The sequence below is a fragment of the Candidatus Methylomirabilota bacterium genome, from assembly GCA_035764725.1.
Classification (GTDB): Bacteria; Methylomirabilota; Methylomirabilia; order Rokubacteriales; family CSP1-6; genus DASRWT01.
This window is the reverse complement of record DASTYT010000097.1, coordinates 1-55,287: the sequence shown is the minus strand read 5'-3', so window position 1 is coordinate 55,287 and position 55,287 is coordinate 1. Positions and strand designations below refer to the sequence as shown.

Annotated in this window: 54 protein-coding genes, 1 tRNA gene and 1 pseudogene (1 of these 56 only partly in view); 23 read left to right on the top strand and 33 right to left on the bottom strand. The window is 69.8% G+C overall.

Annotated features, from left to right (window positions below; genetic code table 11):
- The 3 genes and pseudogenes from VFX14_15355 to VFX14_15345 all read left to right on the top strand — a co-directional run.
- A pseudogene (locus tag VFX14_15355) lies at window positions 1-1,336 on the top strand (alkyl sulfatase dimerization domain-containing protein) (it extends 635 nt beyond the left edge of the window).
- A gap of 21 nt (window positions 1,337-1,357) precedes the next feature.
- Window positions 1,358-2,368 carry an LLM class flavin-dependent oxidoreductase gene (locus tag VFX14_15350; GenBank protein ID HEU5191060.1) on the top strand — a complete coding sequence of 337 codons (1,011 nt, stop codon included), beginning with the start codon at window positions 1,358-1,360 and terminating at the stop codon, window positions 2,366-2,368.
- Window positions 2,365-3,147: a VOC family protein gene (locus tag VFX14_15345; GenBank protein HEU5191059.1), complete on the top strand. Its 783-nt coding sequence runs from the start codon at window positions 2,365-2,367 to the stop codon at window positions 3,145-3,147. The genes VFX14_15350 and VFX14_15345 overlap by 4 nt, the downstream gene beginning before the upstream one ends.
- Here the strand turns inward: VFX14_15345 and VFX14_15340 are convergent.
- Genes VFX14_15340 through VFX14_15330 form a run of 3 tightly spaced genes read right to left on the bottom strand, consistent with a single transcriptional unit; the run spans window position 3,134 to window position 6,178 of the window.
- Window positions 3,134-4,381: an amidohydrolase family protein gene (locus VFX14_15340; GenBank protein HEU5191058.1), complete on the bottom strand. Its 1,248-nt coding sequence runs from the start codon at window positions 4,379-4,381 to the stop codon at window positions 3,134-3,136. The genes VFX14_15345 and VFX14_15340 overlap by 14 nt on opposite strands.
- On the bottom strand, window positions 4,375-5,265 hold the full coding sequence (locus VFX14_15335) for an LLM class F420-dependent oxidoreductase (protein HEU5191057.1): 891 nt from the start codon (window positions 5,263-5,265) through the stop codon (window positions 4,375-4,377). The genes VFX14_15340 and VFX14_15335 overlap by 7 nt, the downstream gene beginning before the upstream one ends.
- A 28-nt stretch (window positions 5,266-5,293) precedes the next feature.
- Window positions 5,294-6,178 carry a branched-chain amino acid ABC transporter permease gene (locus VFX14_15330; protein HEU5191056.1) on the bottom strand — a complete coding sequence of 295 codons (885 nt, stop codon included), beginning with the start codon at window positions 6,176-6,178 and terminating at the stop codon, window positions 5,294-5,296.
- Between the two features lie 87 nt (window positions 6,179-6,265).
- Here VFX14_15330 and VFX14_15325 point away from each other — a divergent pair, with 87 nt between their 5' ends.
- A complete protein-coding gene (locus tag VFX14_15325) occupies window positions 6,266-7,111 on the top strand; it encodes a phytanoyl-CoA dioxygenase family protein (GenBank protein ID HEU5191055.1) in 846 nt (281 codons plus the stop codon).
- Window positions 7,112-7,144: 33 nt separating this feature from the next.
- Here VFX14_15325 and VFX14_15320 read toward each other — a convergent pair whose 3' ends face one another.
- On the bottom strand, window positions 7,145-8,338 hold the full coding sequence (locus tag VFX14_15320) for a DUF2817 domain-containing protein (GenBank protein HEU5191054.1): 1,194 nt from the start codon (window positions 8,336-8,338) through the stop codon (window positions 7,145-7,147).
- Window positions 8,339-8,455: 117 nt separating this feature from the next.
- On the opposite strand from VFX14_15320, the gene VFX14_15315 reads away from it, so the two are divergent.
- Window positions 8,456-9,709, top strand: a complete 1,254-nt coding sequence (locus VFX14_15315; protein HEU5191053.1) for an MFS transporter — start codon at window positions 8,456-8,458, stop codon at window positions 9,707-9,709.
- An 84-nt stretch (window positions 9,710-9,793) separates the two neighbouring features.
- On the opposite strand, the gene VFX14_15310 is transcribed toward VFX14_15315, so the two are convergent.
- Window positions 9,794-10,747: a cation diffusion facilitator family transporter gene (locus VFX14_15310; GenBank protein ID HEU5191052.1), complete on the bottom strand. Its 954-nt coding sequence runs from the start codon at window positions 10,745-10,747 to the stop codon at window positions 9,794-9,796.
- Window positions 10,748-10,813: 66 nt separating this feature from the next.
- Between VFX14_15310 and VFX14_15305 the strand changes: the two genes are divergently transcribed.
- A complete protein-coding gene (locus VFX14_15305) occupies window positions 10,814-11,095 on the top strand; it encodes a hypothetical protein (protein ID HEU5191051.1) in 282 nt (93 codons plus the stop codon).
- Window positions 11,086-11,322, top strand: coding sequence for a hypothetical protein (locus tag VFX14_15300; GenBank protein HEU5191050.1), 237 nt, complete (start codon window positions 11,086-11,088; stop codon window positions 11,320-11,322). The genes VFX14_15305 and VFX14_15300 overlap by 10 nt, the downstream gene beginning before the upstream one ends.
- Here VFX14_15300 and VFX14_15295 read toward each other — a convergent pair.
- The 5 genes from VFX14_15295 to VFX14_15275 all read right to left on the bottom strand — a co-directional run bounded on the left by VFX14_15295 (window position 11,291) and on the right by VFX14_15275 (window position 15,450).
- A complete protein-coding gene (locus VFX14_15295; protein ID HEU5191049.1) occupies window positions 11,291-12,139 on the bottom strand; it encodes an FTR1 family protein in 849 nt (282 codons plus the stop codon). The two genes, VFX14_15300 and VFX14_15295, sit on opposite strands and share 32 nt — an antisense overlap.
- A 6-nt stretch (window positions 12,140-12,145) precedes the next feature.
- Window positions 12,146-12,490, bottom strand: coding sequence for a cupredoxin domain-containing protein (locus VFX14_15290; GenBank protein ID HEU5191048.1), 345 nt, complete (start codon window positions 12,488-12,490; stop codon window positions 12,146-12,148).
- A 103-nt stretch (window positions 12,491-12,593) separates the two neighbouring features.
- Complete coding sequence (locus tag VFX14_15285) at window positions 12,594-13,592, bottom strand: amidohydrolase family protein (GenBank protein ID HEU5191047.1); 999 nt, start codon at window positions 13,590-13,592, stop codon at window positions 12,594-12,596.
- A gap of 25 nt (window positions 13,593-13,617) precedes the next feature.
- On the bottom strand, window positions 13,618-14,493 hold the full coding sequence (locus tag VFX14_15280) for an amino acid ABC transporter substrate-binding protein (GenBank protein ID HEU5191046.1): 876 nt from the start codon (window positions 14,491-14,493) through the stop codon (window positions 13,618-13,620).
- Between the two features lie 69 nt (window positions 14,494-14,562).
- Window positions 14,563-15,450: a class I SAM-dependent methyltransferase gene (locus tag VFX14_15275; GenBank protein HEU5191045.1), complete on the bottom strand. Its 888-nt coding sequence runs from the start codon at window positions 15,448-15,450 to the stop codon at window positions 14,563-14,565.
- Window positions 15,451-15,541: 91 nt separating this feature from the next.
- On the opposite strand from VFX14_15275, the gene VFX14_15270 reads away from it, so the two are divergent.
- Window positions 15,542-15,802, top strand: a complete 261-nt coding sequence (locus VFX14_15270) for a hypothetical protein (GenBank protein HEU5191044.1) — start codon at window positions 15,542-15,544, stop codon at window positions 15,800-15,802.
- An 80-nt stretch (window positions 15,803-15,882) separates the two neighbouring features.
- On the opposite strand, the gene VFX14_15265 is transcribed toward VFX14_15270, so the two are convergent.
- Complete coding sequence (locus VFX14_15265) at window positions 15,883-16,773, bottom strand: dienelactone hydrolase family protein (GenBank protein HEU5191043.1); 891 nt, start codon at window positions 16,771-16,773, stop codon at window positions 15,883-15,885.
- A gap of 64 nt (window positions 16,774-16,837) precedes the next feature.
- Between VFX14_15265 and VFX14_15260 the strand changes: the two genes are divergently transcribed.
- Window positions 16,838-18,340, top strand: coding sequence for a 4-hydroxyphenylacetate 3-hydroxylase N-terminal domain-containing protein (locus VFX14_15260; GenBank protein HEU5191042.1), 1,503 nt, complete (start codon window positions 16,838-16,840; stop codon window positions 18,338-18,340).
- 125 nt (window positions 18,341-18,465) lie between these two features.
- Window positions 18,466-19,995: a hopanoid C-3 methylase HpnR gene (gene hpnR, locus VFX14_15255; GenBank protein ID HEU5191041.1), complete on the top strand. Its 1,530-nt coding sequence runs from the start codon at window positions 18,466-18,468 to the stop codon at window positions 19,993-19,995.
- Window positions 19,996-19,999: 4 nt separating this feature from the next.
- Here hpnR and VFX14_15250 read toward each other — a convergent pair whose 3' ends face one another.
- The 5 genes from VFX14_15250 to VFX14_15230 all read right to left on the bottom strand — a co-directional run bounded on the left by VFX14_15250 (window position 20,000) and on the right by VFX14_15230 (window position 28,810).
- Window positions 20,000-22,336, bottom strand: coding sequence for a heavy metal translocating P-type ATPase (locus VFX14_15250; protein ID HEU5191040.1), 2,337 nt, complete (start codon window positions 22,334-22,336; stop codon window positions 20,000-20,002).
- Between the two features lie 138 nt (window positions 22,337-22,474).
- Complete coding sequence (locus VFX14_15245; GenBank protein HEU5191039.1) at window positions 22,475-22,807, bottom strand: hypothetical protein; 333 nt, start codon at window positions 22,805-22,807, stop codon at window positions 22,475-22,477.
- 30 nt (window positions 22,808-22,837) lie between these two features.
- Window positions 22,838-24,202, bottom strand: coding sequence for a TolC family protein (locus VFX14_15240; GenBank protein ID HEU5191038.1), 1,365 nt, complete (start codon window positions 24,200-24,202; stop codon window positions 22,838-22,840).
- Entirely contained in the window at window positions 24,189-25,610 is a 1,422-nt protein-coding gene (locus VFX14_15235) for an efflux RND transporter periplasmic adaptor subunit (protein ID HEU5191037.1), read from the bottom strand. Before VFX14_15235 ends, VFX14_15240 begins: the two co-directional genes overlap by 14 nt.
- Window positions 25,607-28,810 carry an efflux RND transporter permease subunit gene (locus tag VFX14_15230; GenBank protein HEU5191036.1) on the bottom strand — a complete coding sequence of 1,068 codons (3,204 nt, stop codon included), beginning with the start codon at window positions 28,808-28,810 and terminating at the stop codon, window positions 25,607-25,609. Before VFX14_15230 ends, VFX14_15235 begins: the two co-directional genes overlap by 4 nt.
- Window positions 28,811-29,441: 631 nt before the next feature.
- Between VFX14_15230 and VFX14_15225 the strand changes: the two genes are divergently transcribed.
- From VFX14_15225 to VFX14_15215, 3 genes are all read left to right on the top strand, one after another.
- Entirely contained in the window at window positions 29,442-30,761 is a 1,320-nt protein-coding gene (locus VFX14_15225; GenBank protein HEU5191035.1) for a rhodanese-like domain-containing protein, read from the top strand.
- A complete protein-coding gene (locus VFX14_15220; protein HEU5191034.1) occupies window positions 30,761-31,102 on the top strand; it encodes a metalloregulator ArsR/SmtB family transcription factor in 342 nt (113 codons plus the stop codon). Before VFX14_15225 ends, VFX14_15220 begins: the two co-directional genes overlap by 1 nt.
- Before the next feature lie 180 nt (window positions 31,103-31,282).
- Window positions 31,283-31,777 (top strand): DUF2231 domain-containing protein, encoded by a 495-nt coding sequence (locus VFX14_15215; protein ID HEU5191033.1) that lies wholly within the window; start codon window positions 31,283-31,285, stop codon window positions 31,775-31,777.
- Window positions 31,778-31,871: 94 nt separating this feature from the next.
- Here the strand turns inward: VFX14_15215 and VFX14_15210 are convergent, their stop codons facing one another.
- From VFX14_15210 to VFX14_15200, 3 genes are all read right to left on the bottom strand, one after another.
- Window positions 31,872-32,195, bottom strand: coding sequence for a hypothetical protein (locus VFX14_15210; protein HEU5191032.1), 324 nt, complete (start codon window positions 32,193-32,195; stop codon window positions 31,872-31,874).
- Between the two features lie 95 nt (window positions 32,196-32,290).
- Window positions 32,291-32,368: transfer RNA gene (locus VFX14_15205), tRNA-Asp, on the bottom strand.
- A 592-nt stretch (window positions 32,369-32,960) separates the two neighbouring features.
- Window positions 32,961-33,164, bottom strand: coding sequence for a helix-turn-helix transcriptional regulator (locus VFX14_15200; GenBank protein ID HEU5191031.1), 204 nt, complete (start codon window positions 33,162-33,164; stop codon window positions 32,961-32,963).
- 298 nt (window positions 33,165-33,462) lie between these two features.
- Between VFX14_15200 and VFX14_15195 the strand changes: the two genes are divergently transcribed.
- Window positions 33,463-33,717 (top strand): hypothetical protein, encoded by a 255-nt coding sequence (locus tag VFX14_15195; protein ID HEU5191030.1) that lies wholly within the window; start codon window positions 33,463-33,465, stop codon window positions 33,715-33,717.
- A 51-nt stretch (window positions 33,718-33,768) separates the two neighbouring features.
- Here the strand turns inward: VFX14_15195 and VFX14_15190 are convergent, their stop codons facing one another.
- Together VFX14_15190 and VFX14_15185 are read right to left on the bottom strand one after the other, a co-directional pair.
- Window positions 33,769-34,758: an ABC transporter substrate-binding protein gene (locus VFX14_15190; protein ID HEU5191029.1), complete on the bottom strand. Its 990-nt coding sequence runs from the start codon at window positions 34,756-34,758 to the stop codon at window positions 33,769-33,771.
- A gap of 2 nt (window positions 34,759-34,760) precedes the next feature.
- On the bottom strand, window positions 34,761-35,522 hold the full coding sequence (locus VFX14_15185; protein ID HEU5191028.1) for a RidA family protein: 762 nt from the start codon (window positions 35,520-35,522) through the stop codon (window positions 34,761-34,763).
- A gap of 97 nt (window positions 35,523-35,619) precedes the next feature.
- Between VFX14_15185 and VFX14_15180 the strand changes: the two genes are divergently transcribed.
- The 4 genes from VFX14_15180 (at window position 35,620) to VFX14_15165 (ending at window position 40,677) form a co-directional block, all read left to right on the top strand.
- The gene (locus tag VFX14_15180) at window positions 35,620-36,891 is read left to right on the top strand and encodes a Rieske 2Fe-2S domain-containing protein (protein ID HEU5191027.1); all 1,272 of its coding nucleotides are present in this window, start codon (window positions 35,620-35,622) and stop codon (window positions 36,889-36,891) included.
- Window positions 36,892-36,965: 74 nt separating this feature from the next.
- On the top strand, window positions 36,966-38,699 hold the full coding sequence (locus VFX14_15175) for an IlvD/Edd family dehydratase (GenBank protein HEU5191026.1): 1,734 nt from the start codon (window positions 36,966-36,968) through the stop codon (window positions 38,697-38,699).
- Window positions 38,700-38,773: 74 nt separating this feature from the next.
- Window positions 38,774-39,451 carry a GntR family transcriptional regulator gene (locus tag VFX14_15170; protein HEU5191025.1) on the top strand — a complete coding sequence of 226 codons (678 nt, stop codon included), beginning with the start codon at window positions 38,774-38,776 and terminating at the stop codon, window positions 39,449-39,451.
- Window positions 39,451-40,677 (top strand): FAD-binding oxidoreductase, encoded by a 1,227-nt coding sequence (locus VFX14_15165; GenBank protein ID HEU5191024.1) that lies wholly within the window; start codon window positions 39,451-39,453, stop codon window positions 40,675-40,677. The genes VFX14_15170 and VFX14_15165 overlap by 1 nt, the downstream gene beginning before the upstream one ends.
- A gap of 87 nt (window positions 40,678-40,764) precedes the next feature.
- Here the strand turns inward: VFX14_15165 and VFX14_15160 are convergent, their stop codons facing one another.
- The 7 genes from VFX14_15160 to VFX14_15130 form a co-directional block, all read right to left on the bottom strand.
- Window positions 40,765-41,013, bottom strand: coding sequence for a hypothetical protein (locus VFX14_15160; GenBank protein ID HEU5191023.1), 249 nt, complete (start codon window positions 41,011-41,013; stop codon window positions 40,765-40,767).
- Window positions 41,014-41,037: 24 nt separating this feature from the next.
- Window positions 41,038-41,442 (bottom strand): hypothetical protein, encoded by a 405-nt coding sequence (locus VFX14_15155; GenBank protein ID HEU5191022.1) that lies wholly within the window; start codon window positions 41,440-41,442, stop codon window positions 41,038-41,040.
- 24 nt (window positions 41,443-41,466) lie between these two features.
- Entirely contained in the window at window positions 41,467-41,847 is a 381-nt protein-coding gene (locus VFX14_15150; protein ID HEU5191021.1) for a response regulator, read from the bottom strand.
- Window positions 41,848-42,104: 257 nt separating this feature from the next.
- Complete coding sequence (locus VFX14_15145; GenBank protein ID HEU5191020.1) at window positions 42,105-42,812, bottom strand: OmpA family protein; 708 nt, start codon at window positions 42,810-42,812, stop codon at window positions 42,105-42,107.
- A 226-nt stretch (window positions 42,813-43,038) separates the two neighbouring features.
- A complete protein-coding gene (locus tag VFX14_15140) occupies window positions 43,039-43,299 on the bottom strand; it encodes a hypothetical protein (protein HEU5191019.1) in 261 nt (86 codons plus the stop codon).
- A gap of 332 nt (window positions 43,300-43,631) precedes the next feature.
- Window positions 43,632-45,146: an ATP-binding protein gene (locus tag VFX14_15135; GenBank protein HEU5191018.1), complete on the bottom strand. Its 1,515-nt coding sequence runs from the start codon at window positions 45,144-45,146 to the stop codon at window positions 43,632-43,634.
- A gap of 1 nt (window position 45,147) precedes the next feature.
- Window positions 45,148-46,500, bottom strand: coding sequence for a sigma-54 dependent transcriptional regulator (locus VFX14_15130; GenBank protein ID HEU5191017.1), 1,353 nt, complete (start codon window positions 46,498-46,500; stop codon window positions 45,148-45,150).
- A 114-nt stretch (window positions 46,501-46,614) separates the two neighbouring features.
- Between VFX14_15130 and VFX14_15125 the strand changes: the two genes are divergently transcribed.
- Both VFX14_15125 and VFX14_15120 read left to right on the top strand, forming a co-directional pair.
- Window positions 46,615-48,048 carry an amidase gene (locus VFX14_15125; GenBank protein HEU5191016.1) on the top strand — a complete coding sequence of 478 codons (1,434 nt, stop codon included), beginning with the start codon at window positions 46,615-46,617 and terminating at the stop codon, window positions 48,046-48,048.
- 44 nt (window positions 48,049-48,092) lie between these two features.
- Entirely contained in the window at window positions 48,093-48,452 is a 360-nt protein-coding gene (locus VFX14_15120) for a cupin domain-containing protein (protein ID HEU5191015.1), read from the top strand.
- A gap of 16 nt (window positions 48,453-48,468) precedes the next feature.
- Here VFX14_15120 and VFX14_15115 read toward each other — a convergent pair whose 3' ends face one another.
- Genes VFX14_15115 through VFX14_15105 form a run of 3 tightly spaced genes read right to left on the bottom strand, consistent with a single transcriptional unit; the run spans window position 48,469 to window position 51,627 of the window.
- On the bottom strand, window positions 48,469-49,308 hold the full coding sequence (locus VFX14_15115) for a carbohydrate ABC transporter permease (protein ID HEU5191014.1): 840 nt from the start codon (window positions 49,306-49,308) through the stop codon (window positions 48,469-48,471).
- Window positions 49,308-50,249: a sugar ABC transporter permease gene (locus tag VFX14_15110; GenBank protein HEU5191013.1), complete on the bottom strand. Its 942-nt coding sequence runs from the start codon at window positions 50,247-50,249 to the stop codon at window positions 49,308-49,310. The genes VFX14_15115 and VFX14_15110 overlap by 1 nt, the downstream gene beginning before the upstream one ends.
- A gap of 16 nt (window positions 50,250-50,265) precedes the next feature.
- The gene (locus VFX14_15105) at window positions 50,266-51,627 is read right to left on the bottom strand and encodes an extracellular solute-binding protein (protein HEU5191012.1); all 1,362 of its coding nucleotides are present in this window, start codon (window positions 51,625-51,627) and stop codon (window positions 50,266-50,268) included.
- A gap of 287 nt (window positions 51,628-51,914) precedes the next feature.
- Here VFX14_15105 and VFX14_15100 point away from each other — a divergent pair, with 287 nt between their 5' ends.
- Both VFX14_15100 and VFX14_15095 read left to right on the top strand, forming a co-directional pair.
- A complete protein-coding gene (locus VFX14_15100) occupies window positions 51,915-52,265 on the top strand; it encodes a hypothetical protein (GenBank protein ID HEU5191011.1) in 351 nt (116 codons plus the stop codon).
- A 31-nt stretch (window positions 52,266-52,296) separates the two neighbouring features.
- A complete protein-coding gene (locus tag VFX14_15095; GenBank protein HEU5191010.1) occupies window positions 52,297-52,608 on the top strand; it encodes a carboxymuconolactone decarboxylase family protein in 312 nt (103 codons plus the stop codon).
- Here VFX14_15095 and VFX14_15090 read toward each other — a convergent pair.
- Window positions 52,605-53,054: a DUF2214 family protein gene (locus VFX14_15090; GenBank protein ID HEU5191009.1), complete on the bottom strand. Its 450-nt coding sequence runs from the start codon at window positions 53,052-53,054 to the stop codon at window positions 52,605-52,607. The two genes, VFX14_15095 and VFX14_15090, sit on opposite strands and share 4 nt — an antisense overlap.
- Window positions 53,051-53,629, bottom strand: a complete 579-nt coding sequence (locus VFX14_15085) for a hypothetical protein (GenBank protein ID HEU5191008.1) — start codon at window positions 53,627-53,629, stop codon at window positions 53,051-53,053. Before VFX14_15085 ends, VFX14_15090 begins: the two co-directional genes overlap by 4 nt.
- Window positions 53,630-53,685: 56 nt before the next feature.
- On the opposite strand from VFX14_15085, the gene VFX14_15080 reads away from it, so the two are divergent.
- Window positions 53,686-55,287 (top strand): GAF domain-containing protein (locus VFX14_15080; GenBank protein ID HEU5191007.1); only part of this gene is annotated, 1,602 nt, incomplete at its 3' end.

Sequence of the window (55,287 nt, the reverse complement as noted above, 5' to 3'; positions counted from 1 at the left end):
CGGCGCCACCCTGCCCAAAGGCCCGCGTGGCCAGGTGGACGCGGGGCTCGGCAAGGTAACGTCCCGGGGCACCGTGACACTGATCCCGCCGACGGTGACGATCGCGCGGCCATTCGAGACGCACCGGATCGACGGCGTGGAGATCGTGTTCCAGCTGGCCCCGGAGACCGAGGCGCCGGCCGAGATGCACATGTTCTATCCGGAGCGGCGCGCGCTGAACCTCGCCGAGAACGCCACCCACAACCTGCACAACACCTACCCCATCCGCGGCGCGCAGGTGCGGGACGCCAACGGCTGGGCGAAGTATCTCGACGCCGCGCTGGACCGCTTCGGCGGCGACGCCGACGTGGTCTTCGCCCAGCACCACTGGCCGGTGTGGGACGGCGACCGGGTGCGCGACTTCCTCGCCAAGCAGCGCGACCTCTACAAGTACCTGCACGACCAGGCCGCGCGCCTCATGAACCACGGCCTCCGCCCCGCCGAGATCGCCGAGCGCCTCGCCCTGCCCCCCGGGCTGGCCGGCGCGTGGCACGCGCGCGGCTACTATGGAACGCTCAGCCACAACGCCAAGGCGGTGTACCAGCGCTACCTCGGCTGGTACGACGCCAACCCCGCCCACCTGCAGCCCCTGCCCGCGGTGGAGCGGGCGCGCAAGTACGTCGAGTACATGGGCGGGGCGGAGGCGGCGCGCCGGCGGGGCCGCGAGGACTTCGCGCGGGGCGAGTACCGCTTCGTGGCGGAGGCGATGAGCCATCTCGTGTTCGCGGATCCCGGCGACGGGGAGGCCCGGGCCCTCGGCGCGGACGCCCTCGAGCAGCTCGGCTACCAGGCGGAGTCGGCGACGTGGCGAAACGCGTATCTCCTGGGGGCGCGCGAGCTGCGGGGCGGGACGCCCGATCTCGCCGCGCGGGCGCCGGTGAGCCCCGACGTGGTGCGCGCGATGCCCCTCGACCTCTTCTTCGACTATCTCGCGGTGCGCGTCGACGGCGAGCGCGCGGCCGGCGTGGCCCTGACGCTGAACTGGATCGTGGAGGACACCGGGGAGCGCTATGCCCTCACCCTCTCGAACGGCGCCCTGACCTATCGCGCGGACCGGCAACACCCGCGGCCGCACGCCACCGTCACCCTTTCGCGCACCACGCTCGACCGCCTCGCTCTCCGCGAGACGACGCCGGCCGAGGCCAAGGGCGCCGGCGCGCTCCGCCTCCAGGGCGACGGCGACGCGCTCGCCACCCTGTTCGGGCTGCTCGACGACTTCCGCATGATGTTCCCTGTGGTGGAGCCGCCGCGCGACGGGCGTGGCGCGCCGCTTGACTCCACCGTGCCGCGTCCCTAGGGTTTGCTTCGGGAGGCTCCCATGCCCGCGACGACGTTCGGTTTGACCCTGCCCAATCGCGCGGTGGTGCTGGGCGCGATCAAGTCCCGCGAGCTGCTCGAGCTGACGGTGGAGGCGGAGGCATCCGGCGCCTTCGACACCGTGTGGGTGGGCGACAGCCTGCTCGCCAAGCCGCGGCTCGAGGCGGTCACCCTCTTGTCGGCGCTGGCCGCGGTGACGTCGCGCGTGCGCCTGGGCGTGGGCTGCCTGGCTACGTTCGTGCACCGTCATCCCGTCCTCTTCGCCCAGCAATGGGCGAGCCTCGACGTGATCTCCGGCGGCCGCGCGTGGCTGGTCGTCTGCCTCGGCGGCCCCGACGAGCAGAGCCCGGCCCAGGCGCTCGAGCACCAGGTGATGGGCATCCGCGCCGCCGAGCGGGTGGCCCGCATGGAGGAGGGCATCACGATCCTGCGGCGGCTCTTCGGCGAGAAGAAGGCCGCGCATCACGGGCGCTTCTATCAGTTCGACGGCGTGACCATCGAGCCCGCTCCCGTCCAGCAGCCCCACCCGATCTGGATCGCGAGCAATCCCACCGGCCTCACCTGGAAGGGCGGCGCGAGCGCCGAGGACTCCGTCGTCGAGCGAAGCTTCCGCCGGGTCGCCCGCTATGCCGACGGCTGGATGACCAACAAGGTGAGCCCCGCCCAGTTCCGCGAGCAGTGGGCGCGCATCGCGGCGATGGCCCGCGAGGAGGGACGCGATCCCGCGCGGCTCGGCGGCGCGCTCTACCACAACATCCACATCAACGAGGACCGGCAGGCGGCGCTCGCGGAGAGCAAGGCCTTCCTCGACGCCTATTACACGAGCAAGTTCACGCCCGCCTTCGTGGAGGGCTGGACGGTGGCGGGCAGCCCCGCGCAGTGCATCGCCGAGCTGCGCGCGTACGCCGAGGCGGGGCTGAGCCACATCGCGCTACGGCTCACGTCGTGGGATCAGCGCGGCCAGCTCAAGCGGTTCCTCGGCGAGGTGGCGCCCGCGCTCTCCGGTCGATGATCTCCGGCATCGACCATCTCGTCATCGCGGTACCGGAGCTCGAGAAGGCGGCCACCGCCTATCGCGAGCTGGGCTTCACGGTGGTGCCGGGCGGCCGGCACCCCATCGGCACGCACAATGCCCTCATCGCCTTCGAGGACGGCGCCTACCTCGAGCTGGTCTCGTTCTATCGGGACAGCCGGGACCATCCCTGGTGGGCCGCGCTCCAGGACGGCGGCGGCCTCGTCGACTATTGCCTGCGGACCGACGACCTGATGGCGGACACGCGCGCCCTGCGCGCCGCCGGCGTGGAGATCGTCGACGCGGTCCCGCAGTCGCGCGAGCGCCCCGACGGCTACCGTGTGGCCTGGAGGGTCTCGCTCGTCCGCGCCCGGCACCAGGGGGTAGCCCCCTTTCTCATCAAGGATGAGACTCCGCGCGCGGAGCGCGTGCCCCGCGAGACCCGTCATGCGAACGACGTCACCGGCATCGCGCGGCTCCGCATCGCCACGACGTCCGCCGAGCTGCCCGCGGTGCGCCACTGGTACGCCGAAGTGCTGAAGCAGCCGGGCGAGGACGTCGTCAACGCGGAGCTCGGCGGCAACGGGATCCGCTTCGCCATCGGGCCCAACGCGGTGGAGGTTCTGGGCCCGCGGCTGGCCGGCGGCCCCATCGAGCGCTGGGTGACACGCCACGGGGCGTCGCCGTTCGACGCGACCCTGCGCTCGCGGGCGGGACGCGTCGGGCCGCTCGATCCCCTGCGCACCGGCGGCGCGCGGCTCGTCTTCACACCGGCGTGAAGTAGTCGCGCGTCTCGAACACCGTCGCCGCGAAGCGCTGCCCCTTGGCGGCGAGCCGTCGCTTCAGCACGAAGTCGAACAGCAGCGGGTTGTGTCGCCGAATCTCCACGATCACCGGCACCTCCGCGGGATCGATGAGCCCCAGGTCGGCGATGGCGTCCACGTAGATGACCGGCAGCACGCCGGGCAGCGGATAGTCCGACCCCCAGAGGAGCCGGGGATGCCAGTCCCCGTGCGCCAGCAGGGCGGGCAGATAGCGCTTCCGATTGCGCTGGACGGTGGCGGAGATGTCGCCGTGCAGGAGGCGCGCGTAGCGCGCCTCGCCCATCAACCGCGCGAACAGGTCGAAATTGGGCACCTTCGGCCCCTTCGGCCCCACGTCGAGGTCGACGCCCTTTCCGAACGTGGCGCAGTGGGCGACGATCACGCGCACGCCGTGATCCAGGGCTCGGCGGAGCCGTAGCGGGTTGCCGAGGTCCTGCCCGTCCCCCCACGCGTCCACCGTGCCCTCCGCACCCGCGTGGGAGAGGAGCGGCACACCGGTCCGCGCGAGCGCGGCGTAGAACGCATCGCAGCGCGCGGACGCCGGATCCATCCCCATCGCGTTCGGCAGCCACTTGACGGCGCGCGCGCCCCGCCGGCGCGCAGTCTCCAGCGCCTCCAGCGCGTCCGGCCGGTAGGGATGGATACTCGCGGCCCACTCGAAGCGCCGGGGGAAGCGCTGGGCGACGGCCGCCGCGTAGGCGTCGGACGTGTAGAAGGTCGAGCGCGACGGCTCGGGGCGCCCTTCCGCGTCGCGGTGATAGTCGAAGGCGAGGAGCACGCAGCGAGCGCCGGTCGGGAACGCGTCGATCAGCGCGTGCAGGCGCTCGACATAGCTCCGGTCCGCCGCCTTCGGGTCGACGCAGGCCGCGTTCATGAGGGCCATGCGTCGGAAGTACGACGATGGATGCCACAGGCTCTCCGCCTCGGGCGGCAGCCACGGGCCTTCGCCGGAATCGCCGGTGCCCACGAGGTGCACGTGCACATCCCACACGCGCGCGGGGTCCACGCCCTCCCAGGCCGCCTGGACGATCTCGTGGCGCGCGAGGTGCTCGGGCAGCCGGCTGTCCAGGCAAGGATTGCGGAGGCCGTCGTCGATGAGCGGCAGGGCGTCCACGGTGGACGCGCGGGCGCCGGTCGTGATGCCGAGCCCCGCGGCCGCGCCCGCGAGGAAGGCGCGACGGCTCAGCACCCGATCGCGTCCGTGATGACGTGCTTCATGCGGATCGCCGTATCGAGCTGCGCCCTCGGCGGCGTGCCCTTGACCACGCTGTTCAGGCAGAGATGCGTGGCGCCGAGGGCCTGCCAGCGGCGCGCCGCGCGCACCCAGTCCGCGGGCTCCCCCGCGGCCCGGATGCGCGCGTCCAGACCGAACACGGCGGGGTCGCGGCCCTCTTCCTTGAGCACCGCGCGCAACCGCGCCACCGCCGCCTCGGGATCCTCGGCGGGCGGCAGCAGCGGCATCCAGCCGTTGGCGTGGCGGGCGAGACGGCGCAACAGCACGTCCCCCACGCCGCCGCCGATCCAGATCGGCAGGGGGCGCGCCGGCCGCGGAGCGATCGCGATCCGGTCCAGCAGGTGGAAGCGGCCCTCGAAGGACACGAGCGGCTCGCTCCAGAGCCGGCGCAGCACCACGAGCTGCTCCTCGAGGCGCCGGCCACGACTGCCGAAGTCCGCCCCCAGCGAGCCGTACTCGGCGAAGTTCCAGCCGACGCCCACCACCAGCCGCAGCCGGCCCCCGCTCAGCAGATCGACCTCGGCTGCCTGCTTCGCGACCAGCGCGGTCTGGCGCTGCGGCAGTACGAGCACACTCGTCACCAGCTCGATGCGGCGGGTGAGCCCGGCGAGGTAGGCGAAGAGCGTGAAGATCTCATGGAAGGGGCTGTCGTGGACGTACGGGGGCCCCGCGAAACCGGGGATAGTCACGTTCGCGAAGCGGTCGGGATGCGCGCCGGTCACGTGATCGTAGGCGATCAGATAGTCGAACCCCGCCGCTTCCACCGCCTGGGCGAAGTCGCGGATGGCCGCGGGATCCGAGCCGATGTCCGCGTGGGGGAATACCGTGCCGATCTTCACCGCGTGCCGTGCTCCGCCATGGGGTGCGCTAGACGCGTCGCGCGTCCGGCCGGCCCAATATCCCATACGGCCGGACGAAGAGCACGCCGAGCAAGAGCACGTAGGGCGCCACGCTGCTGAAGCCCGCGCCCACGAGCGGATCGACGTACCCCGCGGTGAGGCTCTCGAGCACCCCCACGAGGATGGCGCCCACGATGCTGCCGGGAATGCTGTCGAGTCCCCCGATCACCACGATGGGGAACACCTTGAGTCCCAGCAGCGCCACGCCGAATCCTACGCCCGCGATGAGGGCCCAGAGCGTGCCCGCCAGCACGGCCAGAACGCCCACCAGGCCCCAGGTGATCGCGAGGTGGCGGTTCACGTCGATGCCGACGGAGAGGGCGACCTCCTGATCGTCGGCGAGGGCGCGGAGGGCCACGCCGGTCCGCGTCCACCGGAAGAACGCGGCCACCGCCACGATGGCGACGATCGCCACGCCGAGCGCGACGAGGCGGCTGATCGGGACCGCGACCTCGAGCACGACGAGCGGCTCCTCGGGGATCGGGAGGGTGAGCCGTCCGGGCACGCCCGCGAACAGAAAGGGCGCGGCGCCGCGCATGAGCGCGCCGAGCCCCAGCGTCACCATGATCACGGCGATCAAGGGCTGCCCCACCAGCCGGCGCAGGACGACGCGGTTGAAGCCCAGCGCGAAGACGACCATGGCGGCCCCGGCGACGCCGAGCGCGGCGGTCACCCCGAGGCCGGCACCGTGTGTGCCCGCCGCGGCCAGGCGCGACCCGTACATCACCCACTCCCCCAGCGCAAAGTTGATCATGCGCGAGGCCTTGTAGACGACCACGAAGGCGAGCGCGATCAAGGCGTAGACCGCGCCGGCAAGGATTCCGTCGAGCACCAGCGACACGAGAAAGCGCACGGGATGAGCCTACCACCGGCGCATGGCCGGACCACCCTTGACGCCGCGTCGGCGACGGGGCAGCATGCTGCGCAGGAGGGCATCGCCATGCCGAAGGTCCTGACCGAAGCGCAGGTGCGCGCGTACGAGCGTGACGGCTATCTCTTCCCGATCAGGGCCATGAGCGCCGAGCGTGCACGCCACTATCGGGAGAAGTTCGAGGCGCTGGAGGCGCGGGTGCCCGACATCAAGAAGATGAAGACCAAGTCGCATCTGCTCTGCCCGTGGGTGCTCGAGATCGCGGAGGATCCGCACCTCCTCGACATCTTCGAGGACCTGATCGGACCCAATCTCCGGTGCTGGAGCATGGCGTGGCGGGTGAAGAAGGCCGATCATGAGACCTTCGCGGGCTGGCACCAGGACTCGGCGTACGGCGCCGCGCTGCCCGTGGTGCTGGCCGGGCTCGCCCTGTCGAGCTGCGGAGTGACGCAGGGCTGCCTCCGCGGCATCCCCGGCTCGCACAAGGGCGGCATTCTCACCCACGGGGAGAGCGCGGACCCGAAGAGCATCCTCGCGCGGGGGCAGTTCATCACCGATCCTTTCGACGAGGACAAGGCCGTCGACTTTCCGCTGCAGCCCGGCGAGGTGGTGCTGTTCGACAATTCGCTGATCCACAGCTCCGGCGTCAACGCTGGCCCCGATCGTCGCTTCCTCCTGCTGATCGAGATGCACCCGACCTGGGCCAAGCCGCCGCGCACACGCCAGTCCACCATGCTGGTGCGGGGCGTCGACACCTACGGGAACTTCGACGACGAGCCGCGCCCCGATGCCGAGTGGAGTCCCACCGCGCTCGCCAACTGGGGCCGGATCACCGAGAAGCGCGCGAATCTCATCTTCGAGGACAGCGTCATCGGCCCCAGCGAGGCCTACGGCGGCACCCGGCCTGCGACGTAGCCGGGCCGGCGGGGTCCCCGAGGCGCGCCTCCCCTAGCCGCCGCCGCGGAGCGCCTTCACCGCTTCGCTCACCAGCGACTGGCCACGCGCGAGCACGGCCCGCCGCCAGACCTCGTCCTCCGGTGAGAACGCCTCGCGCAGCGCCAGCTTGGCGGGATGGGTCGGCGCGCCACCGCCCCAATGATGCCAGCGGTTCTCCTCCCGCAGCGCCCGCACGATGTGGATGGGGCGATACGTCCCGAACTCCTCGGCCACGAAGTGCAGGTCGCTGCCCGGGAAGATGCGGGCGAGCATCTTCTCGTAGCCGCCACGGATCCGATAGGCCGCCCCGCGATCCGCGTCGGCGAGGGTCACGCGCGCGCCGAAGACTCGCCGGGCCGCCTTGAACTCCTCCTCCTCGGCGAGCAGTAGCTCCTCGCCATACTCGCCCACGCCGGTGTGAACGTCGACGGCGATGACGCGTGCGGCGCCGGACAGGCGCTCGCGCAGGAAAGCCTGGTAGCGGTCGGGCCCCTGCTCCAGGTGCTTGCCACCGAAGAAGAGCCCCTTGGCGTAGTCGTACTGCCCGTTGGCGACCGCCTGCTTGAGGGCGGTCATGCCGTGCCGTGCCACCTGCCCGACGGCGCGCGCGTAGAAGAAGTCCCAGCCGGGCGGGCTCGGCGGATTGAGCAGGAAGTCGAGCGCGCCGTAGCCCGCGGGCGCGCCGCTGTACGCCTCGTCGGGTCCGAGGAAGTTCCGGTTGAGGTCAACGTTGTCCTCGTTGGCGCGGCGGAGCCAGGCCACCCCGTACGGATTGAGGAGGTGGACGAGGACGATCGCGCTATCGGCATCGAGCCGCGGCATGGCGTCGAGGAGCTGCAATTGTATCGCCGAGCCCGCGAAGCCCTCCACGCCGTGGATGCCGGAGGAGTGTAGCAGCGCCCGGCGGGGCCGCGCGGCGCCGAACCAGCCGATGTCGATCGTGAGCGCCTCGCCGGCGGGGCCGCGCGCATCGATGGGGATCTGCGCCAGCCGGCCGTGGGCGGCCTCCACCTTCGCGCGAAATCGTGCCCGGGCGGTGAGGTAGTCGGGCGAGAAGTAGCGCGCCGTCTCCGGCGACACCGGGGTGCGGCGCTCCCAGCCGGGCGGCGGCCCGACCACGATCCAGAAGGCCGCACCCGCGCCGACGCCGAGCGTCGCCGCGAGCCCGAGCAGGCCGAGCCAGGGATGGCGAACGAGCCAGCGCATCGACGCGAATACTCTACCATCGTCGGTGCGCGAGCCCGCTCCCAATGCGTACCCAAAAAGGACGGGAATTGGCTGGCCACAAACGTGCGCGCCTCCCGGATACTAGTGTCGGCCCTCATGCCCTCCACCCAGCTCCGCCGCCGCGGCCCGTCCGCATCACCCTCCCAGGAGTCCGCCTACGCGTGGACCCGGCTCGCCGCCGCGCTCGTCCTGTCCGGCATCGGCGGCGTGGGCATGTGGTCGGTGATCGTCGCCCTGCCCGCCATCCAGGCCGAGTTCGGCGTCGCGCGCTCCGCGGCCTCGCTCCCTTACACCGTGACCATGATCTGCTTCGGGATCGGCAGCATCGTGATGGGGCGCCTGTCCGACCGCTACGGCATCATCATGCCGGTGATGGGCGGGACCATCGCCCTCGGGATCGGCTACGCGCTCGCCGGGCAGGCGACGAACCTCTGGCAGTTCGTGCTGACGCAGGGCGTGGTGGTTGGAGTGGCCGGCTCGGCCACCTTCGCGCCGATCATCGCCGACACCTCGCTCTGGTTCACACGCAACCGGGGCAAGGCGGTGGCCATCATCGCGAGCGGCAGCTATCTCGCGGGCACGGTGTGGCCGCCCGTCGTGCAGCACTTCATCCAGACGGTGGGCTGGCGCCTCACGTTCCTGGGGATCGCCGTGTTCTGCGTGGCCACGATGCTGCCCCTCGCGCTCGTGCTGCGCCCGCGCTCGCCGCTCGTCGAGCGCACGCCGGGCCGCGCGCCGCTCGGCGCTCGCGCCGCGCGGCCGCTCGACATGTCGGCCGGCGCGCTCCAGACCGTGCTGGTCATCGCCGGTTTGTCCTGCTGCGTGGCGATGTCGATGCCTCAGGTCCACATCGTGGCCTACTGTGCCGACCTCGGTCACGGCGCGGCCCGCGGCGCCCAGATGCTGTCGCTCATGCTGGGCTTCGGCATCGTGAGCCGCCTCGCGTCCGGGTGGATCTGCGATCGGATCGGCGGCCGGTGGACGCTCCTCGCCAGCTCGAGCCTGCAGGCGCTGGCGCTCGTCCTCTTCCTGCCCTTCGACGATCTGCCCGCGCTCTACACGCTGTCAGCCCTGTTCGGTCTCTTCCAGGGCGGCCTCGTCCCCTCGTACGCGGTGATCGTGCGCGAGTTCTATCCGCCTCAGGAGGCCGGCGTGCGGGTGTCGATCGTGATCACCGCGACGGTATTCGGAATGGCCCTGGGCGGGTGGATGTCAGGCGCGATCTACGATCTCACCGGCTCGTACCACACGGCGTTCGTCAACGGGATCCTGTGGAACCTCCTGAACATCGGCATCGCGATCGGGCTCCTGCGGCGCCCGGGACGGCCGCTCGAGCAGGCCTGGGGCTAGCCCAGCGGGCGCGGCCGGGCCCGCTCGATGCGGCGCCCGCGGTCGTAGGCGTCCTGCGCGCGCTGGTGCGCGACGCGCCGGGTTTTAGTCATCTATGAACCTATAATTCTTCCTCAACAGGCCGGGCCGGCTCGTCGGCTCCACGGTGATGAGGGCGGGACTCGTGCGCTCGCCGAGGAGCCCCGTGATGGCATCCTCGATCCGTCGGATCGCCTTCTCGACCTCGGTGACGGACAGACCGGATTTGAAGTGGACTCCGAGCGCGACCACGATCTGATGCGGCCCGATGTGCATGGTCCGCAGCTCCACTAGTCGCTCCACCGCCTCGTCCTCTCCCACGATCCGGCGGATCGCCGTCTCGGTGCGGCGCGGGGCGGGTTCCCCGATGAGGAGGGAATAGTTCTCGGCGGCGAGCAGCGCGGCGACGCCGACGAGGAGAACGCCGATCGCCGCGGACGCACCCGCGTCCCAGAAGGCATTGGCGGTCTGCCGGCTCAGCCAGATGCCCGCGCCGGCGAACCCCAGCGAGAGGATCGCCGCGGTGTCCTCCAGCACGACGGTGGGCAGCGTGGAGTCGCGGCTCTCGATCCAGTACTGCCGCAGCGTCCGCGGGCCCTTCGCCTTCCGCAGCGAGTGGAGGCTGATGCCCAGTGAGATTGCCTCGAAGACGAAGCCGCCCGCCAGGACACCGTAGGCCCACGCGGCGGAGCCCTCGTGGGCGAACGGATGCAGCGTCTTCCGCACCCCCTCCCAGATCGAGAACGCGCCCCCTAGGGTGAACAGCATCACCGACACCACGAAGCCCCAGAAGTACACGGCTCTGCCGTAGCCGAAGGGGTGCCGCCGGTCCGGGGGGCGCTGCCCGATCTGCATGCCGAGAAAGAGCAACACCTGATTGCCAGTATCGGCGAGGGAGTGGAACGTCTCCGCGAGCATCGCCGCGCTGCCCGTGAAGGCCGCGGCCACGCCCTTGAGCACGGCCAGGGCGACATTGCCGGCCAGCGCCGCGATCACCGCTGTCTTTGACTCGTTCTCCATCGAGATCAGTATGCGCCGCGGCCGACCCGCTTGCCTGGGCACCGCAGTTCAATTGAAATACGCCGCGTGACCGGGAGCCGCAGGCCGGACGACGCGACATCGCTCTCCCCACGGGCCGCCATCGCGATCGGCGCCGGCCTCATCGCCTTCGGTGGGTTCATCGCGCTCTCCGTCCTCGGCCTCGTGACCGGCACGCCGCCGCCGCACGAGGCGCCGCCCTGGGTGGGCGCGTGCGCCGGCCTCGTCTTCGTGTTCGGCGGCGGCGCGATGATCGTGGGCTACGCGCTGGCCGGCGGGGCGACGCCCGACGGCGACCTGCCGCCGGGGACGCCCTGTGGATGCGCGTGACGCAGATGACGCTCGGGCTCGGCATCGTCGGCGCGCTGGGCGCCGTCGCCTCTTGGGTGGCCTTCGGCCCGGGGCCGCGGACCTTCACGGCCAGCGGCACCTTCGCCTCGGGTCAGACGAGCGAGCGCGTGGGGCGGATGGTGTTCGGCGCCGGCGCGGCGCTGCTCGCGGTGGTCTTCGTGGCGCTCCTGGTCGTCAGCGTGAAGCGCCTGCGCGCACGGCCGTAGCCGGCTGGGGCCGGCGCCACGCCCCGCCGAGGATCACGCAGCCGACCACGACGAGATAGGCCGCGTAGCCGGCGGCCTCGAGGGGCGACGGGCGCTCGCGGTAGCCGAGAAGGCCCGCCAGGAAGCTGCCCACCACGCTCGAATCGCTCAGCAGCCACGACGTGTCCCAGAGGGGCGCCATCATCGGGAGCACGCCGAGCGACTGCAGCCGGCCGATGCCGGTGCTGAAGAGTCCGGCGGCGAGGAAGATCAAGAGCACGGTGGTGACGGTGAAGAACCGGGCCAGGCTCAGGCGCCGGCCGCCGCGGAAGATCAACCAGCCGAGGAGCGCGGCCGAGCCGACGCCGGCAACGCCCGCGGCGACGCTCCCCCAGCCGGCTGCCGACGTGGCCTCCGCCATGAGACCCCAGAGAAAGATCACGGTCTCCGCGCCTTCGCGGAACACGCCGGTGAAGGCGATCAGTCCCACCATCCACAACCGCTGCGTGCGGCGCGCCCCTTCGATGCGCCGCTCGACCTCCCCGCTGATGCCACGCGCGTGACGCTGCATCCACCACGCATGCCACGTGAGCAAGATGACGGCGAGGAAGATCACGGCGGCCGCGACGACGTCGGGCCCGAGATCGACGAGCGGGCCGGAGAAGTACGCGACCGTCACGCCCATCGCGATGCTGGCGGCGAGGCCGAGCGCGCCGCCGAGGCTCACCCACCCGAAGTGTTGCCGGGCGCCGATCTTGTCGAGGTAGGTGTAGACGAGCCCCAGCAGCAGCGCCGCCTCGAGGGCCTCGCGTAGCGTGATGAGGAAGGTGCCGCCCATCGGGCGCTACTCCGCGACGATCCGGCCCTGGGCGGTCGCCTCGTGGTACTCGCCCACGAACTTGTACGTGCCGGCCTTGAGCGCGGGCACCTTCACCTTCACGGTCTTGCCTCCGGCGATCACCTTCTCGATCTTCAGGTCCTTGCTCTCGAACTCCTCGGCGGACGTGTCCTTGTTGGTGATGACGAGCACGAACGGAGCGCCGGCCTTCACCTTGATCTCGGCCGGCTCGAAGCGGTTCTTCTCGATGGTGAGCGGGATCTCCTGGTCCGCGGCCCCGGCCGGCAACGGGACCAGGGCGAGGCCGGCGAGGAGCATGACGGCGGCGAGCGTGGCAGCGAGCACTTTCATGATATTAGGGGCACCCTTGTCCAGGACATCAGGGTTACCTAAATCACGGGCGCCTGTCAATGCCCCGGCGCCCCGGGCCGAGGGGGTCAGAGCCCCCAGCAGGTCAGAGCCCCAGGAGGGCCTCGAGGTTCCGCCCGAGAATGCGCTCCTTCTCCTCGGCGGTGAGGGAGGCGAGCCCCTGGACCCAGGTCACGGGCGAGGGATGCCAGGGCACGAAGGGCCAGTCGCTGCCAAGCACGACGCGGTCCGCGCCCACCTGGTCGAGCAGGAAGCGGAGCGCCGCCTCGTTCCCCACCACGCTGTCGTAGTAGAGACGGCGCTGATAGGCGCTGGGCGGCTGGGGAATGCGCTGGGGCCCCTCGAAGCGCGTCTGCCAGGCGCGATCCAGCCGGCCCATCGCGTAGCAGGCGGGCCCGCCCCCGTGGGCCACGCAGATCCTGAGAGCGGGGCAGGCCTCGAGGATGCCACCCAGGATGAGGACGGCCACGACGATGGCGTCCTCCACGATCACCCCGAGGCTATTGTTGAGCCGGTACTGGGGCGCGCGCTCCGTCATGAAGTTGTGGAAGGGTTGCGGGTGGTAGAAGAGCACCGCCCCCATCGCCTCCGCGGCCTTGAAGAAGGGCAGGAACTTGGGCGCGTCCCAGTTCTCGCCGTTGACCGCGGTGTCGAGCTCGGCGCCCCTGAGGCCGAGCGTGGTCACCGCCCGCTCGAGCTCGGCGATGGCGGCGCCCACGTCCTGCATGGGGAGCGTCGCGAGGCCGGCGAAGCGCTGGGGCCAGCCGCGGACCATGCCGGCGATCTCGTCGTTGACCTCGCGGGCCAGCGCCTGCCCGCTCGCCCCGTCCAGGTGATAGCCAAAGAGGGGCGTGTGGATGGACAGGACCTGGACGTCGACCTTCTGCGCGTCCATGTCCTCGATGCGCTGCTCGGGGGTGAAGCGCACCTTGGGCGTTACGAAGCCGTGCCGCCTGCCACCGCCCACGAAGACGCCAACTCCCTTGCCCGGCTCGTGACGGTAGCCGTGCCAGGGCGTGCCGGCATCGGCCGCGCGCCAAAGCGACTGGGGCACCACGTGCGCGTGGATGTCGATGGAGCGCATCGCGGCCCTCGCGCGTGCGCCGCCCCTACTCGGGGATCCCGTGGAGCAGGTACATGACCTGCAGGATCGAGCCCGGCGCCCCCATGTCCCCGAACCACTTCCGGTAGATCTCGACGATGTCGCCGGACCGGTACAACGCCGCGAGGGTGCGATTGGCGACGAGGCGGAAGGCCGAGTCATTGCGCCGCACCATGAAGCCGTGGGGCTCGTACGAGAACATCTCGCTGGACAGGGCGTAGCGCTCGGGCTTCTGGGCGCGGCGGCCCACGCCGATGAGGATGGTGCGATCCGAGGCGTAGGCGTCCGCGGTCCCCTTCTCCAGCGCAGCCAGACCCTCATCGTGCGTCTTCACCGGCACGATCGTCGCTTGCACCTGGGCTCGCTGCATGACCGCGTCCAGCGCGGGCGCGGTGGTCGTGCCGGGAATCACCGCCACGCGCTTCCCCCGAAGGTCGGCCACGTTCCGGATCCCGAGGCCGTCCACGACGAGCAGGCTCCCGCCGTCCACGAAGGTCATGTACGTGAAGTCCACCTGCTCCTGGCGCGACAGACTCATGGTGGTCGAGCCGCATTCGATGTCCACCGTGCCCTTCGCCACGGACTCCACCCGGTTGGCCGCGGTCACGGGGACGAAGCGCACGTCCAGCTTCGCGAGACCCACGCTCTTCTGCACCGCGGCGGCGATGTGCCGGCACAGATCGACGGAGTAGCCGGCCGGCTGGCCCTGCTCGTCCTTGAAGGCAAACGGCCGCGCGGTGTCGCGGTAGCCGATGGTGAGGACGCCCGTCTTCTTCACGCGGTCCAGAGTGTCCTGCGCCAGCGCCGGGACGGCGGCGGCAACGGTCAGCGCCAGCGCGAGGACCAGCGTGCGTGCGGCGGTGTGCAGCAGATCAATGCGCATTCCTGCCTCCCATGGTCGAGACGTTTCGAAGTCGCGCGGCGAGCCGCTCACGCCTCAGTGGCGGCCCGACTATATGCTTCCGCTTCGGCGTGGGTCAACCGAATGCCCGTCGGGCGACGGGCCACGGGGCCGCCATGCGACCACCCCCACCCAGCCTCGCTCCCAGGACAGCGCCCAGCGCCCGCTCCGCTCCTGCATCGCGTCGCGGGCAAGGCGGGCGAGCCGTTGGCCCTTGGCGGTGTCCGGGCCCACGAAGAGCTGCTGATAGAGCCACGGCAGCGGCCCTTCCGGCGTGGCGTGCGCGAGAGGCTCTCGCGGCAGCAGGCGGATGTCGAACAGACGTCCGCGCGCCAGAAGCACGACCAGGAACTCCGTGAGCGACGGGAGCCGGACGCGCGGCTCGCCGTGAACGGGTGGCCAGAACGGCTCGGCCAGATAGGGCGGCGAGGGCGTCACCAGCACGGCCACGCAGAGCCGCCGGGCCGCCCCTTCCATCGCCTCCAGGAACGACCCGATGTCCTCGACGTCGTAGCCGAGATGCGCGATGAGCGCCACGTCGGCGGACGGCGCCTCGGCCATCGGCCAGCGCGCCTCCACGACCTCGATGTTGCCGATCCCGTGGTTGGACATGCCGTTCCGGAGCACGCCGAGCATGCCCGGGGACGGATCGATGGCGATCACCCGCCCGGCGTGAAGCGCGAGGGGCAGCGCGTAGCGGCCGCCGCCCGCGCCGATGTCCAGCCATGTCTCGCCCGGCTCCACGAGCGCGTGCAGCACCTCGAGGACGGGCTCATCGGGACGGCGGGGATCGGCCTGAAAGTCGGACGCCACCGCGGCGTAGAAATCGCGGGGCGGCGCGCCCTCGCGGAGCCGCTCGGCCTGCTCGCGATTGGCGCGCACGCGGCGGCGCCAAGCCTCCAGTGCGTCCGCCGCGGCGGGGGCCAGCGCGTCGGCCATGGGCGGAGTGTGCCATAGCCGCCTTGACGACGCGCACGACTCGCGCGATCCTCGCCGCGCCGGCACTCGTCAACCCCACGGAGGCTTGCTCATGGAAGAGGTATTCCCGGTTCTCAGCGGCATCGTGCTCGGGCTCGCCACTGACGCCATGCGGCCCGTGTGGCTCAAGGCCGCGCTCATCGCGGTGCTCGGCGTCGCCGCCGGCTTCACCGCCGCGTGGGTCAGCGGAGAGCTCGCCGTGAGCTGGGCGTATCTCCTCATCGACATCGCCCAGGTGGTGGGCGCCGCGGTCATGACGGGCGTGCTCGTCAGGGTCTGGCTGCGCCGCCGGGCGCGCTCGCTCGCCGGCTAGCCCCTCCGAACGAAGGGCCGGGAGCTGCCTGCCGCACGGCTCCAGGCCCCGGAGAAGCCCGCAGTGTACGCGGGTGCGACTCAGCCGCGGAGATTCTTGTTGAAAAACTCCACCGTGCGCTGCCAGGCCAGCCCCGCGGCCGCCCGATCGTAGCGCGGGGTCGTGTCGTTGTTGAAGCCATGCTCGGTGCCCGGATAGCGGTACATGGTGTAGGCGACCCCACTGGCCTTGAGCGCGGCCTCGTAGGCGGGCCAGCCCGAGTTGATCCGGTCGTCGTTGTCGGCGTAGTGGATGAGGAGCGGGGCCTTGATCCGCGCCGCGTCCGCCGCTGCGGGCTGCCCTCCATAGAACGGCACTGCGGCGGCGAGGTCGGGCAGCCGGGTCGCCAGCATGTTCGCCATCGTGCCGCCCCAGCAGAAACCCACGACGCCGATCTTCCCCGTGCACTCGGGCCGCGCCTTGAGCACACCCGCGCCGGCCACGAGATCCTCGCGCATCTTGGCCTGGTCGAGCTTGGCGAACGCCTCACGCGCCTTGTCCTCGTCGCCCGGATAGCCACCGAACGGCGTCAGCGCGTCGGGCGCCAGGGCCACAAACTTGTCCAGCGCGAGGCGGCGCGTGATGTCCTCGATGTGCGGGTTGAGCCCGCGATTCTCGTGGATCACGAGGATGCCCGGCAGCTTGCCCGTGGCCGACTCCGGCCGCGCCAGATACGCGCGCACCTTGCCGGTGCCCTGCGGTGACTCGTAGTCGATCCATTCGGTGCGCAGCCGCTGGTCGTCCTTGGCCACCTGCTGCGCCTCCGCGAAACGCGGGCTCAGCGCATCGAGCAGCCCGGCCGCGGTCATCCCGCCCACCGCGAACTTCGCCGCGCGCTCGAGGAAGCCGCGCCTGTCGATGTCGCCGTGCACGTAGAGATCGAAGAGGTTCAGCAGCTCCTGGTCGAATTCGCGCGCCGTCCATCGCTCCATGGTCCTGGTCTCCTGGTTGTCGATGCGCACGTCACGTCCGCTCCAGGAGGAGACTACACAACTCATGCGCCCCGTGTCGGTGAGCTTTGCGTCCCTTGCCCGCGCCCACCGCGTGTGCGAGGGTTTCGGCATGCGCACGGGGAAGGACTACCTGGCGAGCCTGCGGGACGGGCGCGCCGTCTTCCTCGACGGCGCGCGCGTCGCCGATGTCACGACGCATCCGGCCTTCGCGGAGTCGGCGAAGCGCGTCGCCGAGCGTTACGACGCCGCGCGCGAGGCGCCGGAGATCAACACCTGCGTCGATCCCGCCAGCGGCCGGCGCACCGGCGCCATGTGGCTCATCCCCCGCACCGCGGAGGACCTCGGCCGCCGGCGCGCCGTGCACCGCTTCTGGGCGGAGGGCTCCTATGGCCTCATGGGGCGTACGCCCGATCACGTCGGCTCCGTGCTCACCGCCTTCGCCGGGTGGCGCCAGCTCTTCGACCGCGGCGGCCGGCAGTTCGGTGACAACGTGGTGCGCTTCTACGAAAAGGCGCGTGACGAGGATCTCTACGTCGCCTACGCCATCGTGCCGCCCCAGATCGACCGCTCGACCCCCGCCCACAAGCATCCCGAGCCGTTCCTGCACACCGGCGTCGTGAAGGAGAGGGACGCGGGCATCGTGATCCGCGGCGCCCACTCCATTGCCACCTCGGTGACCATGGCGAACTGGCTCTACGTGAGCTACATCACGCCGCTGGCGCCCGGCGACACGGACTACGCCATCTCGCTCGTGCTGCCGGTCAATGCGCCGGGGCTGCGGCTGCTGCCGCGCCGTCCGTACGCCACGCTGGCCACGAGCGTGTACGACTACCCGCTCTCGTCCCGCTATGACGAGGTCGACACCACGGTGGTGTTCGACGACGTCTTCGTGCCCTGGGAGCACGTCTTCGTGAAGGGGGACGTGGATCTGGTGACCGCGCAGTTCCACGAGTCGCCCGCCCACACCACCGCCAACTTCCAGTCGCTGGTGCGCTTCGGCGTGAAGCTCGAGCTCTTGGCCGGGCTCGCGCTGAAGCTCGTGGAGGTGGGTCACGGCGAGGGCGATCCGACCACCCAGGCCACGCTCGGCGGCGACCTCGCCGCCTTCTGCGCCGCCTTCGACGGGCTCGTGAAAGCGGCGGAGCGCTTCCCGCTGATCAGCGAGGGCTACGCGCGCCCCCATCCTCAGTACATCTACGCGGGCATGAGCCTCCAGCGCCGGCTCATCGGCGACATCTACAAGACGATTCGCGAGCTGGCGGGCGGCGCGTTCCAAACGCTGCCGTCATCCGAAGCGGCCTTCTTCGCCGAGGACACGCGGCCCGCCACCGAGCGCTACTATCGGTCCACGGTGGCGTCCGCGCGCGACCGGGTGAAGCTGCTGCGCCTCATCTGGGATCTGATCGGCACCGAGTACGGTGGCCGTCAGCTCCAGTACGAGATGTTCTACTCCGCCGCCCAGCCGGTGGTGAATCGCCGCATGTTCCGCTCCTACGACTGGGCGGCGGCGAAGGCGATGGTGGAGCGCCTGCTGGGCGAATACTGACGGCTTCGGAGCGCCCCGTAACTCATAGATCCTAGTAGTTCTCCCTCCGCTCCACATTGTCTCGGCGACGGGAGTTGCACCGTCCGGTACAATGTCGGCCAGCCGCAACAAGCGGAGGACATTTCATGCGCGTGCTGCTCGTCCATCCCAGTCCCCTGATGTATTCCGAGATCTACCTCCGCCTCGAGCCGCTCGGCCTCGAACGGGTCGCCGCCGCCGTGCGCGCCGCCGGACACGACGTCCGGCTGGTGGATCTGCAGATCTTCACGCACGCGGACCTCATGCGGGAGATGGAGAGCTTCCGGCCCGACGCGGTGGGGTTCTCCGTCAACTATCTCGCCAACGTGCCCGAGGTGATCGACCTCGCGCGCGAGACGCGCCGGCGCCGGCCCGAGGCGCTCATCTTCGCGGGAGGCCACAGCGTCTCCTTCATCGCGCCCGAGGTGCTGGACCATGCGGGGAGCGCCCTCGACTGCATCGTCCGGGGGGAGGGCGAGGTCATCACGCCACGGGTGCTCGAAGCGCGTGGCGACCGCCGGCTCGAGACGCTGCCCGGCATCGTCACGCGTCACGGCGCCGGCCCCGCGCCGACCTTGCTCGACGATCTCGACCGCTTCCTGCCCGCGCGTGACCTCACCCGGCGGCGGCGGAAGTACTTCATTGGCGTCCTCGATCCGTGCGCCTCCGCCGAGCTCACGCGGGGCTGTCCGTGGGACTGCTCGTTTTGCAGCGCGTGGACCTTCTACAGCCGGAGCTACCGCAAGGTCTCGGCGGAGGCGGCCGCCGAGGATCTGGCGCGCATCCAGGAGCCGAACGTGTTCCTGGTGGACGACGTCGCCTTCGTCCACCCCGAGCACGGCTACGCCATCGGCCAGGAGATCGAGCGCCGCGGGGTGCGCAAGGAGTATTACCTCGAGACCCGCTGCGACGTGCTCCTGCGGAACCGCGAGCTCTTCGCCTACTGGAAGCGCCTCGGTCTCACCTACATGTTCCTGGGGCTGGAAGCGATCGACGAGGAGACGCTCAAGGCCCACCGCAAGCGCATCACACCCAACGACAACTTCCGCGCCCTCGAGGTCGCTCGCGAGCTGGACCTCACCGTCGCGGTGAACATCATCGCCGATCCGGACTGGGATGAGCGGCAGTTCGCGCTCGTGCGCGAGTGGGCGCTGAGCGTGCCCGAAATCGTCCACCTCACCGTCACCACGCCGTACCCGGGCACGGAGATCTGGTTCACCGATTCCCGCCGGCTGACGACCTTCGACTACCGGCTGTTCGACGTGCAGCACGCGGTGGTGCCGACGCGCCTGCCGCTGCGGAAGTTCTACGAGGAGCTCGTGAGCACCCAGGCCGTGATCAACCGCAAGCATCTGGGCTGGTCGGCGCTGCGGGGCGCGGCCCGCATCATGCTCGGCCACCTCGCCCACGGGCAGACTAACTTCATCAAGAGCATCTGGAAGTTCAGCCGCGTTTACAACGCCGACCGGCAGTACGGCGACCACGCCCGCCCGGTCACCTACGCGATGCGCCCGCCCGCCGTCCTGAGCGGGCCGCGGCCCCGCCCCGGCGACCTCTACATCCATGCGCCGACGAACGGGGCCGCTCGCGACGCCCACTCCCCGGTCGCCGCCCGCCCCGAGGGCGCTGCTCCGTAGCGGGCTACAACGCCACGCGGCGTAGCCGGAGCGCGTTGGCGATCACCGACACGGAGCTGAAGGTCATCGCGGCACTCGCCACGACCGGGCTCAGCAGGAGGCCGAAGGCCGGGTAGAGCACGCCGGCCGCCAGTGGCACGCCGAGCACGTTGTAGATGAAGGCCCAGATGAGGTTCTGGCGAATGTTGCGCATCGTCGCCCGCGAGAGCCGCCGGACCCGCACGATGCCACGGAGATCGCCCTTCACGAGGGTGACGCCGGCGCTCTCCATGGCGACGTCGGTGCCGGTCCCCATCGCGATGCCCACGTGCGCCTGGGCCAGCGCCGGCGCGTCGTTGACCCCGTCGCCGGCCATCGCGACGATGCGCCCTTCTCCCTGCAGCCGGCGCACGACATCCGCTTTCTGCTCCGGCAGCACCTCCGCCAGCACCTCGTCCAAACCTACCCGCTTGGCGACTGCCTCGGCGGTGAGCCGACTGTCCCCGGTCAGCATCACGACGCGGAGTCCTTCCGCCTGGAGCGCGCGAACGGCCTCCGGCGTGGTGGCCTTGATGGGGTCGGCCACGCCGAGCAGGCCGCCCACGCCGCCGTCCGTGACCAAGTAGACGACGGTCTGGCCATCCGCGCGGAGCGCCTCGGCCCGCGCGGCCAGCGGCCCGGGTTCTGCCCCGAGCTCCGCGAGCAGTCGCTGATTGCCGAGCCCCACGCGACGGCCGCCGGCGCGCGCGGTGACGCCGCGACCAGTCAGGGAGCGGAAATCCGCCACGGGGATGGGCACCACGCCACGCTCGGCCGCGCCAGCCAGGATGGCGTCGGCGAGCGGATGCTCGCTCTCTCGCTCGAGGCCCGCGGCCAGCGCGAGCAGGTCGCCCTCGGTCAGCCCACCGGCGGCGACCATCGACACCAGGCGCGGCTTGCCTTCGGTCAGAGTCCCCGTCTTGTCGATCACCGCCGTGTCGACGCGCTCCATCGTCTCGAGCGCCTCGGCGTTCTTGATGAGCGCACCCGCCTGCGCGCCCCGGCCGGTGCCGACCATGATCGACATCGGTGTGGCAAGTCCCAGCGCGCAGGGACACGCGATGATGAGCACCGCCACCGCATTGACCAGGCCATAGGCCAGCCGCGGCTCGGGGCCGACCGTCGCCCAGACCACCGCGGTCACGACCGCGACCACCACGACGGCCGGGACGAACCAGGCGGAGACGAGATCGGCCAGGCGCTGTATGGGGGCGCGGCTCCGCTGGGCCTCGGCGACCAGCCGGACGATTTGTGCGAGGAGGGTATCGGCGCCGACCCGCTCCGCGCGCATCACGAAGCTGCCCGTGCCGTTCACTGTCCCGCCCGTGACGCGACCACCCGAGCCCTTTTCCACCGGGATCGACTCCCCTGTCATCATGGACTCGTCCACCGCGCTCCGGCCTTCCAGCACCACGCCGTCCACGGGCACGCGCTCGCCCGGCCGTACACGCAGGCGATCGCTCACCCGGACGTGGCCGAGGGGCACGTCCTCCTCCACCCCGTCGGGCCGCACCCGCCGCGCCGTCTTCGGGGCGAGCCCCAGCAGCGCGCGGATGGCGCCGGAGGTGGCGCTCCGCGCCCGGAGCTCCAGCACCTGGCCGAGCAGCACGAGCGTGGTGATCACGGCGGCTGCCTCGAAATAGACTGGCGGCAGCCCATCGTGACGCAAGCCGTGCGGCAGCGCGTCCGGTACAAGAACCGCGATGACGCTGTAGGCGAACGCGGCCCCGGTGCCCAGGGCGATCAGCGTGAACATGTTGAGGCTGCGCGACACCACGGAGTGCCAGCCGCGGACGAAGAACGGCCACCCGCCCCAGAGGACCACGAGCGCGCTGAGGACGAGCTGGGTCCAGAGCCGCGCCGACCCGCTCACGAGTGCGACGAGACGCGGAGTCAGCATCTCGCCGCTGGCGATCAGGAAAACCGGCACCGTCAGAGCCAGGCTCACCCAGAATCGCCGGGTCATGTCGGCGAGCTCGGCGCTCGGGCCCTCCTCCACGCTCACGTCGACCGGCTCGAGCGCCATGCCGCACTTCGGGCACGTCCCCGGCCCTTTCTGTCGGATCTCGGGGTGCATCGGGCAGGTGTAGATGCGCTCGTCGGCCGGCGGCGGGGCGGCAGGCGGGGGCGCACCCATGTACCGGCCGGGATCGGCGGTGAACTTTTGCCGGCACGACGCCGAGCAAAACCAGTAAGTCCGTCCGGCATGCTCCGCGTGGCCTCCGCCGGCCTCTCCTGGTGTCACGTTCATGCCGCACACGGGATCCTTCGCCATCGTCGCCCGCGGGGCATGGCTATGCCGGTGCTCGGAATGGCTCGTCATGGGATCCATCCTACGACGCGGCCGGACGCCAACCCGCCCAGCCATCCGACCAGGGCACTTCTCCTCGCACGCATCGCCACCTCCTGCGCTAGCAATTGTGACACGCCGTTGTGCCCCCTCCTGCTGTCGGTTCGCCGCTTACTTCACGACCACGCTTCCCGTGTGGGCGTGGACCTTGCCACCCGTGATGTGCACCGAATACTCGTAGGTGCCGGGCTTCTCGAACTTCACCTTGGCGCCCCCGCTGCCGGCAGGCACGAAGAACCGCGGCGCGTCCTCCCCGCCGAACCACACGTGGGCCGTCTGCGCCGAAAAGTTGATGAAGCGCACGTCCTCGCCGACCTTGACGTCGACGTTCTTCGGTTTGTTCTCCTCCCGCGTGATCGTCACCTTCTGCTCGCCCCATGCCGTGGCGCCGATGACGAAGGTCAACACCAGAGCTCCAGCAAGAATGCGGCCTGCTCGGTTCATGTCGTCCTCCGTGGTTGATGATTGCCAGGGTCAGCGGACCCGGCCCGTCGCCCTGAGCCACATGGCCAGGGCGCTGTTGAACTCGGCGAGCGACGAGACCGAGTTGAACCGTGCGCGGGTGACGCTCACCTGCGCGTCCAGGATCTCGAGCTGTATCCCCCGCCCGCTCTCGAAACGCTCCTTGACGACGCGGAACTCCTCTTCCGCCTGCGTGAGACCCTTCTCGCTGGCCTCCACGCTCTTCTGGGCCGCCCGCAGCATCAGGGCGGCCTGGTTGACGTCTCGGGCGATCTGCTGGCGCATTAGCCCTTCGGCGTGCTCGGCCCGCTCGAGCTTGGCCTTGGCCGTCTTCAGCGCGTTCTCGCGGAGAAACCCGTCGAAGAGCGGCAGCGTCACCACGACACCGACGGAATGTCCGTTCGCCGTCGTGGAGTTTTCATTTCGGTTCTTGAGCCACTGGCCGTCGTACATGTAGCTCAGCCCCACCTGCGGGAAATAGTTGCCGTAAGCGGAGCGCACCTCGGCCTGCGCCGCCTCCCGCTGTTTGATGACAGCCTTGATCTCGGGGTGGGCCTCGCTCGCCTGCCGGATCCCCTCGTCGACGAACACGGATACTGGGGCGTACTCCAGCCGATCGGTCAGCGTGATCGGCGAGGAGAGGTCCACGCCAAGGGTCGTCTTGAGCGCGACCAGCGCCTGCTCCGTCCGACTTTGCGCCATGGCTTCCATCTGGATGGCGTTGGCGTGCTCGGCCTCATCCCGCAGTAGGTAGAAGCGTGGGACGCGGCCGGCCTCGAAGGCTTCTCGGCTTACCCGCAGGCGTTCCACGATGCCGCGCACCAGATCGCCGGTCACGCGCAGATTCTCGCCTTCGCGGAGCGCGGCAATGTAGTCGAGCCGCGCCTGCATCGCCACGTCGACCTCTGTCCCCCGCCGCATCTCCTCTCCCGCCTCGGCTCGCCGGGCCGCCGCCTGGTACCCGTAGTAGTCGCGGCCCCCGGAGAAGAGGGGGTACATGGCGGTAAAGTTGGCGTCCTTGGTCTGATCCGCATTGAAGACCTGGTAGTTACGGGCCATGGTGTTTCCGACGGAGGTGAACACGTTCGGCGCCATCCGCTGGTCATTGAAATAGCCGTTGGCGGAGAGTTGCGGCCAGAAGGGCGCCAGGGCTTCGCGGCGCATGGAATCCATCACGCGCGCGTCGGCGTTCGCGGCCTTGAGCCGCAGATTCCTCGCTCGCGCGAGGTCCACCGCCTGGTCGACCGTCAATGGGCCCTCGATCCGCGGCAGCGGCTGGGCGGCGACGGAGACGACGAGCAGCAGCACGGCGATCGTCATCCCGCCGGCGGAAAGGTAGCAAGCAAGACGGCTCTCAGCGACCCTAATGGCCGACATGATCCCCCTCCTTTGGCGTGGCGACCGGGTCTGCGCCTTTCATGCCCGGCATCCCGGGCATGTCCGGCATCGTCTTCTGCGAACCGGACTCGTCCGGACTGCCCGTTGCGGCGCCCGAGGCCTCGCTGACCCGCGCGCCGGCATAGAGCCCCTCGTGACCACGGAGGACGATCCGTTCGTCCCCCGTGAGCCCCTGGGAGATCTCCACCCGCTCGGGGCCTTCCAGCCCGGTGGTCACCGGCTGGGGCTCGGCCCGTCCATCCTTCACCACCCATATCGTCCCCTTCCCGCCCATTCGGCTAACCGCCCCGCGGGGAACCGTGAGCGCCTGTTTTCGCTCGCCGGTCACGAACTGCATGCTCACGTACTGGCCCGGCAGGAACCGGCGGCCGGGATTGTTCACGAGGGCCTCAACCACCGCCGTCCGCGGTCCCTGGTCCACGAAGGGGAAGACCGCGGTGACGCGCGCGACGATGGGAGGCTGGCCGGCGGCCGTCGTCGTCACCGTCACCGGCGAGCCGACCCGGATGGACGCCACGTCCTTCTCCCCGACGTTGGCTTGAAGCCGGACGCGATCCACCTGGGCGACCTTGAGGATGGCCATCCCGGGCTGGACGAGGACGCCCGGCGCCACGAGACGCTTCACCACGTAGCCCGCGTTGGGCGTGGTGATCTCCACGTAGTCGCGAACTATGGTCGCGGTGCGCAAAACCGCCTGGCTCTGCGAGACCATGGAGTCCGCCGCCTCGAGCTTCTTCCGTGCCGCGATCTCGCTCGCCCGGGCTTGCTCGAGCTTGGCAGCGGCGGCATCGCGTTTGGCGCCGGTGGATGCTGCCAGCGCCCGGTCGCTCTCGTACTCCTGTCGGGAGACGGCGCCGGTGTTGTAGAGGCGTTCGGTGCGGGCGACCTGGGAACGCGCGTAGCTCAGGTCGGCGTCGACCATGGCGAGCTCCTTCTCCATCTGGGCCACCGTGTACCGCGCCGCGACCAGGTCGGCCTCCATCTGCGCTCGACTCGCCTGAGCTGTGGCCAGCGCCGCCTCGGCCTCCCGCACGCGGCTCGAGAGCTCCACGCTGTCGAGCCGCGCGACCACCTGACCCGGCCGCACCGCATCGCCCGGATAGACGGGCATCTCGACGATGCGGCCGGTAACCCGTGGAAAGACGTCTTCCTCGTTGAACGGCGCCACGCTCCCCGTGTACACGACCGTCCCGACGATGGGGCCACGCTCGACCGCCGCGAGGGACACCGGGAAGGGCGTGTTGCCCGACGTCACCCGCATGCTCACGTCCATCGCCGGACGATCCGGCTTGAGGTTCGCGCGGACAGCCCACGAGCCTACGGCAATCAGCACGACCAGCATCACGACCTTGAGAACCGCCGACCCGCTCCCCGCACGTGAGCTCATGGCGCCTCCCTCTCTCTACGGCGCCACCGGCGCACGGCGGCGCGAGCACGGTTGGCCAGATCGTCGGTATAGGTGTGGAGCACCGGCACCACGTAGAGGGCGAGCACCGTGCCGACGGCCAGCCCGCCGATGGAAACGGTGGCCAGGGGCGCGTAGGCGTCGATCCCCGTCCTCGGGAAGAAGGCCACGGGCGTCAGTACCACGATGCTGATGAGCGAGGTCATCACGATGGGCCGCAGCCGGATGGGCGCCGCCGTCAGGATCGCTTCATCGCGCGGCATGCCCTCCGCGCGCAGCCGCAGGACGAGGTCGATCATGAGGACCGCGACGGTCATCATCATCCCGGTGAGGATCACCACCGCGAGGATGGAAACGGTGGAGAAGGTCTGGTGCGCCAGCAGGAGTCCGCCCAGGATGCCGGTGAGCATCAAGGAAAGCGAAAACATCATGTTGAACGGCTCGATCAGGCTCCGGAACTGCGCGACCAGGAGCAGGAACATGAAGATGACGGCAAGGTAGAGCCCGCGGAGCAGCCGCTGGAAGGATTCCTCCATCTGGGTCATATCCCCGCGCAGCTCGACGCCGTAGCCGGGAGGGAGCTCGAGCTTTCCATGGGTTGCCATCAACAGGTCCATGGACAGGTCCATGCTCGGCGGCCCGCCCTTGCGGTAGTAGCCGAGAACGGAGACCACCCGGCGAAAGTTATCGTGCTCGATGAGGGTGGGGCCCAAGCGCTCCTCCACCCGCGCCACCGAATTGAGAGGCACGACTTCGCCCTTCTTCCCCACGACCTTCACCTGCTCCAGGTCGGCCCGGTCGCGTCGCTGGTCCTCCCGATAGCGAACCAGGACGGTGAACTGGCGCTTGTTGTCCAGGCGGTAGAACTCGCTGGTGAGGCCGCCCTTGAGCGCGTAGTAGGTCTGATCGGCCACCTCGCCGACGGTGAGTCCGATCTCCTGGGCGCGGGCGCGATCCACGACGACGTGGAACTGGGGCAGGCTCTGCGACCAGGACGTGGTGACCTGGTGAAAGCCGGGGATGCCCTCGGCCAGCTTCCCCGCCTGCTCGCCGAGCGCCGAGAGCCTCTCGAGATCGGTCCCGAAGAGGATCACCTGGACGGGCGCGGCGCTCGAAGCCATGACGTCGGCGCCCATCTCCTTGATGGTGAGGCGTCGGATGCCGGGTATGGTTCGTAGCGCGGCGTCCCGGACCCCGTCCATCACCTGCCAGATGTCCCGCTTGCGCTTCGAGGAGTCGACGAGCGTGAGCATCATGAATGCGGAGTTCACCGAGCCCATGCTGTAGCCGGTGAAGTACGTGCCGCCGGGCTCGAAGCCGATCTCGGCGGACACCTTGACGATCTCCGGCTGCTTCAGCAGGAGCTGCTCGATCTGACCGGCGATCTCTGCCGTGCGCGCAAATGACGTGCCCGGGGTCGCCTCGAGCTGGACGAAGGCCTGGGACACGTCCGCCAGCGGCATCATTTCGCTGCCGATGCGCGGGTAGAGGGCCACGCCGACGAGGACGACGGCGGCGGCCGCGGCGAACACGGTGAACCGGTTCCGGATGGCCCAGCCGAGGCTCCCCTGGTAGCGAGCTTCAACCCGATCGAGGAATCGCTGGGAGGGGTCGAGCACCCGCCGCTCGAGCAGGCTTCGCCGCTTGGCCGCCCCCTCGTGATGGGGGCGCAACAGGTTGGCGGCCAGCAGCGCGGTCAGGGTGAAGGACACCAGGGCCGAGGACAGGAGGGCCAGGATGATGGCCCAGACGATGCCCTCGAACATGAACTGGACGATGCCGCCGGAAAAGGCCAGGGGCAGGAGTGCCACGCAGAGCATGAAGGTGATCGCGAGCACCGCCAGGCGGACCTCGGTGATGCCGTCGACCGTGGCCTCCTTCGGCGACTTGCCCATCCGCAGATGCCGCTCGATCGAGTGGAGGTCGATGATCGAGTCGTCGACGAGCCGGCCGATGGACAGGAGGAGGCCGATCAGGGTCGAGCTATTGAGCGTCATCCCGAGCGGAACCATGGCGAGAAGGGCCATGCCGAGAGACACTGGGATGGTGATGACGGAGATGAGCGTGCCACGCACGTTGCCGAGAAAGAAGAGCACCACGAGCCCGGTGAGGAGGACCGCCAGCGCCAGCTCCTCGACCATGTTCTCCATGAGAAAGCCCACGAAGGTGGAATTGTCGTAGGCCACCTCGAAGGACAGGCGCGGAAAGTCCCCCTGGATCTCTTCGAGCTTCGCCTTGACACCCTCGATCACGCGAACGGAGCTCGCATCCGGCTGCTGGACGATGGAGATCTCGACCGCCGGCTTGCCGTTGAGCCGGTACAAGCTTCGCTGCTCGCGCGGCGTCTCCATGACTTCCGCGACGTCGCGCAGGTACACCGAGCGGCCGTCCATGCTGGCGATCGGATAGGCGGCGATCTCCTCCGGTCCGCGGGCGCGGAAGTCGCTGCGCACCAGGGTCTCGCGATCCCCGTGGGTCAGCGTGCCGGCCGGCCGCGACACGTTCTGCGTGTCGAGGGCATTCCGAACATCGAGCGGCGTCAGCTTGTACGCGGCCAGCCGGTCGCGATCGACCACCACCTGCATCTGCAGCTTCTGCCCGCCGAACGGCACCACCGAATACACGTCCTTGACGACCTTCAGCCGATTCACGATTTCGTTCTCGACAAGGGTCCGGAGCTGGACGGGGTCATACCCGTCGCCCCTGACGGCCAGCGTCAACACGGGGATGTTCAGCGGGTCGATGGCCAGCACCCAGGAAGGCTTGAGGTTGGCGCCGGTCATCGGCAGGTCGGCCTGGACTACGTTCATCAGCGACTGGACGTCGAAGAGGGCCTTCTTCATGTCCGTCCCGTACCAGAACTCGACGCTCACGATGGAGAAGGCTTCCTGAGACGTAGAGCGCACGAAGTGGACATTCTTGAGGTCCACCATCCGTTCCTCGATGGGCTTGGAGAAGTAGATCTCCATCTCCTCGGCCGAGAGACCCGGCATCATCGACACGACGCCCACGATGGGGCTCTCGACATACGGCATCATCCGGCGTGGCATCTGAAAGCCGATCACCAGCACGGCGAGCACTGCCACGCCGAGGTAGAAGGCGATGACGGTGTAGGGGTGCTCGATCGACCACCGACTGATGTTGCCCCGACCGTGAACGGATTCGTGCCCTTCCGACGGCATACTCCCTCCTCGAGAGAAAGATGAGGGCCCCGCGCGCTCCTCCGTGGGCAGGGCCTGCCTAGGACCCGGCGAACGGAGATCGGACGTCAGGCGCTACGAGGAGCGGACGAGCCGAGGAGGGGGCTTCGGAACCGTGAGCGGGACCGCGAGGAGAGTTTCCAGGCGAAGAGTCGAAATCAGACCGACCAGCACGAGAGCTCCCAGGCCCAGCCCGGGAAGTGAAATGACGATCACGGAGCAAAGTCCCATGGACATGACGTGGTGGTCCATGTCACCCGGGTCCGGGCTGTCGTGGTCCAAGCAGCAAACCGCTCCAACCAGGATAAGCAACGCGAGGGCGCCGCCTATCGCTGCATCGCCCCACGATCGCCTCACCACGTCGCTGCGCATGGTCTGTCTCTTATCACGAGGAGATAGGCAAGACCAGTGCCAGGCTCGGAGCGAATCGCCCGCTACCGACAAGCAGTCGAAAACATGGAGGATGAGCGCCGGGACGATGTTGGCCCCTCCGGGGCCGCGCCGAGGCAGCGGCGCCCCCGGTGGGTTCCCCACGCCCCACCCGAGCCCGAAAGAGAATCACCTCTTGACTATATGCCTAACTAGTTATATTCTCTCGCCAAGGGAGGACGCCATGCCCACTGCCACCGTCGCTGCCGCCGCCGTCACAGTCCAGGCCTTCCGAAGCCCGGAAGGCTGTGTCGCCTACCTGATCGCGGACGAGGCGAGCCGGAGCGCCCTCGCGCTCGACCCGCGCCTCGACCAGGTCGACCTGCTCGTGCAGGCGCTGACCGACCGGGGGCTCCGGCTGACGCATGTGCTCGACACGCACACCCACGCGGACCATCTCTCCGGTGTTCGCAAGCTCGCCCAGCGCACGGGCGCCAGCGTGCTGGCCCACGCGACGTCCAAGCTCAAGGGGCCGGCGCAGCGGATCGCCGGGGGCTCGCGCATCGAGCTGGGGGGCACCACCCTCACCGTGCTCGACGCGCCTGGTCACACCCCCGATTCCCTCGCGTTGCTCGCGGAGGGCCATCTCTTCACCGGTGACGCTCTTTTCGTGGGTGGCGCGGGCCGCACGGACTTCATGGGCGGCAGCGCCTCCGATCTCTTCGACACCTTCCGGGCCTTCGAGGCCCTGCCCGACGCCACTGTCGTGCACCCGGGCCACGACTACATCGGGCGGCCCGAGACGACCATCGGCGCGGAGAAGGCCGACAACGCCCTGCTGCGTGAGCGGGATCGCGCAACCCTCGTGACACGCATGTCGTCGAAGGCGGCGCCGCCCGCGAACATGCCCGCCATCCTGCGTCACAATCTCGGGGAGGCCGACGCCGCCACGATCACCCCCATCGAGCTGCAGGCCCTGCGCGAGCAGGGCTCGGCGCCGGTGATCGTCGACGTGCGAAGCCCCATCGAGTTCGAGGGGGAGCGGATCGAGGGCTCCCTCAGCATGCCGCTCGAGACGCTCGACGCGAACCTGCACGCGCTCCCCGAGCAGGCCGAGCTGGTCGTCGTGTGCCGCACCGGCGTGCGGGCCACCATCGCCGCCGAGGCGCTCGGCCGCGCCGGCCACCGGTCACGCGTGCTCGAAGGCGGCGTGCTTGCGTGGCGCGGCGCCAAGCTGCCCCTCAAGGTCGGCCGCAAGCGTCTGCCCGTGGACCGGCAGGTTCAGCTCATCGCGGGCAGCATGGTGCTGACCGGCGTCGCGCTGGGCACCCTGGTGAACCCGTGGTTCCTCGGGATCTCCGCCTTCTTCGGCGCGGGCCTCACCTTCGCCGGGGCGACGGGCACCTGCGGCCTCGCGCACGTGCTCATGAGGATGCCGTGGAACCGGCCGCTCGGTCTCCCGGCCGGCGAGAGCTCGACATGCGCCGCGGGCGCGGCGACCACGTCAAGCTGCGCCGCGCCGGCTACCTCTACCTGCGCGGCGCCGACCGGGCGGGAGCACTGATGGCCCGCCCCCGCGCCCAGGCACCGCTGTCACGCGAGGCGCTCGAGCTGGTCGCTCAACGCTTCCGCGCGCTCGCGGATCCGACGCGCCTGGCGCTTCTCCAGGCGCTGTTCGGCCGCGAGCGCACGGTGCAGGAGCTCTGTGCCGAGACGGACACCGCGCAGGCCAATGCCAGCAAGCACCTCGCGTTGCTCCTCGAGCAGGGGCTTGTCGCCCGGCGGCGCGACGGCCTCTTCACCCGCTACCGCATCGCGGACCCGACGCTCCAGTCCCTCTGCCGGCTAGTCTGCGGGGCCCTGGCCGACCGGCACGAGGCGGTGCGCGCCCACCTGGCGTCCTGACCCGCCGCCTCCGCTAGGACTCGGTAATCTCTCGCGAGGGTATGCAGGCGCGCCCTGCAGATTCGCGAGAACCCACATATTTGGTTCCTTACGAGAGTGGCACGCTCGATGCTCGAACACTCGAGGGACCCACTTGAGAATGCGATGGATTTCAGCACCATCGCGGTCAGGAGCGCGTTGATGAAGATCGCCGGACACATGCTTCACCCAATGCTCGTCGTGTTCCCACTCGGCTTGCTGACCACCGCCGTCGTGTTCGACGTGATCGGCCTCGTGTCGCACGAGACCATGTGGCACGGGCTGGCGTTCTGGATGATCGCGGCCGGAATCGTCGGCGGGCTCCTCGCTGCCATACCCGGCACCTTCGACTATCTGGGCCTTCCGCGGAACACTCGCGCCCGGAGCGTCGGCCTCTACCACGGCCTGGGAAACGTCGTGGTGGTGGTCCTCTTCCTCGCAAGCTGGCTCTGGCGTCGTCCCGATCCGCTTCACCCGGCCACGGGAGCGCTCGTACTCTCGTTCGCAGGGGTGGGACTGGCCCTGGTCACGGGTTGGCTCGGCGGCGAGCTGGTGGAGCGTTTGGGCGTCGGGGTCGACGAGGGAGCCAACCTGAACGCGCCGAGCTCGCTCTCGACGAGCGACGCCAGGTCGAAGAGCCGCCGGCGGGCCGCATAGCGCCGCCCTGTCCCTGGCGTCCCGGCACACGAAGGGCGCAGAGCCCGGCCTCGGCCCTGCGCCCGCGCCGTAATTCTCTTCGGCGATCTCTCGATCAGGGATTCGCGGACTGGATCGCGGGCTGGACGTCGCGGCCGTGCACGGTCCACTTGCCGCCGCAGCCCCCGGCCGCGAAGTGCGTGGCGTCGTCGTAGTTGTAGCCGAAGGTGGCGGCCATGATCACAACCCAGATCGCCGCGGCGCCCACGCAGGTGATCGCCTTGCCTGGCACGTAGAACACATTGGCGAATCCCGCGGCGACGTCCGCGTCCGTGGACGTCGGCGGGGTGGTGGCGGTCTGGCTTGCGACCGGCGCGGGGAGGACGCCGGCGAGCAACACGAGAGAGAGCAGGACCGAGAGAAGCCGGGTTGCGCTCATGGATCCCTCCGGGTAAGTGTTCTCTGCTCGACGTCCTGGGCAAAGCGAAGGAAGGGGGCGACCGAAGCCGCCCCCTTCACACCCTTTGTTTTGTATGGCGGGCTCGACGGGACTTGAACCCGCGACCTCTGGATTGACAGTCCAGTGTGCTAACCAGGCTGCACCACGAGCCCGAATCGGTACTCCGCGAGGTTACACGACACCATTTCGGTATGCAAGGTCCGGCTGTGCCCTGAATTGTGCCCACCAGCTTCCGCTAGGCCTTCCGAAACTCGCCGCGCGGCTGGCCAGCCCGCCGGCGAGCTTGGCGCGCGGGTCAGCGGGCGTGCTATCGCAACTGTGGCCATCGCTCTTTCGGTATCCCGAGCCCGAGAAGGCAGAGTCTTAATACCTTGTCCAGATGCCGGTTACGGATCGCTTCCCGGGCCCGTTGATATTCTGGAGAGTCCTTGATGTCTTCCCACTTGGCCTCGTACGCCTTCTTCGCCGACTCGTATTGACGCAGCAGAGCCTCCGCCTCCCCCCCGGAGTCTCGCGGCGTGAAGGCAAGGCTAGGAGGCAACGGCAACGTGACCCCACGCTCGACAAGCTCTTGACGGAGCTCATGTGGCTCAATAGTGAGGTCCCCGCGCGTGAGGCCATTCACGAGTGAAATGCACTCGCGCATCTTCGCCGGGTCGTCTCTCCACTGTGGGAGAGCCCGGGAGAGCAGCACAACCAGCGGCAGCGCGGAGGCAGTGGCAACCGCAATTCTCCGCAGCCGTGTCATCCGAGCAACTCCGACACCGGCACGCCGAGCGCCTTGGCAATCTTCCGCAGGGTCTCAATGCCAGGGTTCTTCTTCTGGCGAGCCTCAAGGTCAGAGAGATAGCCCTGCGAGACCTTGGCCCGCTTCGCCGAGTCCAGCTGGCTCAACCCCTTGGCTTCCCGTATTCGCTTGAGCACGGCATCGAGCGTCTTAGGGCTCAAGATCACCTCGCGCGCTCGATTTTGTCCAGTGTACGGGCGGCGACGCCTTGGACGGCCTTCCACGGCGTGGGCTCGAAGGCCGAGCCGACCGTGCTCGTGAGGCTGTGCTCCATCCCGCCCACATAGAACGTGGCGCGCCAGCCCCGACTTACACCTGGCAAATCTTGCGCCCTCCCGACCCCCAGAACACGTAGCCTGCTCCGCACATGTGATGCCTTCGTGGCCACACGAAGTCTGGTATCCCCGTAACTCTTCGGCGATTTCAGAGTGGTGTTTGGATTGCACTCGTCGTCGGGGGATGAGCCCCGAACCGCTGCTGATGGAGTACGTTCGAGCGCTCGCCGCGCGGGGGTGGGTGCAGGTGCCCACGACGCGCGAGACGAGCGCCATCATCTTCGTGCGCGGGACGCATCTCCTCGACCGCATAAAGGTCGTCAGGGGCCACTGGTCACACGATCATTTCGACGGAGCGTCGTGGCAGGAGAAGGCGCGCGGCGACGATGCGGCCAGCCTCGCAAGGCACATCACCGAACATTTCCGCTCGCGTGGGTGATGACCCAAGTACAGGATACTTTGGGCAGGCCGGCGACCACATCTGCCACAGTCACTCGATCACCTGGTCCGCCCGCGCCAGCAGCGACGGCGGGATCGCGAGGCCGAGGGCCCTGGCGGTCTTCAGGTTGATGACCAGCTCGAACTTCGTGGGCTGCTCAATCGGCAGATCGGCGGGCTTGGCACCCTTGAGAATCTTTGCCGCTAGTGCCGCGCCCCGCCGGAACAGATCGGCATTGTCCGGCCCGTAGCTCAAGAGGCCGCCAAACTGCGGCCAGATCGAAGACTGCGCAACCGTGGGCAGCCGGTTCGTGGCGGCGAACTCCAGGAGACGTGCGCGGAACGGAAACCCGACGATATGCACCCAGAGCGCATCAGGCCGCGCTGATGCCATCGTGGTCAAGGCATGGTCAACGTCTCCAGGGCCGCGAACTTCAAGGGAGACCGGCGCGACGCCCAACCCCTTCGCGGCCGGGATCTCGCCTTCTCGGAACGTGACCGCCGAACCCAGGTTGTCGGGGTTCCATAAGATGGCGACCTTCGACAGCTTGGGCACGGTCTCCTTGAGCAGCTGCAACATCTTGCCGGAAAGCTCTCCACCAAACTGGGTGGACGTCCCCGTCACGTTGCCGCCAGGTCGCCCAAGGCTGACCACCAGACCCTCTCGCTCTGGGCTCGCAACGGCGAGCATGACGATTGGGATCATCTTGGTCGCTTGCTTGGCCGCATGGGCTGCCGCCGAACTGGGGGCGACTATGAGATCGACCTTCATTTGGATGAACTCAGCTACGAATGCGGTGTGACTGTCCTCTCGGCCCTCCGAGTATCGTCGTTCGATGATGACGTTCTGACCTTCGACGAAACCATGGTCGCGCAATCCCTGGAGGAAGGCCTCTGAGGATCTCGTAGTGGGCACCGAAGTCGGCGGGCTGATCGCGAGCCATCCGATCCGATACACCTTCGCCGCCGGCTGCGCCCCGGCGGCGAGTGGCACGGCGAGGAGACTGCCAGGGACCATCGTCAGGAAGGTTCGTCGCTCCATCCCTAGCGCCCCAGTCGCACCTCGCGCCGCACGCCCCGCATGTCCATCTCGTACTCGAGCCCCTCGATGGGCGGGCGGCTGAGATACCAGTGCACGCCGTGGATGGCGGCGGGGCCCATCACGGCCAGCAGCTCGCGCTCGAGGAAGCCGCGAATGGGATGCGGCGTGTAGATGTCGACAGCCGTCACTTCCGCCCACGTGCTGCCGAGCCCGGCGAGCCGTTCGGCCTGGGTGGCCATGACATAGGCCGCCTTCTCCGCCATGGCCTCGGGTGAGGTCTCGCCCCGCCGGACGATATCGGCGGCGGTGCGGCCGCGGAGATCGCCCGAGCCCGCGACCACGAAGGTGGGCGGGCCCGGGTCCTTGCTCGGCGCGGTGTAGGAGAAGCCGAACAGCGACGGCTCGGTCGGCGCGCCCACCACCGGCGCCACGTTGGTGCGCGCGATGGGATTGACGCCCTCGACGAGCAGGTTCCAGCTTTCCAGGAGCTTGCGATAGGCGCCGTTGAACTCGTCGAAGCCCCCGAAGGAGAACGGGGACGGGCTCCGCAGCTCGATGGCGCAGAGGGCGGCGCGCGGCCGGGCCACCTCGCGCAGGCGCGCGTCGATCAGCGCGAAGCCGTCGCGCCACGGCTTGACGGTCTGCAGCGTGACATGGACGACCTCGTGGCCGGCCATGGCGACGGCGCCGGCGGAAAACGGCTCGATGCCGGGCAGGAAGCGGTACTGCCCGGCGGGATTCGGGACGGTCGTGGGCGTGGTCATGGCCGCCATCATAGCGCGCCCGCGCGGTGGTAGACTGCCCCCACGGTCGAGCGCTCCCCGGTTCCGCCGGCGGCCCCGCCGCCTGGGAGGATCGAGCATGCTCTCTCGCGAAGACAACGAGCGGATCACGCGTGTCGGCCGGGGCAGCCCCATGGGCAGCACGATGCGGCGCTACTGGATCCCGGCGCTGCTGGCCCGCGAGCTCCCGGTGCCGGACGGCGCGCCGGTGCGCGTGCGCCTCCTCGGCGAGGATCTCATCGCCTTCCGCGACACGCAGGGCCGCGTGGGGCTGCTCGACGAGTTCTGCCCGCACCGGAGAACCTCCCTCTTCTTCGGCAGGAACGAGGAGTGCGGGCTCCGCTGCGTCTACCACGGCTGGAAGTTCGACGTGGACGGCCGCTGCGTGGACATGATGAACGAGCCCGCAGACAAGCAGTTCACCGACAAGGTCTTCATCGCCTCGTATCCCACGCTCGAGCAGGGCGGCGTGATCTGGGCCTACATGGGGCCGCCCGAGCACAAGCCAGCGCCGCCCGTCTTCGCGTGGACGCGTCAGCCTGCCACGCATCTCCAGGTCTCCAAGGTCATCCAGGAGTCGAACTGGCTGCAGGGGCTCGAGGGCGGCATCGACACCTCGCACGCGCCCATCCTGCACCGGCTCCTGACCACGGACACCACCCGCGCAGGCTTCCGGCCGGACAATCCCTTCGTGCGCGGCAAGGCGCCCACGCTGGAGGTGGACGTCACCGACTACGGCTATCGCTACGCGGGCATGCGGCCGCTCGACGACGCGAGCTTCCACGTGCGCACGTATCACTTCATCCTTCCGTTCCATCAGATCCGCCCGTCGCGCTCGGAAGGCGGCGTCCCCCTCGTGGCCGGCCACATCTGGGTCCCGATCGACGATGAGAACACCATGGTCTACAACTGGGAGTACAGCCTGGGCGGGCCGTTGACGGATGAGGACCGGCTGGAGCGGCGGCTCGGCAACGGCCCCGCCGATGTGGACCAGACCACGTTCCGCTCGCGGAAGAACCGGGCCAACAACTATCTCATGGACCGCCGCGTCCAGAAGACCGAGAGCTTCACCGGCATCGACGGCATCAACATCCAGGACCGCGCGATCCAGGAGGCCATGGGCCCCATCGTCGATCGGAGCCGCGAGCACCTCGGCCCCGCCGACCGCGCGATCATCCAGGCGCGGCGTCTGCTCCTGGACGCCACCAAGGTCACGGCCGAGGGCGGCACACCGCTCGGCGTCGAGCCCACGTACGGCGGCCTCGCTGCCGCCGAGGCGGTGCTCCCGAAGGGCGCGGACTGGCGCGATGCGGAGCTCCCGGCCGGCTCGCCGATCGTGCACGCGGTGTAACGGAAGTCGCGGAAAAGATACGCCGCGCGCCGCCCCTTGAAGGCGGCGCGCGCGTATTGTATACACTCCCCGTCATGACTCCCTCCCTGCGCTCGCGCAACTGGTTCGCGCCAAAGAATCTCGACGGGTTCATGCACCGCTCCTATCTCAAAGCCGAGGGCTTTTCGGATGCGGTGTTCGACGGGCGCCCGGTGGTGGGGATCTGCAACTCGTGGTCCGAGCTCAACAACTGCAACGCCCATCTCCGCCAGCTCGCCGAGGCGGTGAAGCGCGGCGTGTGGAGCGCGGGCGGTTTCCCGCTGGAGTTCCCGGTGATCTCGCTGGGCGAGATCCTGATGAAGCCCACGACCATGCTCTTCCGCAACCTGATGGCGATGGACGTGGAGGAGTGCATCCGCGCCTATCCACTCGACTCGGTCGTCCTCCTCGCCGGATGCGACAAGACCACGCCGGCCATGCTGATGGGAGCGGCCTCCGCCGATGTGCCCTGCATCATGGTGACGGGCGGGCCCATGCTACGCGGCATGTGGAGCGGGCAGGCCATCGGCTCGGGCACGGACGCACGGAGGCTCTGGGCGCAGCGGCGCGCCGGCGAGATCACGGACGAGACCATGGCCGAGGTCGAGGCCTGCCTCTCGCGGTCGAGCGGCCACTGCATGGTGATGGGCACTGCGTCCACGATGGCGGCGATCGCGGAGACGCTGGGCCTCACGCTCCCCGGCAACGCGGCGATCCCCGCCGCCGATTCGCGGCGGCTCGCCCTCGCCGAGGAGAGCGGACGGCGCGCCGTCGAGATGGCGCTGGCCCGCGGCCCGCGGCCGTCCGAGATCCTCACCGCCGAGGCCTTCAACAACGCCATCCGCGCCGACATGGCCATCGGCGGCTCCACCAACGCCATCGTCCATCTGGTCGCGATCGCCGGCCGCGCCAATGTGCCGCTGCCGCTCGCGCGCTTCGACGAGCTCTCGCGGGCCACACCGCTCTTGGTGAACGTGCGCCCGTCGGGCAAGCACCTGATGGAAGACTTCTTCTACGCCGGTGGGCTGCCCGCGGTGCTGAAGAACCTCCTGCCCCTGCTCCACGTGAACGCCGGTAGCGTGAACGGCCGGACCCTGGGCGAGAACGTCCGCGACGCCGTCTGCTACAACGACGACGTCATCCGCGCTCTCGACCTGCCGCTGGCGCCGGAGGGCGGCACCGTCATCCTCTTCGGCAATCTCTGCCCGGACGGCGCCGTGCTCAAGCAGTCCGCCGCCTCCGCGCACCTCCTCACCCACCGGGGCCGCGCGGTGGTCTTCGAGGACTCGCTGGACCTCGAGCGCCGCATCGACGATCCGTCCGTCCCCATCGACGAGAGCAGCGTGCTCGTGCTCAAGCACTCCGGCCCCAAGGGCGGCCCCGGCATGCCCGAGGCGGGCGCCGCGCCCATCCCCGCGCGCCTGCTCAAGACGGGCGTGAAGGACATGGTGCGGATCTCCGACGCGCGCATGAGCGGCACGTCCTACGGCACGGTGATCCTGCACGTGGCGCCCGAGTCCGCGGTGGGCGGCCCGCTCGCTCTGGTGAGGGACGGCGACGAGATCGCGCTCGACGTGCCGCGCCGCCGCCTCTCGCTGCTCCTCCCCGACGAGGAGATCGCGCGGCGCCGCGCCGCGTGGCGGCCGCGGCCCGACGGCATCACCGGCGGCTATCTCCGCCTCTACCTCGACCACGTCCTCCAGGCCAATGACGGGGTGGACTTCGACATCCTGCGTGGGCGCCGGGCCGTGCTCGACGAAGAGACGGCACGGGGCTTCCGCCTGGCATGACAACGCGCGAGGGGCGTCGGCGCGACCACGCAAAGTCACGGCCCGCCGGGCGCCGCCTTGCCGGGCCCATGGGCGTGGCTCCGCGGGCTGCCGCGAGCCCGGTCCCCTCGCCAGCGCGCCCGCAGACGCGCGAGGAGCAGGCCTATCGTGACGTCCGGTGCGCCATCGTGGAAGGCCGCCTCGCCCCCGGCGAGCGCATCGTGGCCGCGAGCGTCGCCGCCGCCGCCGGCATCTCGCGCATCCCGGTGATGCAGGCGCTGCGCCGCCTCGAGAGCGAGGGATTCGTCCAGATCACGTCGCACCGGGACGTGGTCGTTCGTCGCCTCTCCGCCGACGAGTTCCGTGAGCGCTTCCTCCTCCTGGCGGCGCTGGAAGCCCTCTGCATACGCGAGGCACGCGACCGGATCACGCCGGAGATCCTCGGGCGGCTGCGCGCGCTCCAGACGGAGATGGCGGCCGGCCGCGGCGCCCGCGACGTCGCCCGCGCGATGGCGGCGGACGGCGAGTTCCACCGGCTGCTGTGGGGAGCCTCTCGGCTCCGCGAGGTCGTGCAGATCCTCAACAACATCTGGGATCGCGACGAGTACTACCGCGTGATCGTGCACGCGCGGCGTGGCGGCTTTGCCCGCGAGTCGGTCGCCGAGCACGAGCTGATCCTGCGCGCGCTCGAGGCGCGCGACTACGAACAGGCCGCCCACGCCCTCGAGCATCACCGCATGCACGCGATGGGGCGGCTGGCCCACACCACGTAGTGAGCACCGCCGGCGTTCCCCCGCGCGCGGCCGCGGTGGTGATCGGGTCCGGGGCCTTCGGCGCGGCCACCGCCTACCATCTGGCCCGGCGGGGGATCGACGTGGTCCTGCTCGATCAGCACGCGCTCGGCTCGCAGACCTCGCCGCGCGCGGCGGGACTCACCAGCCAGGCCGACCCCGTGCCCGTGCTCGCCCGGCTCCGCCGCGAGGCGTGCGACGCCTTCGCAAGCTTCGAGGCGGACATGGGCCGCTCGATCGACTACCACCGCTCGGGCAGCCTGCGCGCCGCGTACACCGACGCGGGCGAGCGCCGCGTGCGCGAGGCCCTGGCCACCGCGGAGAAGCTCGCCATCCCCGCGCGCCTCGTCTCGCCCGCGGAGGCCGAGCGGCTCGCTCCGCACTTCCGCGCGGGGGCGCCGCGCGCCGTCCTGCACGTCCCCGACGACGGCTGGCTGGACCCGGCGCGGCTCGCCGTGGCCTTCGCCGCCCGCGCCGCCGAGCTCGGCGCACGCACGGTGCCCTTCACGCGGGTGACCGGGTTCCTCGCCGGGAGCGGGCGCATCACCGGCGTCGCCACCGACCGCGGCGAGATCCGCGCCCCCGCGGTGGTGGATGCGGCCGGCGCCTGGACGGCGCGGGTGGCGGCGGGCGCGGGCGTGCGCGTGCCGCTGATGCCGGTGCGCCATCAGCTCCTGGTCACCGAGCCCATTGCCGGTGTGGAGCCGCGGCAGCCGATCGTGAGAATGGTGGAGGCCAGCGTCTACGTCCGGCACGAGCAGGGCGGCCTCCTCTTCGGCGGCTACGAGGACGCGCCCCGCGTGGTGGACGCGGCAACGCTGCCGCCCGCCTTCCAGATCGCGGATCTGCCGCTCGATCTCTCCGTGCTCCGCGCGCTGATCGACGAGGTCGGCGAGCATTTCCCGGCGCTGCGCACCGCCCGCGTGGCCGTGCATCGCGGCGGTCTTCCCACCATGACCGCCGACGGCCGTCCCCTGCTCGGGCGCGTGCCGGGGCTGGAGGGCCTCTTCGTGGCGTCGGGCTGCTGCGTGGGCGGGCTCGGACTCTCGGCCGCCGCGGGGCGCGCGCTCGCCGATCTCATCGTGGACGGCACGAGTGACCCGGACCTGTCGCCGCTCTCGGTCGAGCGGTTCCGCGGCCGCCTCGAGGACGGAGCCACGCTCGAGGCCGCCTGCGTCGCGCAGTACGCGCGGCGCTATATTCGCTGAGGGACATGGAGCGGCGGCCCCAGACGCACGTCGAGCGCGAGGCGTGTGGGCGCCTCGCGCCCGGAAACGAGCTGGCGCTTCGCGCGCCTACTTCTTCTTCAGCGTGATATGCGCGGCGGCGGCGGCTTCCTCGGCCTTCGCCACGGACTCAGCGTGCTTGCCGGAGGCGTGCAGGGCCTGGGCCTCGTCGGCGAGCTTCTTGGCCTTGGCGGAGTCCGCATCGGTCTTGCCGGCGACGGCATCGTTGACCTGCTTGATCAGGGACGGGCACTGGCTGGCGAACACGGGGGTGACTGCGAGGGCCAGAACGGCGAGAGCAACGACGAGTATCCGCATACGTTGGCTCCTTCTCGTTGAGGATTAACTGCTGAACCCACGCCTCTTCATGCAGGCGCGGTAAGCCTCGACGTAGCGACCATCGTTCTTCTTCGTGTCGTCGAGCCCGAAGAGCGTGCCCGCGGTCCCGGCGACCATACCACCGATCGCCGCGCCTTTGCCAGCCCCCGGTCCGCCGTCTTTCACGACCTCGATCGCCTTGTCGCCCGCCTGCGCCTTCGCGTACTGGTTGCAGTCGCTGACGTCACCCGGCTCGGGACTTCGCGCATCCGATGCAACCCGCCGGGTGGGCGCCGGCGCGGAGTGCGGGACGGCGCCCTCCCGCGGCCCCCAGCCGGCCACGACGAGCCCGGTCACGACCGCGATGCTGACGATCAACACCATCCCAACCGCGGTCATCTTCCAGAGGTTCCAGCTGTCTTCGGCCATCCGATCCTCGTGGGGCGGGCGGCTTTAACAGAGCCCGAGCCGGCCGAGGGTCGCGGCCAGGCGGTGCGAGTCGATGGGCTTCTCGAGAAAGGCTGCCCGACCCAGCGAGCCGGCGCGCGCCTCGATCTCAGGTCCGCCCTGGGCGCTCACGAATAGGAGTCCCATATCGGGGGCAAACGACCGGCAAATCTCGGCGACATCCCAGCCCGTCACGCGGGCCTCACGGACGTCGGGCAGCCGGATGTCGATGATGGCGCCCTCGAATCGCGAGCGCGTCAGGTGGCGAATAGCCTCGGGGGCATCGGCGGCGGTCTCGACACGATAGCCCTGCTCCTCGAGCAACGCTCCCAGACCGACCCGGCTGTGCGGCTCGTCCTCCACCACGAGGATAGCCGCAGCCCTCACCCCGGAACCCGGTGCCGTACGCTCCATGGACGCCCCCCGCTCTAGCCGAGCAGCCTCGATGCCAAGCGCGCGAGACGAGGCTCGGCACGCTCCAAATTGTAAAGAAATCAAGACAGTTGCCCAGCACCGGGAAGCAGCGGCCCGGTGTAATGGCTACACGGGCCCATGTAGCCCTTACATGCCGACGGATAAAGATTGGCGGGAGAACTCCGCCGAGGCCCCGCGCCATCTGGCGCGGGGCCTCGGGGACGGCTGGATCAGCTCTGCGGCGACAGGAGGCGGATGTCGACGCGACGGGCCTTGGCGTAGGTGTCGTTGTTGGCCCTCTCGCCGGCGGCCAGGACGACCTTCCCCATGCCCACCGAGTGGATGCGGCGGACATCGATCCCGCCGCGCATCACGAGATAGCGGGCCACCGCGTCCACCCGCTCACGAGTGAGCTGGTAGTTATAGCGGTCGGTCCCCCGCGCGTCGGCGAAGCCCTGAAGCTCGACGACCGCGTTGACGTCGGCCTTCAGCGCCTTGGCGACGTCCTCGAGCTCGTTGATACCCTCGTCCTTGAGATCGGCCTTGTTGAAGTCGAAGTACACCGTCTTCGTCTCGACCATGGCGAACTTGTTGCGGTTGGCCACACGCGTGCTCAGCGCCTCGAGCTTGGAGTCGGTGTCCCGCACCGCTTCGGACGCCGACTGGGCCTGCTTCTTGGCGTCCGCGGCCACCGTCCCCACCTCACCCACCTTGCCCTCGAGCCCCTGGATCTGCTTCTGGCTGGAGTCGATGGCCTGGGCGTTAGCGGCGGTCCGGTCGGAAGTCTCCTTGAGGCGGACCTCCTGCCCATCCACCCGCTGAGTGAGCTTGGTCTCGCTCGTCCCGACCTGGGTCCGGACGTACTCCTTGGTCGCGCAGGCGCTGGCAAGCAGCGCGATGCCGCCGCAGAGGATCAGGGCTGCCGTGAGGTGCTTCATGTCGCCTCCTCCTTAGGTTGAACCCACTCGCTCGTTCCGGTGCTCAAAGATATCGCCGGGCTGAGGGATTCCTGGCAGAGTTCGTGCCAAGGCGCCAACGGGCACGGGGACCTAAGGAGAAAACGAGTGAAGCCGAGCATTTAGAGGTGATCATCCCCACGGGATCCGCCGCTGAGGACCGCGCAGCGAGCTCCGCGCGCGTGTAACCCTTACACGGCGTTTGGGCTCAGCGCGAAGTGCGGGACAGGTCCTCGGCGAGGATGTACGCCTTGTCCGCAAGGTTGTACGCGCGCTGCACATCCCGCGTCGCCATCGCCTCCTTGGACTTGGCGAGGAAGTCCTTGATCGTCGCCACCGTGTCCTGCTCCTCGCGGGCGAGCCGGCGCAGCTCGAGCTGCCCCACCAGCTTCTCCGCTCCCTCGATACGGGACCGGGCCTCCTGGGTGAGGCGGAGCTCCTCGGCGGACGTCACCTGCGGCGAAAGCACCGGCGGCGGCTCGCGCCGGGGTGGCGGGGAGGCGGGAGGCGCGGGGGGCGGTGCGGCGGGCGGCGCCGGCGGCGGCGCAGTGGCCGCCGGCGGGGGCGGCGTCACCGTGGGCAGTTTAGTATTCGGGACCGGGGGGAGCTCGGGCTGCACGGGCGGAGCGGGCGCCGGCGCCGGCGCAGGCGCCGGCGCGCGCGTGGCCGGTGGCGGCGCGGGTGGCGTCGAGGCAACCGGTGGCGGAGGCGGTGGCGGGGTCGCCACCGCCCTCCGCGTCGTGGCGCAGCCCGCGGCCGCGACGACCGCGGCGAGGATGGCGAGGGCGGAGAGGGCGCCCCTCATCGCACCGGCAGGCGAATCGTCATCCGCGTACCCGGCCGCCCCGCGGGGGCCTCGACATCGATGACGCCGTCGTGCATCTGCACGATCCGGTACACGAGCGAAAGCCCGATGCCGCTGCCCTCGGGCTTGGTCGTGTAGTAGAGGGAGAAGATCCGCTCGCGGTCCTCCGCCGCGATGCCCACCCCTTGGTCGGTGACCGCGAGGGCCACCCATTCGCGGCCGGCGCGGCTGGTCTCGAGCCGGACCTCGCCGCCGGAGGGCATGGCCTGGCAGGCGTTGACCACGATGTTGATGAGCGCTTGGCGGAGCAACTCCTCGTCGCCCGAGATGCGGGGACACCCGGGATCGAGGTCGAGCTCGAAGCGGATGCCCGCCGGCTTCCACTCCGCCTCGAGGAGCACGGCCACGCTCTGCGCGAGTGCGTTGAGGTCCACCGGCTTGAGCGCGAGGTCGTGCGTGCGCACGAACTTGAGGAATCCGTTCACGACGCGGTCGAGCCGACGGATCTCGGCCCCGATGATGTCGAGACTCTCGCGCACGCCGCCCAGATCGGCCTTGGGCGCGGCCAGCCGCGCCTTCACCAGCTCGAGGTGGATCATCATCGCGTTGAGCGGGTTCTTCACCTCGTGCGCGACGCCGGAGGTGAGGCGCCCCAGCGCGGCGAGCTTGGAGGAGTACGAGATCAGCGACTGCAGGGTCTTCATCGAGTCGAGGTCGCGCGACGGGGCCTCGTCCGACATCACGCGCAGCCGATCCGCCTGGAGCTGCTGCGCGAGGAGCTGCAGCTGCGAGGCGAGCTCGCCCAGCTCGTCCTGCTGCTCGGAGCCGGCGGGCGCGAGCGGGGCCGGCAGCTCGCCGCGGCGCACCCGGCCGATGTCGCGCGCGAGCCGCCCGATGGGCCGCAGCCAGAGATTGGCGAGGAAGAGGGCCACCAGCCACGCCGCGGGCAGCGAGATGCCGGCGAGCACGAGGCTCTGCGTCACCGCCTCGTTGAGCTCGCGTCGGAGAAAGCTCGACGAGAAGCCCAGGCGCACGCTGCCGAAAGGCCGGCGGTCGAGGCTCATCGCCACTGCGGTCTCGTAGGTGCGCCCGCGGCTCAGCAACGCGTCGAGGCGGCGGAAGGGATTCACCGACAGGAGCTCGGCGAGCGGAGCTTGCCGGGACGCGGGCTCGCCTTCCTTGGCCCGCTCGCTGTGCAGGATGACGCGGCTCTCGGAGTCGGTGATGAAGGCGTAGAGCAGATGCGGAGAGTAGCCGACGCTCGCCTCGAGCAGGTTGCGCAGCTCGGAGTCGGAGCGCAGGGCGACGTGGGGGTCGGCATTGGGGACCCGCGCGAGCACCCGGCCGCTCTGAGCCACGATTTGCTTGGCGATCAGCTCGGCCTGGCGCTGCGTCTCCTCCACGACCACGCGGGTGAGCTGGGCGAGGTGGAGGAACAAGGTCGTCGCGACCACCACCAGGATGAGCAGGGTGATGGTGGTGGCTTCCTTGGTCTTGAGGCTCCACCGCATGCTAGACGCCGTATCGGTTCAGCTTGTTGTGGAGGGTCTTGAGGCTGATGCCGAGGAGCTCGGCCGCCCGCGTCTTGTTATTGCCCACCGAGGCGAGCGTCTTGAGAATGACGTCGCGCTCCACGTCCTTGAGCCGCACCGCGACCCGCCCGCCTGTCGCCGCGGTGGAGGGCGTCGCGGGGTCCAGGCCCGGCTCCACCGGCAGCTCGGCCCCCGTAATCAGCTCGCTCGCGCAGCCGATGACCGCGCGCTCGATGGCATTGCGGAGCTGGCGCACGTTGCCCGGCCAGTCGTGGCCCACCAGGAATCGCAGGGCCGCCTCGTCGACCCCTCGAACCTTCCGCTCGTACTTCGCGTTGAATTCCTCGATGAAGGCCTGCACGAGGAGGGGGATGTCCTCGCGCCGCGTCCGGAGCGGTGGGAGGGGCACCAGGAATACGTTGAGCCGGTAGTAGAGATCCTCGCGGAGGGTCCCGTCCTTCAGGGACTTCGCGGGATCGCGGTTGGTGGCGGCGAGCACGCGCACGTCCACGCGCAGCTCCGACTTGCCGCCGATGCGCTTGAGCGAGCCGTCCTGGAGGATGCGGAGGAACTTGGCCTGGAGCGACGGGCTCATCTCGGAGATCTCGTCGAGGAAGAGCGTGCCCTGATGGGCGAGCTCGAAGCAGCCGATGCGCCGGTCGAGGGCGCCGGTGAACGCCCCCTTCTCGTGGCCGAAGATCTCGCTCTCGAGGAGGGTGTCGGGGATCGCCGCGCAGTTGACGGCGACGAACGGCCCCTGGCTCCGCGGCGACAGCTCGTGAAGGGTGCGCGCGGCCAGCTCCTTGCCGGTGCCGCTCTCGCCCGAGATGAGCACGGGCGCGGAGGTCGGCGCGGCGAGATCGATCTGGCGGAACACCGCCTGCATCGCCTTGCTGGTGCCCACGAGCCGGCCGTGGCCCCACACCGCCTTGACACGCCGCCGCAGCACATTGACTTCGCGGAGGGCCTCGCCCTTCTCGATTGCCTTCTCGACGAGCAGGCGCAGGCGCGCGACATCCACCGGCTTGGTGAGGTAGTCGTAGGCGCCGTCCTTCGTCGCGCCCACCGCCGTCTCGATGGTTCCGTGCGCGGTGAGGATGATGACCATGGTGAAGGGCAGCTCGGCCTGCAGCGCCTTGAGCAGCCCGAGCCCGTCCATCTTCGGCATGACGAGATCGGTGATCACGACGGCGGGATTTTCCTCGATCGCCTTGGCGAGCGCTTCCTCGCCGTCGCCCGCGTCATCGACCTCGTAGCCCCAGGTCGCGACGAGCGCGGCCAGGCCCTTGCGGGAGGCTTCCTGGTCGTCCGCTATGAGTATTCGTTGCGTCATGACCCCTCCAGACCGCTACCATGTTACCGCGCCTTGGGCCTTCCCGTGCTTGACACCTCGAGGCCCGGCTCCGTAGAGTCCCCCTGGCTCCCACTCCCCCGCGAGGTGACTTCCGTGGATCCGTTCGCTCATCTCGATGCGCTGGCCCAGGCCGACCTCGTCCGCCGCGGCGAGGTCACGCCCCTCGAGCTCGTCGAGACCGCGCTCGGGCGGATCGACCGGGTGAACCCCCGCCTCAACGCCGTGGTGACGCGGATGGACGACGAGGCGCGGCGCCTGGCAACCGGCCCGATGTCGGCGGGGCCCTTCGCCGGGGTCCCCTTCCTCCTCAAAGACCTTCTCGCCGAGTACCAGGGGGTGCGGATGACGGAGGGCTCCGCCTTCCTCGAGGGATACGTGGCGCCCCACGACAGCGAGCTGGTCGCGCGATACCGGCGGGCCGGGCTCATCGTGGTGGGCAAGACCAACACGCCCGAGTTCGGCATCCTCCCCACCACGGAGCCGCGGCTCTTCGGCGCGGCGCGTAATCCCTGGAGCCTCGGACGCACGCCGGGCGGCTCGAGCGGCGGCTCGGCGGCGGCGGTCGCGGCGTCGCTAGTGCCGATGGCTCACGCCAATGATGGCGGCGGCTCCATCCGGATTCCTGCCGCATGCTGCGGGCTCTTCGGGCTCAAGCCGACGCGCGGGCGCAATCCCCTCGGCCCCGCCTACGGCGATCTCTTCAGCGGCCTGGTCGCCGAGCACGCGGTCACCCGCTCGGTGCGCGACTCGGCGGCGCTGCTCGACGCGACCGCGGGGCCGGCGCCGGGCGATCCCTACCACGCGCCGAATCAAGGAGATCGCTATCAGCACGAAGTGAGCCGGCCGCCCGGGCGGCTCCGCGTCGCCTTCACGCGGCGCGCGGCCAACGGCGCGCCCGTGCACCCGGACTGCGTCGCCGCCGTGGAGGACGCGGCGCGGCTGGCCGAAGGCCTCGGCCACGACGTGGTCGAGGGCGAGCCGGCCCTGGACGGTGAAGTCATCTCGGCCGCCTTCTTCACCCTCTGGGCCGCGGGCTGCGCCTGGACGGTGGCGGACTGGGCCCGGCGTACCGGCCAAACACCGGCTCCTGAGCGCTTCGAGCCCCTCACCTGGACTCTGGTCGAGATGGGCCGCCGCCGCAGCGGCGACGAGTACCTCCTCGCCGTGCAGGACCTTCAGCGCGCGGCGCGGGACGTCGCCCGATTCTTCGAGCGCTGCGACGTCTGGCTCACGCCGACCCTGGCCCAGCCGCCTCTGCCACTCGGCAGCTTCGACGCCACGCCGGACGACCCCATCCAAGGCCTCCGGCGCTCCGCCTCATTCGTCCCCTTCACGCCGATCCTGAACGCGACCGGGCAGCCCGCAATGTCCACGCCCCTTCACTGGAACGCGGAGAACCTTCCCATCGGCACCCACTGGGTCGGCCGCTTCGGGGACGAGGCCACGCTCTTCCGGCTTGCCGCGCAGCTCGAAGCGGCGCGGCCCTGGGCGGGACGCCGGCCGGCCGTCTCCGCGCTCGCGGCATGAGGCGGGGCTTCGCCAGCGGTGATCCCGCATCGAGAGGAGACCTGATGACCCCACACCGCATCGCGATACTCATGCTCGCCGCGTTCCTGCTGCTCGCCGAGGGCGCCTGGAGCGCCCACGGCACCGGCCCCGACACGGAGGAGCGCGTGGTGCTCGAGAACGCCAACGCGAAGATCGGTTTCCTCGTCTATCCCCCGGGCGCCACGTCGGGGATCCACATCAATCCCGAGCCCGAGATCGGGATAGTGGTGGAGGGCGAGCTGACCCTGGTCACGCGGACGGGCAAGCAGGTTTACAAGGCGGGGTCGGCGCTTTACCTCGACACGGGTTCCGGCCACATCGCCCTGAACGAGACCAAAGCGCCTGTCAAATTCTGGGCGGTCAGCATGAAGAAATGCGACTAGGGGCGGTCCCGTCCGGCTAGCCCTTCACGCTGCCGGCGGTCAGCCCCTCTACCATATACTTCTGGAGGTAGATATAGGCGGCGATGACCGGCAGCGTGGTGAGCACGGCCCCCGCCATCAGATAGCCCCAGCCGTAGACGTCGCCGGTGATGAAGGTCGAGAGCCCGACGGGGAGCGTCCGCAGCTTCACGTTGGTGATGAACACGAGGGCGTAGAGGAACTCGTTCCACGCCTGGGTGAAGGCGTAGAGCGCCGCCGCCAGCACGCCGGGGGCGGACAGCGGTAGCACCACTCTCCAAAAGGCGCCAAACCTGGTGGCGCCGTCGATCATCGCCGCCTCTTCCAGCTCCTCCGGAATGGACTCGAAGTAGCCCATGAGGAGCCAGGTCACGAAGGGCACCGTGAACGAGGGATAGGCCACGATGAGGCCGGTCAGGCTATCGGCGAGGCCGAGGTTCCGGATCTGGGCGTAGAGCGGGATGAAGAGGATGGACGGCGGCACGAGGTAGGTGATGAGGGTGGCGCTCGCCAGGAATCCCCGCCCCAGGAACTTGAGCCGCGCCAGCGCGTAGGCGCCCACCGTGCCGATGCTGATGGCGAGCAGGGTGCTTGAGACGGAGACGAAGACGCTGTTGCCGTACCAGCCCACGAAGTCCGTCTTGCGGACCAGGTGCTCGTAGTTCTCACTCGCGAAGGGGCTGGGCCAGAACATCGAGACCAGGCTCCGCATCTGGGTCTCGGATTTGAACGAGGTCACCATCATCCAGTAGAAGGGGAACAGCACGACCACCGCGAGGATCACGAGGAAGCTGTAAGAGACGCCGAGCTGCAGCCGCGCGAGGCCCTGCCGACCCACTACTTGCGCCCTCGCCGCATGTACTTCGACAGCACGATGATGACGATGGCGATGGCGGGCAGCATGTAGAGGGCAACCGCGATGGCCTCCCCCAGCCGCTGGGCGCCGAACGCGATCTCGTAGGTGAGGACGGGCAGGACCTGGGTCGCGCCGCCCGGCCCGCCCTTGGTCAGGATGTAGACGATGCCGAAGTCGTTGAAGGTCCAGATCGTGGAGAGCAGCACCACGATGATGATGATGTTCTTGAGCCCGGGCAGCGTCACGTGCACGAAGCGCTGCAGCACGGTGGCGCCGTCCACCGACGCCGCTTCGTAAAGCTCCGCGGGTACCGCCTTCATCCCGGCGAGGAAGGAGATGCCGAAGAAGGGGAAGCCCCGCCAGATGTTCACCGCGATCACCGAGGCCATGGCGGTGTTGGGCTCGGAGAGCCAGCCCACCCCCTGGTCGAGGATCCCGGTGACCCGGACGAGGAGATAGTTCAGCACGCCCAGGCTGAAGTCGAAGATCCAGAGGAAGTTGAGCGCCGAGACCACCGTGGGGGCTACCCACGGGATCAGCAGCACGCCGGTCCAGAAGGAGCGGAAGCGGATCTTGGACGTCAGCACCAGCGCCATCACCATGCCCAGCACGAGCTTGAAGCCCACCGAGCCGAACGTGAAGATGAAGCTGTTCATGACGGCGCGGCGGAAGAAGCCGTCGTTGGTGAGCTTGACGTAGTTCTCGAGCCCCACGAAGACGGGGGGCATGCCCACGTACTTCCGCGTGAGGCTCAAGTAGATGGCGTAGCAGAACGGGTACGCGACGAGGGCCAAGGTGAGCACCACGATGGGCGCCACGAACAGGAAGCCCATGCGGTAATCCGGCCCCAGCCAGCGCCGGAGCCCGGCGCGCCGTGTGCCGGGCTCGAGCGCGGCGGGCAGCCGCGCGGTGGAGATTGCCACCCCTGACTCCTAGGCCTTAGGCCTTGCCCCGGATCTTGTAGATCTCCTCCACCCGCGCGTGCGCTTCCTTGATCGCCGCCTCGGGGGAGAGCCCGCCCACCACCACGCGGCCCGCCATGTCGGTGAGGATCTTCTGGCCCTGCACCTCGGCGGCCGCGGGCGTCATGGGGCCGGGGTAGCCGATGTTCACGGACTTGAGGATGTTCTGCAGGATCGCATCGAAGTTCGGGTCAGACTTCCAGTAGGGATTGTCCACCCGGCCCTTGTACACCGGGCCCGCCTGTCCCACCGAGGCCTGCACGTACTCGGCGAAGCGCTTCTCGTCCTCGACGTACTTGATCATGTCCTCGCAAAGCTCGGCGTGCTTCGTCTTCTGGAAGATGGCCCAGTTGTAGCAGCTCGAGCCCACGAAGCTGCCCGCGGGGCCGCCGGGCGTGACGACGAGCTGGGTCTTCGGTGCGAGCTCGTGCTTCTTGGTGACCATCGCGTAGTAGAGGCTGGCGCCGTTGTTCGTGGTCACAAGCTTGCCCGCCATGTACGCCTCGTTGTTCGACACGTCGGTCCAGCCCATGACTCCGGGCGGCTGGATCTTGTGCTTCTGGATCGTGTCCACGGCGAACTGCAGGGCCTGCATGTTCTGCTTGAGGAAGGCGGTGCCGAGCGCGGGCTTCCCATCCTTGTCCCAGACACCCCCGCCGTAGTCCCAGAGAACATTGGACATGAAGCCGTCGCCGTCGTCTGAGCGGTTCAGCGTCTGGCCGAAGCCCCAGAGATCCTTGGCGGTGTCCTGGGCCTTCTTGGCGAATTCGACCACGTCGGGGTCGTAGACCTTGGGCGGCTTGAGCCCCTTGGCCTCCATGATGTCCTTCCTGATGAAGAAGGCCGTCGTCATCGAGTAGCGGCCGACGGCGAGGAACTTGCCGTCCGCCTTCATGGCGCGCTCGGCGAACGGGAGGAGCCCGCCCTTGGACGCCGCCACCTCACCCGCCACCTTGCTCACGTCGCGCAGGGCCGCCTTGTAGCGCATGGGCCCGTAGATGTTCATCTCGGCGATGTCGGGGGGATTGCCCGCCTCGATGGCCGCGACGAACTTCTGCTCGCGGTCGCCGAAGGTGGCCCAGTCCATCTCCACCTCGACGTTCTTCTCCTTCGCCCAGGTCTCGATGTGCTTGGCGATGACGTCATTGGCCCCGGTCACGAAGCTCTTGAAGAGCCAGACACGCAGCTTGGTCTTCGCCTGGGCGTGGGCCATCTGATTGAGGGCGTGAAGACCGGCAGCGGTCCCGCCGGTGATGACAGCCGCCCGGCGCAGGAATTCCCGGCGGCCGAGCTGGTTGGCGTCGAGCTGCTCGGCGAGTGAGCGAAGACGGCTGTCCATCGAGTCCCCCTTTGGATGACGACGGGCGCAGTAGTGGGCTGCAGGCGGCATGCTACTACACCGCGGGGAGCAGGGCGACAAGAGACTTGTGTGACGGGCGGTTCGACGGCGGCGAACCCCGCACGGCGGCGGCGCCGCGCCGTGCACCGCAGCGCCGGCGCGCGCACGCGTGGCGCGGTCGATCCACTATCGTGAACTCGTATCTTGACCGCTTCCTCCACTCGGGCTAGTGTGAGCAATCCATTTCGCGTACCAAATGCGGTGTCTCTCATGAAGGAGGCGGGAGAATGAGCAGCGTGGCGACTCCGATGGCACACGAGCGGGTGACGCGATGGCTTGAAGAAGGCCAGGGCCAGTTCAGCGCCCTCCTCGGCATCCTGAACGACTATCACCGGCTTCAGCGTGTCGTCGAGACCAACGAGCAAGAGCTCGAGCAGCTCCGCGGGCTGCAGTACGAGGTCGAGAAGGTTCGCAATCAGCTCCAGTCGAGCGAGGCGGAGTGCGGAAAGCTCCGCCACGAGGTCGCGACATACCGTGGCGAGTCCGAGCGCCACGTCAAGGAGCGCGAGGACATCGCCGCCTCCCTCACCCGCTCGATGAACGAGGCGCTCGCACGCCTGCGCGGCGAGGCCCTCTAGCCCGATTCCCCCGCGCGAAGGGAGCTCGCCCGTGTACGACATGGCTTCCCTGAAGAACCTCCGCAAGCTCGGCACCCTCGCGCCCGCCGCCTGGCCGGCCTTCCAGGCCTTCGACAAGGCCGCCATGGCGGACGGCGCGGTGCCGGTGAAGTACAAGGAGCTGATGGCGGTGGCGGTCGCGCTGACCACGCAGTGCATCTACTGCATCGAGGCGCACACCCGCCGGGCGCGCAGCGCGGGGGCGAGCGACGCGGAGCTCGGCGAGACGGTCCTGGTGGCGGCGGCGCTCCGGGCGGGCGGCGCCATCGCCCACGGCGCGCATTGCCTGAAGGACGAGGGCTAGCGCGCGCCGAAGCCGCGCGCCATGAAGGCGGCGACGAAGACCATCAGCACGACCAGCGCCATCTCGATGTGATTCACGAGGTAGAGCCCGCGGGCGCCTGAGGTGTCGGGCGCCCGGCCCCGGCGGAGTCCAGCCCGCCACCGGATGAACGTCATCATCGGGCGGATCTCGAGCACGAGGATGAGCGCGAACAGCGCCATCTTGAGCCAGAAGGCCCGCGAGCCGAGATAGAAGGCAGTCCCCTTCTCGAGCCCGCCGAACGCGCGGAGCAAGCCCGTGACCAGCCAGAGTGCGGCGGCCACGCCCCAGACGTTGTCCGCCGTGAACAGCCGCGCGAGCCCGGCCGCATCGAGCGGCGCACGCAGCGCCCGCCCTCGCAGGTAGACGGCCGGGAGGCCGAGCGCGAGGGTCAGCACGTGCAGGGCGGACACGACGGCGGCGATCATGCGTGGATGAAGCGAGACCCGGTCCGATCGAAGGGATCGGGAGGCAGGCCCAGATAGGTCGCGCGCACGTGGTCCCACGCGGCGAGCCGCGTCCAGTCGGGCGCGGGCAGGTAGCGCGAGTCGTCGTCGAGGAACGGATTGGGGAACAGGATGGTGATCTGCTGCTCGCCGGCGCCGTTCCAGAGCCGCAGGCCCCACGAGTCGGGCGCGCCGTCCCCGTTGATGCGGCGATAGAGCTCGGCGCTCGCGGTGCGCCGGTGGCGGGCGAGCTCCGCGGACACCGGCGCGTGCGCCGAGCCCTTGTGCTCGCCGAGGCAGAGATGGAAGTGCGAGTGCCCGAGATCCACGGTGAGATAGCCGTCCATCATCCCGATGCGCCGAGGCGGTCCGTCGGCGTGGAGCTCCCACGCCGCGCCCTGCACGATCGGGCCGAAGGTGAGCCCGCGCCAGTGGCGCTCGAAGAGGTCGCGCAGCAGCGCTTCCAGCAGCTCGGCGGTAGCGGGCACCGTCCACACGTGCAGGTGCCCGACGCCCGGCTCGTGCCGCTCCACGGGGGTTGGGACTACGGTGGCCACGCGCCTAGTTTTGCATACATTTGACCCACTTTGCCCCGCGTGGCAGCATCGAGCGAATGGGACCGGAGCTGGTCGAGCTCGAGCGCGCGCTCCTCGCCGAGCTGGACTCCAGGCGCTTCCTGCGCTTGCTGGTGGAGTCGGTGAGTCGGCTGTTCGGTGCCGTCTGCGCCGTCTGGCTCGTCCACGACGGCAACATTCTCGTCGAGCACATCACCACCGCGCCGCGTAGCTTCCCCGCGGAGCCTATGCCCTTCGGCCATGGGGTGGCCGGCTCGTGCGCGAAGGCGCGGCGCGGGCTGCTCGTCAACGAGTACCCCGCCTCGTCCCTCGCGCTGTCGCGCTACGTGCGGCTGCACATCCGGCACTCGATGGCGCACCCCCTGCTCATGGGGGACGAGCTGCTCGGCGTCCTCTCGATGAGCCGGTTCGGCGAAGACCAGGCGCCGTTCACCGCCGAGGAGTTCGCGAGCATCGAGCGCCTCGCCGGCTACGCGGCCCTCGCCCTCCGCAACGCGCGGCTCTACGACGAGGCGGTGCGGCGCCGGCGCCAGGCCGAGGTGATGGCCGAGCTCGGTCGCGAGACCGCGTCGCTCGACGTCGAGCGTGTGCTCGACGTCGTGGTTCGGCGCACGTCGCCGCTCCTCGGCACCTCCGGCACCGCGGTGGCCATCCGGGAGCCGGACGGGCGCATCGGCATCGCCGCGGCCCAGGGCCTGGCCGAGGGCATCCGGGCCTTCGTGCCGCGACATCCGCGCGACGGCGCCACCGCCCTCGCCATCGCGGAGCGGCGGCCTGTCTGGTCGGCGGACGTCCTGGAGGATCCCGCGTTCGACCTCTCCCCCGCCACCCGCGCCTTCATCAAGGAATCGGGGCAGCGCGCGGTGCTCGCGGTGCCCCTCCTTGCCGGCGATCACACCCTCGGCGCGGTGATCAGCGTACGCGAGGGCCTGGGGCCGTTCACGGCAGAGCAGGTGGAGCTGGCGCAGGCCATCGCCACGCACGCCGCCCTCGCGCTCGAGAACGCGCACCTCTTCGAGCTGGAGGCATCACGCCGCACGCAGATCGAGGCCATGACTGAGGTCGCCCGGGAGATCGTGGGCGAGCTGGGCCGGGAGCGGCTGCTGCGGCTCATCGCCGAGCGCGCCGGGCGCCTCTTCGACGCACGCGGCGCCATCTACGTGCTGCGGGGCAACCTGCTCGTGCCCGAGGGCATCACGGACCCGGCGGTCCTCCTGGACCCGATCCCGATGGGCCAGGGGGTGACCGGGCTCTGCGCAGCACGCCGACAGGGCGTGGTCGTGAACGATTACGCGACGCGCCCTGAGGCGCTGCCCCAGTGGATGGCCATCCAGCTGAGCCGCGTGATGTCGCAGCCCCTGATCGTGCGCGATCAGCTCCTCGGCGTGATCACGCTCAGCCGGCGCGGCGCCGACGCCCCGCCCTTCCGCGACGACGATCTCGTGGCGATGGGGCGCCTCGCGGTGCAGGCCGCGGTGGCCGTGCGCAACGCCACGCTCTACGAGGACGCGGAGCGCCGGCGGCGCGAGGCGGAGGCGCTCGCGCGGGTGGCGGGGGCGATGTCGGGCGGCCTCAGCACCGCGGAGGTCGGCGCCAAGATCGCGGACAGCCTGATCCGGCTGTTCGGGAGCAGCCTCGCC

What these genes read in the sequence shown, in the direction of transcription:
- VFX14_15215 (HEU5191033.1), top strand. Translation starts at nt 31,283, where the DNA reads ATGAAGATCGCCGGACACATGCTTCACCCAATGCTCGTCGTGTTCCCA.
- VFX14_15185 (HEU5191028.1), bottom strand. Translation starts at nt 35,522, where the DNA reads ATGACCACGCCCACGACCGTCCCGAATCCCGCCGGGCAGTACCGCTTC.
- VFX14_15100 (HEU5191011.1), top strand. Translation starts at nt 51,915, where the DNA reads ATGAGCAGCGTGGCGACTCCGATGGCACACGAGCGGGTGACGCGATGG.
- VFX14_15265 (HEU5191043.1), bottom strand. Translation starts at nt 16,773, where the DNA reads ATGGAGCGATGGACGGCGCGCGAATTCGACCAGGAGCTGCTGAACCTC.
- VFX14_15310 (HEU5191052.1), bottom strand. Translation starts at nt 10,747, where the DNA reads ATGGAGAACGAGTCAAAGACAGCGGTGATCGCGGCGCTGGCCGGCAAT.
- VFX14_15280 (HEU5191046.1), bottom strand. Translation starts at nt 14,493, where the DNA reads ATGCGCATTGATCTGCTGCACACCGCCGCACGCACGCTGGTCCTCGCG.
- VFX14_15220 (HEU5191034.1), top strand. Translation starts at nt 30,761, where the DNA reads ATGGCCCGCCCCCGCGCCCAGGCACCGCTGTCACGCGAGGCGCTCGAG.
- VFX14_15235 (HEU5191037.1), bottom strand. Translation starts at nt 25,610, where the DNA reads ATGAGCTCACGTGCGGGGAGCGGGTCGGCGGTTCTCAAGGTCGTGATG.
- VFX14_15350 (HEU5191060.1), top strand. Translation starts at nt 1,358, where the DNA reads ATGCCCGCGACGACGTTCGGTTTGACCCTGCCCAATCGCGCGGTGGTG.
- VFX14_15230 (HEU5191036.1), bottom strand. Translation starts at nt 28,810, where the DNA reads ATGCCGTCGGAAGGGCACGAATCCGTTCACGGTCGGGGCAACATCAGT.
- VFX14_15275 (HEU5191045.1), bottom strand. Translation starts at nt 15,450, where the DNA reads ATGGCCGACGCGCTGGCCCCCGCCGCGGCGGACGCACTGGAGGCTTGG.
- VFX14_15300 (HEU5191050.1), top strand. Translation starts at nt 11,086, where the DNA reads ATGCGCGTGACGCAGATGACGCTCGGGCTCGGCATCGTCGGCGCGCTG.
- VFX14_15285 (HEU5191047.1), bottom strand. Translation starts at nt 13,592, where the DNA reads ATGCGCTCCATCGACATCCACGCGCACGTGGTGCCCCAGTCGCTTTGG.
- VFX14_15155 (HEU5191022.1), bottom strand. Translation starts at nt 41,442, where the DNA reads ATGGCCGAAGACAGCTGGAACCTCTGGAAGATGACCGCGGTTGGGATG.
- VFX14_15240 (HEU5191038.1), bottom strand. Translation starts at nt 24,202, where the DNA reads ATGTCGGCCATTAGGGTCGCTGAGAGCCGTCTTGCTTGCTACCTTTCC.
- VFX14_15135 (HEU5191018.1), bottom strand. Translation starts at nt 45,146, where the DNA reads ATGCGGTGGAGCCTCAAGACCAAGGAAGCCACCACCATCACCCTGCTC.
- VFX14_15245 (HEU5191039.1), bottom strand. Translation starts at nt 22,807, where the DNA reads ATGAACCGAGCAGGCCGCATTCTTGCTGGAGCTCTGGTGTTGACCTTC.
- VFX14_15320 (HEU5191054.1), bottom strand. Translation starts at nt 8,338, where the DNA reads ATGCGCTGGCTCGTTCGCCATCCCTGGCTCGGCCTGCTCGGGCTCGCG.
- VFX14_15325 (HEU5191055.1), top strand. Translation starts at nt 6,266, where the DNA reads ATGCCGAAGGTCCTGACCGAAGCGCAGGTGCGCGCGTACGAGCGTGAC.
- VFX14_15130 (HEU5191017.1), bottom strand. Translation starts at nt 46,500, where the DNA reads ATGACGCAACGAATACTCATAGCGGACGACCAGGAAGCCTCCCGCAAG.
- VFX14_15105 (HEU5191012.1), bottom strand. Translation starts at nt 51,627, where the DNA reads ATGGACAGCCGTCTTCGCTCACTCGCCGAGCAGCTCGACGCCAACCAG.
- VFX14_15145 (HEU5191020.1), bottom strand. Translation starts at nt 42,812, where the DNA reads ATGAAGCACCTCACGGCAGCCCTGATCCTCTGCGGCGGCATCGCGCTG.
- VFX14_15180 (HEU5191027.1), top strand. Translation starts at nt 35,620, where the DNA reads ATGCTCTCTCGCGAAGACAACGAGCGGATCACGCGTGTCGGCCGGGGC.
- VFX14_15120 (HEU5191015.1), top strand. Translation starts at nt 48,093, where the DNA reads ATGACCCCACACCGCATCGCGATACTCATGCTCGCCGCGTTCCTGCTG.
- VFX14_15250 (HEU5191040.1), bottom strand. Translation starts at nt 22,336, where the DNA reads ATGACGAGCCATTCCGAGCACCGGCATAGCCATGCCCCGCGGGCGACG.
- VFX14_15190 (HEU5191029.1), bottom strand. Translation starts at nt 34,758, where the DNA reads ATGGAGCGACGAACCTTCCTGACGATGGTCCCTGGCAGTCTCCTCGCC.
- VFX14_15225 (HEU5191035.1), top strand. Translation starts at nt 29,442, where the DNA reads ATGCCCACTGCCACCGTCGCTGCCGCCGCCGTCACAGTCCAGGCCTTC.
- VFX14_15295 (HEU5191049.1), bottom strand. Translation starts at nt 12,139, where the DNA reads ATGGGCGGCACCTTCCTCATCACGCTACGCGAGGCCCTCGAGGCGGCG.
- VFX14_15260 (HEU5191042.1), top strand. Translation starts at nt 16,838, where the DNA reads ATGCGCCCCGTGTCGGTGAGCTTTGCGTCCCTTGCCCGCGCCCACCGC.
- VFX14_15160 (HEU5191023.1), bottom strand. Translation starts at nt 41,013, where the DNA reads ATGCGGATACTCGTCGTTGCTCTCGCCGTTCTGGCCCTCGCAGTCACC.
- hpnR (HEU5191041.1), top strand. Translation starts at nt 18,466, where the DNA reads ATGCGCGTGCTGCTCGTCCATCCCAGTCCCCTGATGTATTCCGAGATC.
- VFX14_15090 (HEU5191009.1), bottom strand. Translation starts at nt 53,054, where the DNA reads ATGATCGCCGCCGTCGTGTCCGCCCTGCACGTGCTGACCCTCGCGCTC.
- VFX14_15345 (HEU5191059.1), top strand. Translation starts at nt 2,365, where the DNA reads ATGATCTCCGGCATCGACCATCTCGTCATCGCGGTACCGGAGCTCGAG.
- VFX14_15175 (HEU5191026.1), top strand. Translation starts at nt 36,966, where the DNA reads ATGACTCCCTCCCTGCGCTCGCGCAACTGGTTCGCGCCAAAGAATCTC.
- VFX14_15195 (HEU5191030.1), top strand. Translation starts at nt 33,463, where the DNA reads ATGAGCCCCGAACCGCTGCTGATGGAGTACGTTCGAGCGCTCGCCGCG.
- VFX14_15290 (HEU5191048.1), bottom strand. Translation starts at nt 12,490, where the DNA reads ATGAAAGTGCTCGCTGCCACGCTCGCCGCCGTCATGCTCCTCGCCGGC.
- VFX14_15315 (HEU5191053.1), top strand. Translation starts at nt 8,456, where the DNA reads ATGCCCTCCACCCAGCTCCGCCGCCGCGGCCCGTCCGCATCACCCTCC.
- VFX14_15270 (HEU5191044.1), top strand. Translation starts at nt 15,542, where the DNA reads ATGGAAGAGGTATTCCCGGTTCTCAGCGGCATCGTGCTCGGGCTCGCC.
- VFX14_15210 (HEU5191032.1), bottom strand. Translation starts at nt 32,195, where the DNA reads ATGAGCGCAACCCGGCTTCTCTCGGTCCTGCTCTCTCTCGTGTTGCTC.